A 55,603-nucleotide genomic window follows, 5' to 3' on the forward strand; every position below is an offset into this window, starting at 1 on the left:
GGCGCTGGGGCGCGGTTCCATCTCCGGCTCGAAATCGTCGCGCTCGCGCCGGCGCGCGGCGCGGCGGCGCAGATAGGCCCGCAGCGACAGCCACCAGTGGGTGATGGCGCCAAGCGCCAATATACCTTCGTCGCCCTCGTCCTCTTCATTGTCGAAAAGCAGGTCCTCCTGCGGATCGGGCACTGCAGGCTGTTCGAGGACGGCAAAGCCGTTCTTGCGCGAAATCAGCGCCGAGCCATACAAGAATACCCACAGCGCCGGCGCTGCCAGGAGCACGGCGAGCACGCTGGCGACGAGGCCGGTCGGATAGCCGCCGATGACCAGGCCCGGGATATTGAGCACCATGTCGCCGAAGACGCCGCCGAGGCCGGTCGGCAGCGGCCAGGTCTTGGGCGGCACCACGCAGCCGGCAATTGCCGCGCCAAGCAGCGAAAACCCGAACCAGGCCAGCGCCCGTTTCGGCAGCCGGTCGACGCCGCGCGCGGTAAACAGCAGAAATCCCCAGATCACCGCCGGCACCAGCGCCGCAACGGCGGCAAGTCCGAAGAACTGCATGGCAATGTCGGAAAAGACGGCGCCGGCATAACCCATTGCATTGGTGACGATATTGTCGGTGGCGTGCGAAAAGCTCGGATCGGCGACGTTCCAGGTGGCAAGGGCGGCGACGCCGAAACCAATCAGAGCAAACAGCCCGGCACCGACCAGCCGCCCGACCTGGCGCCTCGCGAACGACCGGATGCCGTGCTCCGTATCGGCTAGCGCAAGCGGTGCTGAAGCCCCTGAACGCATGCTCTTCCTCGTCTGTCGTTGCCCGGCCGGGCGCGGACGCGCAACACGGCAGATTCGGCTGTCAGACTAGCGGCGGGAAGGTTAAGGGCGCATTAACCATGGGCATTCTGCGTCACCGGAACGGGCGACCGCCACCACAGTTCGGAGCCGCTGCGGCCGATGTTTCACGCCACGGGCGGATCGAGCCCCTGATCAAGCGATTGTGATCAAGTCGTCACGGCCATCTGCGTACAAAAAAGAGGCCCGGAAGATTTCCGGGCCTCAAGGCGTGAGCCCTTTCGGGAGCATCACGACGGGATCTTTCTGGCACCGGCAAACGCCGGTGCCGGCCAAATACCCTTACGGCACCACTTCGCCGTGCTGGCTGATGTCGAGGCCTTCGACCTCTTCCGGGGTGGAAGGACGCAGGCCGACCAGCGCCTTGACGATATAGAGGATCACGAAGCTCGCGATCGCCGTCCACAGGATGGTGAAGACGATACCGTAGAGCTGCTTGCCGACAGAGGCACCCGAGCCGAGGCTGTTGATCGCCGGATCGGCGAGCACGCCGGTCAGCAATGCACCGATGATGCCGCCGATGCCGTGCACGCCGAATGCATCGAGCGAGTCGTCATAGCCGAACGCGTGCTTGAGCTTGACGGCCGAGACGTAGCAGAGCACGCCGGCGACGATGCCGACGATGAAGGCGCCGGTCGGATTGACGAAGCCGGAAGCCGGCGTCACCGCGACCAGGCCAGCGACGGCGCCCGAGATGATGCCGAGAACGCTCGGCTTCTTGGCGACGATCCATTCGGCGAACATCCAGGCGAGCGCCGCAGCAGCAGCGGCAACCTGGGTGTTCAGCATTGCGGCACCGGCAAGGCCGTCGGCGGCCAGTTCCGAGCCGGCGTTGAAGCCGAACCAGCCGACCCACAGCAGCGAAGCGCCGATGACGGAGTAGACGAGGTTGTGCGGCGCCATGTTGGTGGTGCCGTAGCCTTCACGTTTGCCGAGAACCAGCGCGCAGACCAGGCCGGCAACACCGGCATTGATGTGAACGACCGTGCCGCCGGCGAAATCGAGAACGCCGGCTGTGCCGAGGAAGCCGCCGCCCCACACCCAGTGCGCGATCGGGGCGTAGACCACCAGCAGCCACGCGCCCATGAAGATGAGCAGCGCCGAGAACTTCATGCGTTCGGCGAAGGCGCCGGCAATCAGCGCCGGCGTGATGATGGCGAAGGTCATCTGGAACATCGAGAAGACGAACTCAGGAATGTTCGCCACGCCCGGCAGCCACAGCGAGGACGTGGTGATGCCGTTGTGGAAGAACTTCGAGAAGCCGCCGAGATAGGCATTCATGCCGCCGCCATCCGAGAAGGCCAGCGAGTAGCCGAACATGAACCACAGCACCGTCACCAGGCAGGTGATGGCAAAGCTCTGCATGATGGTGGCGAGCACGTTCTTTTTGCGCACCATGCCCCCATAAAACAGCGCCAGGCCCGGTATGGTCATCATCAGCACCAGCGCCGTCGAGGTCAGCATCCAGGCTGTGTTGCCGGTGTCGAGCGCGGGCGCAGGGGCAGCCGGTGCCGCCGGTGCCGCTTCCTGCGCGAACGCAGCAACCGTGCCCAGTGCAGCGAGAGCGAGCGAGCCCAAAACGGCCGCGCGTCCCGTTATCTTCAAGGTGGAAGGAATATTCATTGAACTCTCCATTGGAATACGTATCCGCAGCTCAAAGCGCGTCGGTGTCTGTTTCGCCGGTGCGAATGCGCACCGCCTGGTCGATGCCGAAAACGAAGATCTTGCCGTCGCCGATCTGGCCGGTCTTGGCCGCCGCGGTGATGGCTTCGACGGCCTTGTCGACCATGTCGACAGCGACCGCGACTTCGATCTTGATCTTCGGCAGGAAGCTGACCGCGTATTCCGCCCCGCGATAGATTTCCGTGTGCCCCTTCTGACGTCCGTAGCCTTTTACTTCGGTGACGGTCAGGCCCTGGATGCCGACTGCGGTGAGCGCCTCGCGCACCTCGTCGAGCTTGAACGGCTTTATGATTGCCATCACGATCTTCATAAGGTTTCACCCTTTGCTGTTGCGGGTCCCCGCGTTTGCACGACTTCGCCGATCCCCATGAGAGCCGGAGAGTGCCCGCTAGGATTCAAGCTCCGTGCCAATTGCCGAAGCAGGGTGTTAAGCTGTTGTTAAACAACGAAATCGAGAAGGTCTGGCAGCTGCCTGTTCACAGGCGCGGCAGTGCATATGCTTAAAAAATAGGCAAATTTCGAAAAATGCCTACTCCGCAGGCGGCCGCTTCAGCCGGATGAGTCCTTCTTGGGCAACCGAGGCGATCAAGGTGCCGTCGCGGGCAAACAGCGAGCCGCGGGTAAAGCCACGCGATCCTTGCGTCGACGGGCTGTCTTGCGTGTACAGCATCCAGTCGTCGAGCGGATGGCTGCGGTGGAACCACATGGCGTGGTCGAGGCTGGCTGCCTGGATATCACGATCGAAAATGGCGCGGCCATGGGCAAAGGTCGAGGTGTCGAGCAGCGTCATATCCGAGAGGTAAGCGAGCACGGCCGCCTGCGTGGCGCGGTCGGCCGGCACCGGGCCGGTGGTGCGGATCCAGATGTTCTGCTTCGGCTCGAGCTTTTCCCGGCTGGTATAATGCTTCAGCATCACCGGCTTCATCTCGATCGGCCGGTCGCGCTCCCAATAGCGCTTGATGCCGTCGGGCACGGCTTCGCCGAACTTGCCCAGCAATTCGCGCTGCGACAGCAACGTGTCGGGCGCCGGCACGTCCTGCGGCATCGGCACCTGATGTTCCAGGCCGACCTCATCCTGCTGGAACGAGGCTTCCAGCGAAAAGATCGCCTGGCCGTGCTGGATCGCCACGACGCGGCGCGTGGTGAAGGAGCCGCCGTCACGGATGCGGTCGACCTCGTAGATGATAGGCACCTTGGTGTCGCCCGGCCGCATGAAATAGCCATGCAGCGAATGCACGTGGCGCTCGGGCTCGACCGTTCGCTGCGCGGCGACCAGCGCCTGGGCGATGGTCTGGCCGCCGAAGATGCGCTGCCAATCGAGCTTGGGGCTGCGACCACGATACAGGTTGTGTTCCAGCTGCTCGAGGTCGAGAATGCCGAGAAGCTCGTCCATGGCTGCCGTCATCTTGACCTCGCCGCAAAATTACCATGGCGGTTTCCGACAGGAACAGCGGGCAGTCAAGGGCGGAATGCCCGGCGACAGTCAGGCTGCGAAAGGAATTGCCCATGGTCGACAGCAAGAATTCGCTCGACGTTCTGGTCGCCGGCGCCGGTTATATCGGCTTGGCCGCCGCCGTGTCGCTGAAGCAGGCGCGGCCGAGCCTCGCCGTCGCCGTCGTAGATGCAGAACCCGCCGGGGTCTGGCAGNGAAGCAGGCGCGGCCGAGCCTCGCCGTCGCCGTCGTCGATGCAGCACCCGCCGGCGTCTGGCAGAAGGACGGCCGCGCCTCGGCGATTGCCGCCGCCGCGTGCCGCATGCTCGACCAGCTCGGCGTCTGGAACGAGATCGCGCCGGAGGCGCAGGCAATCACCGAAATGATTGTCACCGATTCGCGCACATCCGATCCGGTCCGCCCGGTGTTCCTCACCTTCGACGGCGAGGTCGCGCCCGGCGAACCCTTTGCGCATATGGTCGCCAACAAGGATTTGAACGGCGCCTTGCGCCGGCGCGCCGAACAACTCGGCATCGGCATCATCGAAGGCGTCGCCGTCAGCGCCTTCGACATCAACGGCGCCGGCATAACCGTGCATCTTGCCGACGGCGCGACGCTGAAGGCGCGGCTGCTGGTTGCCGCCGACGGCGTCAATTCGAAGCTGCGCGACATGGCCGGCATCAAGACGGTGAAATGGGAGTATGGCCAGTCCGGCATCGTCTGCACGGTGGCGCACGAGCGGCCGCACAACGGCCGCGCCGAAGAGCATTTCCTTCCCGCGGGCCCGTTTGCCACGCTGCCGCTCAAGCCGGGCAAGGACGGCACCAACCGCTCATCGATCGTCTGGGTCGAACGGTCGCAGGATGCCGAAAAGCTGGTCGCGGGCGACACCCTGGTCCTGGAATATGAACTCGAGCAGCGCTTTGGCCTCAAACTCGGCGAAATCCATATCGCCGACAAGCCCCGCGCCTGGCCTCTCGGGCTGACCATTGCGCGCGCCTTCGTCGCGCCGCGCATCGCCTTGGCCGGCGACGCCGCCCACGGCATCCACCCGATCGCCGGCCAGGGTCTCAATCTCGGCTTCAAGGACGTGGCGGCGCTGGCCGAAGTGGTGGTCGAGGCCGACCGGCTCGGCCAGGACATCGGCGCGCTCGACGTGCTCGAGCGCTACCAGCAATGGCGGCGTTTCGACACGGTGCAGATGGGCATCACCACCGATGTGCTGAACCGGATGTTTTCCAACGATTTCGGCCCGCTGCGCACTTTGCGCGACATCGGCCTCGGCCTTGTCGAACGCATGCCGCGGCTGAAGGAGTTCTTCATCCGCCAGGCGTCAGGCCTGTCCGGCGACACGCCGAAACTGTTGAAGGGCGAGGCGATTTAGGCTTGGCACGTGCGCGTTACTGGCCGTTCGGTCAGTTGACCTCGAAGCCCAGCTTCTGGCGCAGCCGCAGCATTCGCTGGTCGGAAATCTGCCGGCTTTGCCCGCCGGCTTCCGCCACACGGCCGACCATCTGCAGCAGATCGTTCCTTTCAGCCGCGTCGAGGCGTTTGTCGATGACGACCGTGGCGTCATCAATTTGCGAAGCCGCCCATTTGGCGTAGATCACCGCCTCATCGGTCTGCTTTTTATCGGCAATCTCCGAAATCACCGATCGAATGGCGGCTTCGCGTTGCGGCAGCATGGGACCATTCTCGGAAACGATGGCGGTGATCAGCGTCGCGGCCGCCACGACCGGATCGTCGATCGCCGTCAGCGGCGAGAGTGCCGCCTGCTTGCGCAGCTTCTTGCGGCGCACATTGCCCTGCACGCGGCCAACGACGTCGGCAACCTCACGCGCCGCGTCGTTCATGATCTTCAGCCGGTACCACCAGAAGCCCGCTGCTCCGAGCAGGCCGATTGCTGCAATCAATATATGCATGCCCCGAAATCCCCCAATCTCGGGCGACGATAGGAGAAGTATTGCTTCGCTTCAACACGCAAAAGTTGCGTCCGACGAAGAAAACGAAAGCCCATGCCAGTCGTTGGTCCCCGCCGCTCCGCGGAGGAACTTATCGAGACATCTCTATGACCCGGGCACCTTGTAGATCGCCCGCACCTCGATCGTGCCTATTTCGGCGAGCGGAATCTCGCCCGCGATCTCCAGCGCCTCGTCGAGGCTCTCGGCCTCGATCATGACGAAACCGAGCAACTGCTCCTTGGTTTCGGCGAAGGGGCCGTCGGTGACCAGCCGCTTGCCCTTGCGCCTGCGAATGGTTTTCGACGTTTTCACCGATTGCAGCGCCTGCGCGATGATTAGCATCCCGCGTTGGTCCAATGACCGGTCATGGGCCATCGAATCGGCGTCGAGCTTGGCCAGCCTCTCGGGCGTCATTGCGTAGAGATCTTTTTCTTCACCATAGACCAGGCAAACATACTTCATTTTTATCTCCATTCCTGGCTTGAAGCCGAAGACGAGGCTACGGAAATCTCCGCGGAGCCCTTGCCTGCCGCAGAATCGAGACCGGCCGCAGCATAGTCGAGAAGAGATACCGCAATCCCGATAATGGCAATCGCCGCAAGCAATCGGCCGAAGCCGGAAGGCTGCAGGCGCGACCAGTCGGCTTGTTGTTCACCGGCCCTGTAGCCGGTGCTTGTGCAGTGAGCAGAAAACAGGTTGTTCATGTGGTCCTCCATCCGGCCACCAAGTCCATGGCCGCCCGCAGGACGGCCGGGACAGATGGAAGTCGACATTTTTGCACGCGTATTTTTTTCGAATTTTTTTTCGCTCGACATGATGTGTCACGCTGCCGCCGATACGAAAGCGTGGGTGGCCTTCGCTCCGGCGCGCGCTATAGTCGACTGGATGCCGATCACGGGCTCAATCACGACAATCAAGGAGGAATTGATGGACCGCACCGCCAACGCCGTTTGGAAAGGCAGTTTCAAGGAAGGCAAAGGCACGCTCGATACACAGAGCGGGACGCTGAAGGGCACGCCCTATTCGGCCAAGATGCGTTTCGAGGACGAGAGCGGCAAATCCGGCACCAACCCGGAAGAGCTGATCGCCGCCGCCCATGCCGGCTGCTACGCCATGCAGCTTTCGCATTTTCTCGCCGAGAACGGCACTCCGGCCGCCGAACTCGACGCCAAGGCCGTGGTAACGCTGGTTCCCGGCACCGGCATCACCGGCAGCGCGATCACCCTGGTCGGCAAGGTACCGGGCATCGATGCCGCCAAGTTCAAGGAATTGGCCGAGAAGGCCAAGGCCGAATGCCCGGTCTCGAAAGCGCTCGGCGCCATCAAAGTATCGCTCGACGCTAGGCTCGGGTGAGGGAGCTTTTATGCCTGATAGATTCCAACTGGTGTTGGAGTCCATCAATTGTTGAAGTCGGCGCCGCCCCTCATTGCCCTGCCGGGCATTTCTCCCCGTAAGTGACGGGGAGAAAGAAGCTGGCCGCAGCTGCGGCACTCTTCTTGCAACGTTGATGATTGACGAAACCGTCGAAGAGCGTCCCTCTCCTCGTCCCTATACGGGAGAGGTCGCCGGCAGGCGGGGCAGCGCCAGCCAATCGAAAGTAGGCAACGAACACGTTACCTGAGGGGCCGTCCCCGACGTCTCGAAAATCCTTATCGCCCATCGCCGGACAGTGCGTCGAGACGGGCGCGCAATGCCGCGACCTCTTCCTCGAGGGCCTGCACGCGCGTCTCCAGATCCGACGCCGGCGAGGACGACTGCAGGGGCGCTGCGGCAGCCGACAGCTGCGGCGGCCCGCTGAGCAGATGGACATAGCGATCCTCGCGCTGGCCTGGGCCGCGATCGATCTGCTGCACCAGCGGTGGCCGGCGGCCGATCAGCAGATCGAGATTGCCGCGAAGCTCGTCGATCGACGGCAGCCGCGCCATGCGCTCGCTTCGCGCCAGCAATTCATAGGCCGTCTGCGGGCCGCGCAGCAGCAACAGGCCGAGCAGCGCGATCTGCGCCGAGGTCAGGGAAAAGCGCTGCGCCACCACATGCTCGTAGCGCTCGACGCGCGACGCGAACACCTGCCTGACTAGGCCCTTCTGCTCGAGCTGGCCAAGCGCTCTTCTGACCTCGCCAAGTTCGACCGACATCACCGGCTCGCGCGCCGTCTTCTGGTTGGCCGCCGCATGTGCCGCATTGAGCGTCAGCGGATAGACGTCCGGCGTCAGCTCCTTCTTCTCGATAAGGCAGCCGAGCACGCGGGCTTCGATGGGAGAGAGGATGGGAAGGTCGGAATCGGTCATAAGTTTGCTATCCTTTCGAACTCGGCGGGACAGCGCCCCCCTCTGTCCTGCCGGACATCTCCCCCTCTAGTGGGGAGATTGGCTGTCATCACCGCTTCGCCACTTTTCAAGGCTGCAGAAAGGGCGCTGTCCTCCAAGCTGCTAATCTCCCCCCTTGAGGGGGAGATGTCCGGCAGGACAGAGGGGGGCGCGAAGGATCGCTACGGACGAGACGATCTCGGCTGCAACCCGCCCGCCGCCTACACCCGTCGCTCCACCATCATCTTCTTGATCTCGGCGATCGCCTTGGCCGGGTTGAGCCCTTTGGGGCAAGTCTGGGCGCAGTTCATGATGGTGTGGCAGCGATAGAGCCGGAACGGGTCTTCGAGATTGTCGAGCCGCTCGCCCGTCGCCTCGTCCCTGGAATCGATCAGCCAGCGATAGGCCTGCAGCAGCGTCGCCGGGCCGAGATAGCGCTCGCCGTTCCACCAGTAGCTCGGGCAGGAGGTCGAGCAGCAGGCGCACAATATGCACTCGTAGAGCCCGTCGAGCTTTTCGCGGTCCTCATGGCTCTGCAGCCATTCCTTGGCCGGCTCGGGCGACACCGTCTTCAGCCACGGCTCGATCGAGGCGTGCTGGGCGTAGAAATTGGTGAGGTCGGGCACCAAATCCTTGACCACGGCCATATGCGGCAGCGGATAGACCTTGATCGCGCCGGAAATGTCGTCGCAGCCCTTGGTGCAGGCCAGCGTGTTCGACCCGTCGATGTTCATGGCGCACGAGCCGCAAATGCCTTCGCGGCAGGAGCGGCGCAGCGTCAGCGTCGGATCGATCTTGTTCTTGATCCAGAGCAGCGCGTCGAGCACCATCGGCCCGCAATCGTCCATGTCGACGAAATACGTATCCATGCGCGGGTTCTCGTCATCGTCCGGCGACCAGCGGTAGATGCGGTATTCGCGCAGGTTGGTCGCGCCCTCCGGCTTCGGCCAGGATTTTCCGGCCATGATCTTCGAGTTTTTCGGAAGCGTGAGTTCGACCATTACCTCAGGTCCTTTCGGATGACGAGCTTCAGCCCGGACCAGATCTCGTTCACGGCGGCGACCTTGACGTCGACGAGGTCGAGCTTCAGCGCCTCTGTGCGGATAACGTCCTCGGTGACGTCGGTCGGCACTTTCGATGCCTTCTTCGGCCATGACACCCAGACCATGCCGTCCCGCTTGATCGCCGCTTCGACGTCGCCAAGACGGTCCTCGATCTCGACACGCTGCCGGGTGAAAGCATGTACGGCATCGTATTTCTCATGAACGCCAGAGATCGCCGACCAATCAGCCAGCCGGTCGACGTGGGCAAACTCGACGGCGTCTGCCAGATCGTCGAGTTCGGGCGGCAAGGCGACGAAGGCGGCAATCATCCCGTCCTTCAGGCCGAGCTTGGCCGGAAGGGGCGTGCCGGAATATCCCGCAACCGCCAGCGCCATCATCAATACACCCTGGCCTTTGGCGCGATCTTGGCCGGGTTGATGCCGCCGTCTGCTTCCTTAAGCAGCGTTTCGGTGTGCACCGGCCGGTAGGTGAGCGCCACCTCGCCGGCCTCGTTGAGCCGAGCCAGCGTATGCTTGCGCCAGTTGGCGTCGTCGCGGGCCGAAAAGTCCTCCCGCGCGTGCGCGCCGCGGCTTTCCTTGCGCGCCTCGGCGCCGTAGACGGTGGTGATGGCGTTGGCCATCAGGTTTTCCAGCTCCAGCGTCTCGACCAGGTCGGAGTTCCAGATCATCGAGCGGTCGAACACCTTGACGTCGCCGAGTTCACCCCAGATCTGCGAAATGCGCCTGCAGCCGCTTTCCAGCGATTCCTGGGTGCGGAACACCGCCGCGTCCTCCTGCATCGCCTTCTGCATCTTTTCGCGCAAAACCGCTGTCGGCGTCGAGCCGTTGGCGTGACGCAGCCGGTCGAAGCGGTCCATTATCTTTTCGACGGCGGCCTCGTTGGGCGAAGGGATCGCCGATGTGCGGTCGATCACCTGGCCGGCCCGGATTGCCGCCGCACGGCCGAACACCACCAGGTCGATCAGCGAGTTGGAGCCCAGCCGGTTAGCACCGTGCACCGAGGCGCAGCCGGCTTCGCCGACCGCCATCAGCCCGGGCGACACCTGGTCCGGATTCGACGCCGTCGGGTTCAGCACCTCGCCCCAGTAATTGGTCGGCACGCCGCCCATATTGTAGTGGACCGTCGGCAGCACCGGGATCGGCTCCTTGGTCAGGTCGACGCCGGCAAAGATCTTTGCCGATTCCGAAATACCCGGAAGCCTCTCGTGCAGAACGGCCGGGTCGAGATGGTCGAGATGCAGGAAAATGTGATCCTTCTTCGGGCCGACGCCGCGGCCCTCGCGGATTTCCAGCGTCATGCAGCGCGAAACCACGTCGCGCGAAGCCAGATCCTTGGCTGACGGCGCGTAGCGCTCCATGAAGCGCTCGCCCTCGGAATTGACGAGATAGCCGCCCTCGCCGCGCGCGCCCTCGGTGATCAGGCAGCCGGCGCCGTATATGCCGGTCGGGTGGAACTGCACGAACTCCATATCCTGCAGCGGCAGGCCTGCGCGTGCGGCCATGCCGCCGCCATCGCCGGTGCAGGTATGCGCCGAGGTGGCCGAGAAATAGGCGCGGCCATAGCCGCCGGTCGCCAGCACCACCATCTTGGCCGAAAAGCGGTGGATGGTGCCGTCGTCGAGGTTCCAGGCGACGACGCCGGTGCAGGTGCCGTCCGGCTCCATGATCAGGTCGAGCGCGAAATACTCGATAAAGAACTGCGCATTGTGCTTCAGCGACTGGCCGTAGAGCGTGTGCAGCATGGCGTGGCCGGTGCGGTCGGCGGCCGCACAGGTGCGCTGCACCGGCGGCCCCTCGCCGAAATTCATCATCATGCCGCCGAACGGCCGCTGGTAGATTTTCCCGTCCTCGGTGCGGCTGAAGGGAACGCCGTAGTGCTCGAGCTCGTAGACCGCCGCCGGCGCTTCGCGCACCATGTATTCTTGAGCGTCGGTGTCGCCCAGCCAATCTGAGCCTTTGACGGTGTCGAAGAGATGCCACTGCCAGTTGTCGGGCCCCATATTGGCGAGCGAGGCGGCGATGCCGCCCTGCGCCGCAACCGTATGCGAGCGCGTCGGGAACACTTTGGTGATGCAGGCGGTGCGCAGGCCCTGCTCAGCCATGCCGAGCGCGGCGCGCAGGCCGGCGCCGCCGGCGCCGACGACCACGACGTCGAATTTGTGATCGACATAGCTATAGGCGGAAGCCGTGTTGGCGTTCTTCGCGTCCTTGGCCAAAAAATCAGCCTCCAAATGCCAGTTTAAGCAGGGCGAAGACCGAAGCGACGCCGACGACTACGGGAAAGAATGTGTTGAGGGCGAGCAGCGCCAGCCTGGTGCCTTCGCCATGCACATAGTCTTCGATGATCGCCTGCATGCCGAGCCGCATGTGGTAGAGCACCGACAACAGCACCAGCGCCAGCACCAGTGCAACGAACGGATTGGCAAGTGCGGCGCGCACCTCGAGATAGCTGGCGCCGTTGAGTGCGATCAGGAAGCCGACGAAGAACAGGACCAGCGGGATGTTGGAGATCGCCGTCAGCCGCTGGCGCCAGAAATGGCCGGTGCCCTCGCGGGCGGAACCGAGGCCGCGGACCTTGGCCAGCGGCGTGCGCATGTCGGGGTTCTTGCCGTTCATGTCAGGCTCCCCGCGCCATGTAGCCGGCAATCCAGATCAGCAGCGTCAGCGTGACCGAGCCGGCCAGCGTCGCCCAGGCGATCCTCGATGCCGTATGCTTTTCCAGCCCNCAGCGTCAGCGTGACCGAGCCGGCCAGCGTCGCCCAGGCGATCCTCGATGCCGTATGCTTTTCCAGCCCTGCCCCAGTGTCCCAGATAAGATGGCGCACACCGCCCAGCATGTGGTGCATCAGCGCCCAGCTGTAGCCGAACAGCACCAGCCGTCCCAGCCACGAGCCGAAGGCCCAGTTGACGGCATTGAAGGTCGCCTCCGAGCTCGCCGCCGCCATCAGCCACAGCGCGACCAGCAGCGTGCCGAAATAGAGCGCCCCGCCGGTGATGCGGTGGACGATCGACATCGTCATGGTGATCGGCGGCCGATAGACGGTCAGATGCGGCGAAAGCGGCCGTTCACGTCTGGCAAATTCGCGGGTGGCTGGTGATTTGCTCATGGCTCCCCCAGTTCGGCGTCTCTGGAGCCTCAGGTGGGAATGCGGCATTACCGCTTCCGGTTGCGACTTCGGACAGCCGGTTTCTAATGCTCTTTTTGCACCGCGTCAAAGCCGGAAAACCGTTTCGAAAACGTAATTTAGTCTGATGAAAGCGAGGCTTTCAGCTTCAATCGATTAGGGCTGTCGCCTTGCGCCGGCACAATGTCGCCGCACTGCAAAATATGGCTGGCGCAAGGGGCGGATCAGCGCTTGCAGGCCAGCGGTGATGCACCGCCCTTCATCACCAGCGCCTCACGCCCATCGATCACGATTGCGTCATGCGCCTCGCCGTAACGGCTGGTCTGATTGGCCGGTGACGCCGGCAGCTCGGCGCTGGCGCCGTTCTGGCCGAGGACGCGCACCGACGTGCCGAGATTCTCGATGGTTATCACGCTACCGTCGGCGCAGTTGTAAGTAGCTGTGCGCGGCTGCGGTGCCGTCGGTTCGCTAGCGGCGGGAGCAAGCGACACGGAAGCGGCGGCCGTGTTGCCGAGCTTGGGCGCGCTGGTCTGCGGCGCGCAGGCGGCGGCAGCCAGCAGCGGCGGAATGGCCAGCGCCATCCGAAACGTGCGGCGTAATCTCATTTGCTGCTTTCCCCCCGCGTATCGAGCCCGCCGCGATGCTCCGGCAAGCCACCGGATTTCATGCTTTTCGAGTCGCGCCCGATGCTGGGGATGGTGGGAACAAGGCATGGCCGAATGATGGCCGGTGGGCGATCGAGTATTAACCATATTTTCCGAGACCTCGCCCCTGCTGCGGTTGCCCTCTTAACAAAGGTTAATAAAAGGTTAATTTCTGATTCGAGGAGGCTTGCCTCTCAGCAATGGAGCAGCACGCCATGCATTCGAATTCAGCAGGATCGCGCCTTCCCTGGTTCCTAGTGGCGGCGCTCGCCGTCGGCGTCGTCGCACCGGCATTCGCCGGGACGCGCCATCATGACCGCGTCTATGCCGATTCCTTCGGCAATCTCGTCATCGACAGCGCCGCCGGCTACAAGCGTATCCTCGTTGGCGAGGGCAAGCTGGCCAAGGAATTGTCCGACTACACCAGCGCCGGCCAGCCCGACGTGATCTACGAAAACGAATCGGACGATGTCCGCGGCGGCGACTGCTATAGGCCGCCGGTTTTCGTCAAGGGCCGCAGCTATATGTACGGCCTCTCCGACGGCGAAATGCCGGAGCTCAGCCCCTGCCGCTGACGGCCACGCCGCCCTTGGTTGACGGCGCCGGCAGGGCAACAGCCGGCCCCGCCGAGACACGCACGCAATCGCGACCGCTGCCCTTCGCCTGATAGAGCGCTTTGTCGGCGCGCCGCAGCAGGTCGGAAAAGCTTTCGCCCGGACCAAGCTCGGCAATGCCGAAGCTGGCGCTGCAGCGGTGATCCGCGGGCAGGCAGTCGATCGGCGTGGCACCGAAGGCGCTACGCGTGCCCTCGGCAAAGAGCCGGGCGGCGGCTAGATTGGTCCCCGGCAGGAAAATAGCGAATTCCTCGCCGCCGATGCGGCCGGCGACATGATGGTCGGCCGCGGCATCGCGGAGAAACCCGGCAAAGGTCTCGATGACCCGATCGCCCGACGCGTGGCCGTAAGTATCGTTGATGCGCTTGAAATGGTCGAGATCGGCAATGACCAGTGCCGCTGGAACGGCGCGCCGCATGGCGTCACGCAGCGCGATCTCGGCATGGCGCTCGAAGCCGCCACGGTTGAGCAGCCGCGAAAGCGTGTCGGTTTCCGATTTCGACGTCGCCTCGGCGAGCACGTCGCGGACCAGGATAGCCAATGTCACCAGCGCAAGCGCCAGGCCGAACACGGTGCCGACCGACTGCGACACCAACGCATAGCTGGTCTGCGCATAAGATTGCGGATTGGCGCCCCAGCCACCAAGCGCATGGGCGATGAAGGGTTTGCTGGCGAACTGCAAGGTGCTGGCCGCTAGGACAGCCATCAGCATATAGTCGAGCCGCTCGCGTCTTTGCCTGGACGACAAGACGATCGCCAGCCCGGTGAACTGCATAGCCGCATAGGGAAGCTGGTAGGCCGCCATTCGCACAAAGGATTGGCGTGGCAGGTCCTGCACGAAGTGGACCGCGAGGGTGGCGAAGACCAGGAAGAACAGCATCGGCGGCCAAGGCGGCGAAACGCGGTATTTATGGGCAAGCCCGCCATTGAAGGCGACGGTAGCGCCAAGGAAGGCGGCAAAGGCGGCGACAACCACGGGGCGCGCATTGTCGAAGGCAGGAATGCTGAACTCGATCGCAAAATAAGCCGTGCCGAGCACATAGCCGAACGCCAGCCAGCGTGCCGACACCCGGCCGGCGTCATAGACCGCGATCGTCATGAAGGCCGCCGCCAGCAGCCCGGCAACGAACAGGTTGATCAGCAGGATGAAATTAGCGCTGCCCATGGCGTTTTGGCACTTCCCCCCGAACAGCAAATCACCAACGCGCGAAAAAGACGTTAATTCGAAGCCGCCGCTGACGCTCAGCCAGCACTGGTCCGATTGGGAAGGACGACCGTTTCAGGCCGCGGATAGGACAGGCATACGCTGTCGCGGCCACTCCTTTTGGCTTTGTAGAGCGCTTCGTCGGCGCGGCGCATCAGCGGGTCCAGCCCTTCGTCGCTGGTGCGGGCGGCCACCCCGAAGCTCGCGGTCACTCTCGTGTCGGGCGGAAGTCCGTCGATTCTGCCCGCCGAATAGACCGTGCGAATGGCTTCGGCAAACAGTCTTGCCGCGCCAAGGTCGCTGAGCGGCAACAGCACGGCGAACTCTTCGCCGCCGATACGGCCGGCAACGCCGCGCGTACCTGCAGCCGACAGAAGCTTGGCAGCGAAGTCGGCGATGACGCGATCGCCGGCCGCGTGGCCATGCTGATCGTTGAGCGCCTTGAAATGATCGAGATCGGCAAGCACCAGCGCAACCGGCAATTGCGCCGTGGCACAGTGCTGCAGGACAAGCATGGCGCGCTCCTCGAAGCCGCGGCGGTTGAGCAGGCCCGACAGCGGGTCTGTCAGGGTTTCGGTCTTCAGGGCCTTCATCACATCGAGCGCGGCGGCGCCGAACAGGCAAAGCGCAATAAGCAGCGACAGCAATGCATGCGATAGCAGAGCCGTCGTCCAGTAGGACGAGGAGTAAAGCCCTTCATAGCTGGTGAACGGCCCATGCGCGATGACGACGGCAAGCGTCCGCGCCAGGAAGTTCAGGCCGGAAAGCAGCGACAGCACGAACAGGATCATTTCTGTCGGGCCGTTGTTGCGCACCACGCGCAACTCGGCGGCGACAACCAGGCTGATGCCGCCGAAGCTGAAATTGATGGCAAGGATGCGCCAGGTGAGATCCGGCCGGGCAAAAAGAAACCACGAAAACGCGGCCAGGCCGCCGCAGGCCAGAATGCCGACCGCCGGGTAAGGCACGCGCCGCCCATAGCGCGCAATGACCGCGCCGGCGAGACAGCAGGTGGCGAAGGTGAAGCACAGGATCGAGATGAGCTTGGTCGGTGCCATGCCGACCGGCAGCGTGAAATACTGGAGCAGGAAGCCTGCGGCCGAGGCCGAGTAGCCCGCCGCCAGCACGCCCAGATAGGGACGGTGGCGCTGATAGAACCACAGCACGAGAAATGCCGCGCCGAGTGTGAGGGCGATGCCTGGATTGAGCAGCGCTATGAGCAGGCCGGTGTCCAAGCGCTGTAATTTCCCCTCGCTTCCCCTTGGAGGACCTTAGAGCGGAAGCCCAAACAAGCGGTTAAGCGAAAGCGAATATACGACAGGTGCGTCGACAAAGCCGCTGGGCGGAACCGCGAACGGCGAGCGGCGTTTCACGACGGCAACCAGGAGACGCTCCGATGGCCGACACGATCATGCTGACCGATCACGATGCAATTCGCTCATGGGCCGCGGCACGCGCCGGCTTTCCGGCGATCGTCGACGTGTCGCCCGAAGCCGGAACGCAGCCCATGCTGAGGCTGGTCTTCGGCCAGCATGCCTACCAGGACCAGGATGAGGCCGAACGCCCGGTCAATGCCGGCGGCTACGAACTGGTCGAATGGGACGAATGGTTCAAACTCTTCGACGAGCGCCAACTGGCGCTGGTCGTCGCAAAGGACCAACCCGGCCGCCGTGAGGGATTCCACGAATTCGTCAGGCGGCCCGACTGAAGAATGCCCGAACCGCATTGCGGCTCGGGCTCCTCATATCCGACTGCGCGCGCCTGCCCTATTTCCACTCGCGGATGTCGACGAAATGGCCGGCGATCGCCGCCGCCGCGGCCATTGCCGGCGACACCAGATGCGTCCGGCCCTTGAAGCCTTGGCGCCCCTCGAAATTGCGATTCGAGGTCGAGGCGCAGCGCTCATGCGGCTTCAGCCGGTCGTCGTTCATGGCAAGGCACATCGAGCAGCCCGGCTCACGCCAGTCAAAGCCGGCGGCGACAAAGATCTTGTCGAGGCCTTCGGCCTCTGCCTGTTCCTTGACCAGGCCGGAGCCCGGCACGATCATCGCACTGACCCGCGGATTGACCTTCTTGCCCTCGATCACCTTGGCTGCGGCGCGCAGATCCTCGATGCGGCCATTGGTGCAGGAGCCGATGAAGACGCGATCGAGTTCGATATCGGTGATCTTGGTGCCCGGCTTCAGGCCCATATAGTCGAGTGCGCGCTGCTTGGAGGTGCGCTTGTTCTCATCAGTGATGTCGTCCGGGTTCGGCACGATGCCTTGCACCGAGACCACGTCCTCGGGCGAGGAGCCCCAGGAGACGATCGGCGGCAGCTTTGCCGCGTCGAGCACGACCACCTTGTCGAAATGCGCGCCTTCGTCGGACTGCAGCGTCTTCCAGTAGGCGAGCGCGGCGTCCCAGGCTTCGCCCTTGGGGGCGCGCGGCTTGTCCTTGACATAGGCGAAGGTGGTCTCGTCGGGCGCGATCAGGCCGGCGCGGGCGCCGGCTTCGATCGACATGTTGCAGATCGTCATGCGGCCTTCCATCGACAGCGCACGGATTGCCTCGCCGGCATATTCGATGACATAGCCGGTGCCGCCGGCCGTGCCGATCTCGCCGATAATGGCGAGGATGATGTCCTTGGCGGTGACGCCTTCCGGCAGTGCGCCGTCGACGCGCACCAGCATGTTCTTGGCCTTGCGCTGGATCAGCGTCTGCGTCGCCAGCACATGCTCGACTTCAGAGGTGCCGATGCCATGCGCCAGCGCCCCGAACGCGCCATGCGTCGAGGTGTGGCTGTCGCCGCAGACGATGGTCATGCCGGGCAGCGTAAAGCCTTGCTCCGGCCCGATGATGTGGACGATGCCCTGGCGGATATCCTTCTCGGAATAATATTCGACGCCGAAATCCTTGGCGTTTTTGGCCAGCGCTTCGACCTGGATGCGGCTTTCCTCGTTCTTGATGCCGAACTTTCGCTCCGGCGAAGTCGACACATTGTGGTCGACCACGGCCAGCGTCTTTTCCGGATGCCGAACCTTGCGGCCGGTTATGCGCAGGCCTTCGAAAGCCTGCGGGCTGGTGACTTCGTGGACCAGATGGCGGTCGATATAGAGCAGGCAGGTGCCGTCGTCCTGGCGGTCGACAACATGGTCGTCGAAAATCTTGTCGTAGAGGGTGCGCGGTGCGCTCATTTGCGTAAATCCGTCGATTTAAAAAGGGAAAACGACGCCGGTCGGACCGGCGAAACAGCCTGGCGAGTCTGCCCTAGCTAAGTCGGCTGGTCAGCGCCCCGCAGACGCGCGCGGAAAATCGCGACGGCAGGCGTTTCCTGTCCTGCAGCACGAAACCTTTATAGGCCGGATCGCCAAAAAGCTCTTCCATGGCGCTGCTCATATCAATGTTTTGGCTTTTCAGCAATCGCGTCTGCCTTCGCAGGCGCTTCACAGCACCTCGAACACGAAGGTCTTCACCAGCGCGTCGGGCTCGGCGATTGCGTAGCAGCGGAACCACGGGCTCTCCTCGACCGGCTGCCATTTTTTCGCCTGCTCCAGTTCGCCAAACACGGCTTGAAACCCGCCGCTTTCAAACACCTGGTCGCGAACCGTGAAGATGGCGTGGCCGCCCGTCCTGGTGATGCGTACCAGTTCATGCAGGCCCGACGCCGGTGCGTGGCTGATGGTGAACACGCCGGTCGAGAAAAAGGCGCGGAAATACCCGTCCGCCCAAGGCAATGGCCCGCCGAGCATCGCCTGTTTCAGCTCGCTGTAGGCCTGCCGGCTGCCGGCGATTTTCAGCATGTCCTGCGACAGGTCGAGCCCGGCAATATCGTGGTAGCCGAGTGCCTTCAGGGACGGCCCCGACAGGCCGGTGCCGCAACCGGCGTCGAGCAGCGGCCCTTCGCCCGCCGGCACATGGCGCGCCACCCAGGCGGTGATCAGGAACGGCAGGAGATAGCCGAGCGCCGCGGTTTCGCCGTCATAGGTCGCGGCCCATTGCGCATAGGCCTTGGCGAGCGTCTCAGGCGTGTCGGCCGTATAGACCGCTTCCAGCGCCGCATTGGCCTTGTCGATGATCATGGGTCCTCCCCGGTCGCGTCCGCTCGATGGTAGCGCCGTTTTCGCCTGCCTTCTATTCCCCATGCTGGTGGCGGAGCCGCTTCTCCAGCGCCCGCAAGGCCAACGACAGGCCGACGGTCAGGATGAGATAGATATAGGCGACGATCGAATAGGTTTCGAAGAAGCGGAACGAGCCGGCGGCGTAGATCTTGCCCATCTGGGTGATGTCGGCGACGCCGAGCACCGAGACCAGCGAGGAATCCTTGACCATGGCGACGAAATCATTGCCGAGCGGCGGCAGGATGGTGCGGATCGCCTGCGGAAAGATGACCAGCCGGAAGCGCTGGGTGCGCGTCAGCCCGAGCGCCTTGGCCGCCTCGATCTGCCCCTTCTCGACCGCCTGGATACCGGCGCGGAACACCTCCGAGATGAAGGCGGAATAGCCGATGGTCAGCGCCATGACGGCGCGCCAAAGCAACGACACGTCGCGTACCAGCAGCTCACCGAAGAGGCCGGCGCTTTGCAGCGGCGCCGTCAGCGCGTTCCATGCCGCGACGAAGGCCGGCGCCCCGGCAAAGGCGATCCAGAACAACAGCACCAGCATCGGCACGCCGCGGATGATCTCGACGTAGAAGCGGCCGATCTGGCTGAGCCAGCGTGAGCCCGACAGGCCCATCAGCGCGACGCCGAGGCCGATCGCGCAAGCCAGCGCGAAGGCGACCACCGTGACGAAGATGGTGACGCCGATGCCCTTGGCGACGGTTGCGAAGACCTGGGCATAGAGGTCGCTGGCAGCGATGAAGATGGCGGCGGCCAAGGCGATCGCCACGGCCACGGCAAGCCACCACGGGAAGTCGGATTTGGCTGAGGCGAGAGGCGCCGACGGCATCAAGCGGTACCGATAACAGAGTCACGAAGGCAGCGTTCTGTCACACCCCCCTCTGGCCTGCCGGCCATCTCCCCCTCAAGGGGGGAGATCGGCAGCTTTGACCTCGCGGCCCGTTCTGCAACACTGAAAATTGGCGAAAGCCGATGCGAAATCCGATCTCCCCCCTTGAGGGGGAGATGTCCGGCAGGACAGAGGGGGGTGTACAAGCGCAGAGTCAGCACGATTTCCCGCGCACAATCGTCATGAAATGCGCGCAACAAGCGGGCCTACTGCCCCATCTTGTAGTCGAGGAACCACTTCTTGTTGAGCGCGTCGAGCGTACCGTCGGCCTTGAGCGCGGCGATTGCCGCGTTGACCGGCTTCACCAGGTCGGAGCCCTTGGGGAAGATGAAACCGAAATCCTCGGTGCCGAGTGGGCCGCCGATCAGCTTAAGCCCGCCATTGGACGCATCGACATAGCCCTTGCCGGCAGTGCCGTCGGTGAGCACGACGTCGACGTCGCCGGCCTTCAGTGCCTGCACCGTCGCGCCGAACGTCTCGAACAGCTTGATGCGCGGGTTCTGCTCGTTGCCGTCGAGCACGCTGTAGACGGCGGTGTAGAAGGGCGTGGTGCCGGCCTGCGCGCCGATCAGCCCGTCCTTGAAGGCGGCGAACGTCTTTGCATCGGTGAAGCGCTTCTCGTCGCCGCGCACCAGCATGAACTGTTCCGAGCGCATATACGGATCGGAGAAATCGACCTTCTGCTTGCGGTCGTCCTTGATGGTGATGCCGGTCATGCCGATGTTGTACTGGTTGTCGGAAACCGCCTGGATCATCGCGTCCCAAGAGGTATTCTGGTACTCGACCTTGAAATTCAGCCGTTTGGCGATCTCGTTCATCGCGTCATATTCCCAACCGATCTGCTTGCCGGTCTTGGCATCGATGAACTGCAGCGGCGGATAGGCGTTTTCGGTCACCACCACCACCTTCTTGCCGCCGAGGTCGGGCAGCGCCTGCGCCAGAGCCGCGACCGGCACGAGAAGGCAAGCCAGCAGGCCGGCCAGCAGCAGTTTCGAATTGATCATGACTATGCTCCCCAGGAACTGAACCGCCTCGATCGACCGAGGCATGCAGGAAATCCGGCGCCGACTTTAGCTTTCCGCAGGCGCCTTGCAAGCCGCTCTGATGCGCCGCTCGGCACGAAAATGAATTCCAATGCTTTCAACGGCGGCAATTACAGAACGATCCGTATCGATTGCGGACCGGCAAAATCGAATCCACCTCGTGAAATAAAAAGGCGGCCGAAGCCGCCTTTCCAAAACCATGAGTTTTGAAGACGCCTTATTCGGCGGCAGTTGCTTCCGCGGCCTTGGCGGCCTCGTCGGCGGCCTTCTTCTCGGCGGCGTCCTGCGCGGCCTTCTCGGCGGCCAGCGCCTGGGCGGCGGCCACTTTCTCGGCCTCGATGCGCGCCTTCTCGGCGTTCAGCGCATCGCGCTCTTCGTCGTTGAGCTTGCGGGCGCGCACACCGGTGTTTTCCGAAATGCGGGCCGACTTGCCGCGACGGTCACGCAAATAGTACAGCTTGGCGCGACGCACCTTGCCGCGGCGCACGATCTCGACGCCCTCGACCATCGGCGAATAGACCGGGAACACACGCTCCACGCCTTCGCCGTAGGAGATCTTGCGGACGGTGAAGTTTTCCTGGAAGCCGGCGCCGGCGCGGGCGATGACGACGCCCTCATAGGCCTGAACGCGGGTGCGGGTGCCTTCGGTCACGCGGACCTGGACGCGCACGGTGTCGCCGGGCTGGAATTCGGGGAGCTTGCGCTTGGCTTCGATCTTGGCGGCCTGCTCGGCCTCGAGCTGACGGAGGATGTCCATCTCAAAAATCCACTTCTTGTTCTTCCGACAGTCAGAGCGCCCGACACTCGCCTTGCAGTCGCATCGACCGCTCGGCTATGCCCTTCGTTCGAGAACGTCTGTTCGAGAACATCGGGCAGGGGCGACTACACCGTCATTGTTGACGGGCCAGAAGATCGCTCTTGGCATATTTTCTTCCGGTTCGGCGCGCACATACAGCTATTTCGGCGCCTTGTCACGCCTTCGCCGTTTCTTTTTTGGCGCTGCTTCTTTTTGGCTGGCGCCCGCTGTGGCAATCCCGTGATCGCTTCTGGTCCAGGGGGTTGCGCCCGCGCGTCAAGCTTCCTAAGCCGGAAGATAAGCATTTTCCTCCAGCGACGACACCCCTCATGCCAATCTTGGACGCGGTCCTGCTCTTTCTCGCCGGCTTTCTATCAGGCGCGGTCAATGCCGTTGCCGGCGGCGGCACGTTCATAACCTTTGGCGCCATGACCCTGGCCGGCCTGCCGCCGATCGTCGCCAATGCGACATCGTCGGTGACGCAATTTCCTGGCTACATCACCTCGACGCTCGCCTATTGGCACGACATCAAGCATTTCTGGCGTGGCGCACTGCTGCTCAGCCTCATTTCGGCTCTCGGTGCGCTGTCTGGCGCGCTCATCCTTTTAGGGCTCGACAACCCGTCGTTCCGCGCCTTGGTGCCGTGGCTGCTGCTGGCGGCAACAGCATTGTTTGCTGCCGGGCCGTGGCTGAAGCCGGCGCCCAAGCCGGAGCATGAGGCCGCGGTAGGTTCGCTGGTCGGGTCGCTGGCGCAGTTCGCCACCGCCGTCTATGGCGGCTTCTTCGGCGCAGGCATGGGCGTCATGATGCTGGCGACGCTCGGTCTCACCCAGTCCGGCGACTATCACCGGCTGAACGCACTGAAGAACATGCTGGCCGTGGTCATCGCTGCGGTTGCCATCCTCGTCTTCGTCTCGGGCGGCGTCATTGCCTGGCTGCAGGCGATCATCATGATCCCGGGTGGCGCGCTGGGCGGCTATGCCGGCGTCTGGATCGCCAGGCGCGTGCCGCAGAACGCGGTGCGCGGCTTCGTCATCGCCGTCGGCCTGTTCCTGGCTTTCTACTATTTCGATAAGGGCTGAGCGGCTGAAAGATCCGGCCGTCGCTCCTTCGTCAGCCTCTCCGCTTCGGCCCGCCGCCACGCCGCGATCTTCCTGTGATTGCCCGAAATCAGCACTTCGGGGATCGGCCGGCCCTCGAATTCCTGCGGCCGTGTGTAATGCGGATGTTCGAGCAGGCCGTTTTCAAAGCTCTCTTCCTCGCCCGATACCGCATTGCCCATGACGCCGGGCAGCAGGCGCACCACGGCGTCGAGCAGCACGAGTGCCGCCGGCTCGCCGCCGGACAGGATGAAGTCGCCGATCGAAACTTCTTCGAGGCCGCGCGCCTCGATGACCCGCTGGTCGACGCCTTCGAAGCGGCCGCAGACTATCACCGCACCCGGCCCAGCGGCGAGTTCGCGGACGCGTGCCTGGTTCAGCGGCTTGCCGCGCGGGCTCATCAGCAGGCGCGGACGTGGATCGGCTGCCGGCGCGGCGTGGTCAATGGCGCTGGCCAGCACGTCTGCCCGCATCACCATGCCGGCGCCGCCGCCGGCCGGCGTGTCATCGACGGTACGGTGACGATCGCTGGCAAAGTCGCGGATCTGGATCGTTTCGAGCGACCAAATGCCGGTCTCGAGCGCGCGACCGGCCAGCGACAGGCCAAGCGCGCCGGGAAACATCTCGGGATAGAGCGTCAGCACCGAAGCCGAAAAACTCACCGGTTGCCTCCGGCGTCCCTCGGCCCGCGCGGCCTGCCCTTGGGGTCGAAACCGTCGTCAGCGGGAGGCTCGCCGTCCTCATCCTCGACCAAACCTGCGGCGGCTGGATCAACGCGGACAAAGCCGCCGGCGATCGACACTTCCGGAACGGCGGCCTGCGTGAACGGGATGAGCACGCCTTTGCGCCCCGCCAGCGTCACGTCGAGAATGTCGCCGCCGCCGAAATTGTGCACGGCGACGATCTTGCCGACGACCGCACCGGTGTCGTCCTTGACCTCCAGTCCGACGAGGTCGGCATGGTAGAATTCATCCTCTTCGCCCTCATCGGGCAACACCGAACGATCTACGAACAATTCGGTGCCGGCCAGCGCCTCGGCGGCATTGCGGTCGTTGACGCCTTTGAACCGCACCACCACCACGGTGTTGGCGGGCCTGATGTCGACGATCTGGAAGGCGCGGCCATCCCTGGCGTAGAGCGGACCGTAATCGGCCAGCGCCAGCGGGTCGCCGGTAAAGCTCTTGACGCGCAATTCGCCCTTGATGCCATGCGCGGCACCGATCACGGCCATCTGGACGGGGTTTTGCGGCTTGCTCATCTGCGGAAAATCCTTTGCCTTGCTCTAACCCCAGCCCGTCGTCATTTCAATGACGCCGCTCTTCACCGCTTCCTAACCCGCGTGCCGGAAGATGGCGGGGAACGGGAAGAGTGCAATGCAGGAATTCCTCATACCGGCAAAACCCGACCTGCAGGCGGCGCGCGAGGCCTGGCTGAAGATGCTGGCGCGCGAACGCCGGCTATCGCCCGAAACCGTCGAGGCCTATGAGCGCGACACGCGCCAGTTCCTGCATTTCCTGACCGGCCATTGCGGCGGCTCGCCCGGCATTTCCGACATCGCCGATCTGCGCCCCGCCGATTTGCGCGGCTTTCTCGCTGCCCGCCGTGCCGAGGGCGTCGGCGCCCGCACGCTCGGGCGCGGGCTGGCCGGCATCCGCTCGCTGCTGCGTTTCCTGGAACGGCGCGGCCTCGCCAATGCGGCAGGTGCGACAGCCTTGCGCGCGCCGCGGCAGCCGAAATCGCTGCCCAAGCCGCTGACCGCAAGCGATGCAAAACACGTCGTCTCGGTGGAAGGCCAACTGGCGGAGGAGCCGTGGATTGCCGCGCGCAACGCCGCCGTGCTGACCCTGCTCTATGGGTCCGGCTTGCGGATCTCCGAGGCACTCGGCCTGTCGGGCGCCGATCTTTCCTCACCTGGTGATACCGTGCTGCGCGTCACCGGCAAGGGTGGCAAGACCCGGCTGGTGCCGGTGCTGCCGGTGGCGCTGCGGGCGATTGCCGAATACCGCCACTTGTGTCCCTGGCATCTCGATCCCAAGGGCTTGCTGTTTCGCGGTGCCCGCGGCGGCCCGCTCAACCCGGCAATCGTCCAGCGCGACATGGCCAAGCTGCGCTCGGCGCTCAACCTGCCCGACACGGCGACGCCGCATGCGCTGCGCCATTCCTTCGCCACGCATCTGCTAGGGCGGGGCGGCGACCTGCGCACAATCCAGGAGTTGCTCGGCCACGCCAGCCTGTCGACAACCCAGATATACACCGGCGTCGACACCGCCAGGCTGCTCGAGATTTACGAAGCAGCTCATCCTCGTGCGTGATCGATGCATGTGTCGGTGGCCATCTCGCAACAATTTTGATGCGCCGATTAACCGTTTTGCCGCTTTTTGCGCTTAGAACCGCGGCATGAAACGCCTCATCGCCATCGCCGACCGCGCGACCCATATGTCGCTGAAGCTGCTCGTCGCGCTCAACGCCCTGTTTTTCCTCTCTTTCCTCATCGTCGCGCTGCTCGCCGCGGGCAAGGCACGCGCCGAGACTTCGGCCTGCGCCGGTAGCGATATGCTGAGCGCGCTGCAAAAGGACGACCCGGCTGCCTACCGCAAGATCGAGGCAGACGCGGCAGCGACGCCGAACGGCAAGGGCCTGCTGTGGAAGCTCGAAAAATCAGGCGAAAAACCGTCCTTCCTGTTCGGCACCATGCACGTTACCGACCCGCGCGTCACCACGCTCCCACCCGCCGCGCAGAAGGCATTCGATGCGGCTGGCACCGTCATCATCGAGACCACCGAAGTGCTCGACAAGCAGAAGATGATGGCCGCACTGCTGAAAGAGCCGGATCTGATGATGTTCACCGACAAGACGACGCTTTCGTCGCTGCTGTCGCCGGAGGATGCGGCGGTGGTCAACAAGGCGCTCGATGCGCGTGGCATCCCGCCAGCGACCGTCGCCAAGATGAAACCCTGGTTGCTGTCGGCGATGGTGGCGCTACCTGCATGCGAAGTCGCCCGCCAGGCTGGCGGTGCGCCGGTGCTCGACGTCAAGCTTGCCAAGGACGCCGAGGCTTCGGGCAAATCGGTCGAGGGCCTGGAGACAATCGCCGACCAGCTGCGCGCCATGGCTTCGCTGCCGATCGCCTTTCACCTGAAGGGGCTGGTCGATACGCTGAAGCTTGGCGACAAGGTGAACGATGTCAACGAAACCATGATCGTGCTTTACCGGCGTGGCGACACTGGCATGTATGTACCGCTGTTTCGGGCCGTCATCCCCGAACAGGTCGACGACCAATCGGGTTACGCCGAATTCGAGCAGACCATGATCACCAGCCGCAACAAGGTGATGGTCGATCGTGCAGCGCCGATCCTCGCCCACGGCAATGTCTTCATGGCGGTCGGCGCCATGCACCTTCCCGGAGCGCAAGGCTTGGTCGAGGGTTTCCGCAAGACCGGCTATACGGTGACCGCCGTCAACTGAACGACACGGCGGAGTTGCACACCGAATCATTGCCGAGGCGGGACCAGCCCTTACTCGTGGCGCGACGGCGGACCAGCCGCGCTTCGTGCCAAGAAACTGAAAAAGGTTCGGTTTGGCTCGATCGAAACCCATTTTGCGGTGGAAATGCATGCCTGCAAGCGATTCCGGATCAGAATTGCCCTGTTTTCGGCGTTTTCAACGCCTAATGTGAAACCGATTCAACGATTGTACGTTGATGGCTATTACTTGATGTTTTTCATCCACGGAGGACACTTTTATGGCGAACACACCCAATCCGAACGACCCATTCACCTCACCGGGTACCGCACGGCCACGCGGCGGCGGCAGCGGCTGGCTGATTGCACTGGTCGTCGTTATCCTGGCAATTGTCGCCTATTATGTTTTTGGAAGACGTAGCGAGGCACCTGCGCCTGCCGAACCGCCCGCAGCCAGCACACCGGCTCCGGCCCCAGCACCTGCCGAGCCGATGAAGCCAGCCGAACCGGCTCCTGCGCCAGCTCCGGCAACGCCCGCTCCGGCTCCCGCTCCGGCAGAGCCAGCACCCGCTCCGGCCCCTGCGCCAGCCCCGGCACCAGCACCAGCACCAGCACCAGCACCAGCACCAGCACCAGCGCCGGCGCCGGCTCAGTGATCAGACTGCTGATTTAATATATGAACGGCCCGCTGAAAGGCGCGCCGTTTCGTTTTTGGGAGCAGCAGTCGATGCTCTGAGCTGCGATTAGCCATGGGCTAACTTCATCTTCGTCATCCAGCGCGGAGCAGGAGCGAAGCGACATCGCGGAGACCCTGGAATCCATCTGCGGTTCAGAATGGAAGCCGTCTGTGGTGATCCTTCGCGCCCCTCTCTGTCCTGCCGGACATCTCCCCCACTTGGGGGAGATTGGCTACCAGCCCGCTTTCGCCAATCGCCACCGTCGCCTGCGATTCAACCGCTCAGATATGGATCGGCTTGAAGAACGTCGCCAGTGCCGCCTCCTTCACCGCTTCCGACATTGTCGGATGGGCGTGGCAGGTGCGGGCAAGGTCTTCCGACGAGCCGCCGAACTCCATCAGCACCGCCGCCTCGTGGATCATCTCGCCGGCGCCGAAGCCGACGATGTGGACGCCGAGCACACGGTCGCTGGCCTTGTCGGCCAGGATTTTCACAAAGCCGTCGGTGTGCAGCATGGCGCGCGCGCGGCCATTGGCGCTGAACGGGAATTTTCCGGCCTTGTAGTCGACGCCGGCCTTTTTCAATTCTTCTTCGGTCTTGCCGATCGAGGCGATTTCCGGCGTGGTGTAGACGACGCTCGGAATCACGTCATAGTTCACATGACCGGCCTGCCCGGCGATGGTTTCGGCCACCGCCACGCCCTCGTCCTCAGCCTTGTGTGCAAGCATCGGCCCGGCGATGACATCGCCGATGGCATAGATGCCAGGCACGTTGGTCCTGAGATGGCCGTCGGTCTTGACCCGGCCGCGCTCATCGACGTCGACGCCGGTCTCCTTCAGCCCGAGAGCGTCCGAATAGGCCCGTCGTCCCGTCGAAATCAGCACCGCGTCCGCCTCGATCGTCTCGGCCGCACCGCCTTTGACCGGCTCGAAGGTGACCGTCGCCCCCTTCTTGGCCTTGGCGACGCCGGTCACCTTGGCGCCCAGCCTGAATTCAAAGCCCTGCTTCGACAGCAGGCGCTGGAATTGCTTGGAGACCTCGCCATCCATGCCGCCCAGGATGGTGTCAAGGAACTCAACCACGGTGACTTTGGCGCCGAGCCGCGCCCATACCGAGCCGAGTTCCAGACCGATGACACCGCCGCCGACCACCACCAGATGGCCCGGCACCTTGTCCAGCGACAGCGCGCCGGTCGACGATATGATCACCTTCTCGTCGAAATCGACCTTGACGCCGGGAATGCCGGCAACGTCGGAGCCGGTGGCGATGACGATGTTCTTGGTCTCGATCTCCTCGACCTTGCCGTCATCGGAGGTCACCGACACCTTGCCGGCCGCAACCACCTTGCCGGTGCCACGAAAACTGTCGATCTTGTTCTTCTTGAACAGGAAGGCGACGCCATTGACATTGGCCGTCACCGTCGCATCCTTGTGTGCCATCATCTTCCCAAGATTGAGCTTGGGCGCGCCGATCTCGACGCCGAGCGCGTCGAAGGAATGGCCGGCCTCGGCAAACATCTCGGACGCATGCAGCAGCGCCTTTGACGGGATGCAGCCGATGTTGAGGCAGGTACCGCCGAAGGTCGGGTTCTTTTCGACTACCGCCGTCTTCAGACCGAGCTGCGCCGCCTTGATGGCGCAGACGTAGCCGCCTGGTCCCGATCCGATGATAACGACGTCATAGGCCATGATACTGTCCCTTTTGCTTTAGCGGCCGCCGCCGATTTCCAGATTGGCGCCTGTTGTGTAGGACGCCTCGTCCGACAGCAGCCAGAGAATTGCGGCTGCGACTTCCTCGGCGGTGCCGACGCGCTGCATGGGCACCACCTTGCGCATTCTCTCGACGCGATCCGGCTGCCCGCCGGAGGCATGAATTTCGGTGTCGATGATGCCCGGGCTGACCGCGTTGACACGAATGCCTTCGCCGGCCACTTCGCGGGCAAGCCCGATGGTGAAGGAATCGACCGCGCCCTTCGAGGCGGCATAGTCGACATATTGACCCGGCCCGCCAAGCCTTGCCGCGATCGAAGAAACATTGGCGATGGCGCCGCCCTTGCCGCCATGCCTGGTCGACATCCGCTTCACCGCCTCGCGGGCGCAAAGCATCGGCGCGATCACATTGATGCGCATCATGCGCTCCAGCCTTGCAGCGCTAAGCTCGTCGACGCGCGCGCTCTGGTCGACCACGCCGGCATTGTTGACGAGCGCGTCGAGTCGACCGAAACGGCCATCGACAGCCTCGAACATGGCCAATACGTCCGTCTCGCTGCCGACATCGGCCTTGACTGTGAAGGCTTCTCCGCCAGCAGCCTCGATGTCGGCGACCACCGTTTCGGCGGCTTTTGCATTCGACGCGTAATTGACCGCAATGCGATAGCCGGCCTTGGCGGCAAGCCTGCATGTAGCGGCGCCAATGCCGCGGCTGCCGCCGGTCACCAGCAGGATCTTTCCGCTCGCGCTCATTCCTGACATCCCTTCAGGGCAAAGACGTCCCAGGGCACCTGGGAAAAGCCGTTGGCGCCATAGGCGGCCGACATCTGCAACGACGCTCCCAAGTCAGGCAAGATCAGCTTCTTCGGCGCATCCTTTCCTTCGCCCGGCAGCAACGCGATATTGCCCTGGTCGTCGGCAGTGTAGATGACGCCCTCCCACACGGTGCAGGCGGCGAGCTCGTCGCCGGTGACGTCGCCGGCCGGGCATTTGTACATCAGCGAGCCATGCGGCCGCGCCGCGCCCTCGGTCCACATGACGATGCCGTCGAGCACGACGCCCTTGTCGAGCACCATCTTGAAGCTGTTGGTGACGGCGGCCGACTCGCCGGTCGGCCTGAAATCGATCTCGGCGGCGTTTTCAGGATCGCCATAGACGGCGAGCTCGAGCGGGCAGGCGGCGAGGGCCGCGGAGACCGTCTGCACGCCGAGTGCGCAGATTGTGACAAACAAACCGGACCGGAAACGAGACGAACTCATCCGGCGGCGCAGATCCATGCTCCGGCTCACGTCGGCCGCCCCTAGAGGTCGAGCACCAGCCGCTCAGGATCCTCCAGGCTTTCCTTGACCCGCACCAGAAACGTCACCGCTTCCTTGCCGTCGACGATGCGGTGGTCGTAGGACAGCGCCAGATACATCATCGGCCGGATGACGATCTGGCCGCCGACCACCACCGGCCGCTCCTGGATCTTGTGCATACCCAGAATGCCGGACTGCGGCGCATTGAGGATCGGCGTCGACATCAGCGACCCGTAAACGCCACCGTTGGAAATCGTAAACGTGCCGCCTTGCATATCCGCAACCGACAGCTTGCCGTCGCGCGCCGCAAGCCCCAGCCTGCCGATGTCCTTCTCGATTTCGGCGATCGACATCTGGTCGGCATTGCGCACAACCGGCACGACAAGGCCTTTCTCTGTACCGACGGCAACGCCGATATGAGCGTAGTTCTTGAAGATGATATCGGTGCCGTCGATCTCGGCATTGACCGACGGGATCTCCTTCAGCGCATGGGTGACCGCCTTGGTGAAGAAGCCCATGAAGCCGAGCTTCACGCCGTGCTTCTTCTCGAACACGTCCTTGTATTTGCTCCTCAGCGCCATCACCGCGCTCATGTCGACCTCGTTGAAGGTGGTCAGCATGGCGGCGGTCGATTGCGCTTCCTTGAGGCGGCGCGCGATGGTCTGGCGCAGCTTGGTCATGCGCACGCGCTCCTCGCGCGACGCATCGTCGGCCGGGGACGGCGCGCGCGCGGCAACGGGTGCCGGTACAGGCGCTGCCTTCGGCATTTCGGCCGGCTGCGACGGCGCGCCCCTGGCGATAAGGTCNCCGGCGATCTTGGCCGTCTCGGCAGCGGCCTGCCTGACGCTCGAGGCCGCAGTCGGAGCCGAGGCCTGCGACACCGCCTCCTGCTTCGTTGCCGGAGCGGCGGCATTGGCTGCCGCGCCGGCGCCTGCCGAAATCGTGCCGAGCAGTGCGCCGACGCCGACCGTCTCGCCTTCCTTGACGGCGATCTCGGCGAGCGTGCCCGCGGCGGCGGCCGGCACTTCCACCGTCACCTTGTCGGTTTCGAGCTCGACCAGCGGCTCATCGGCGGCGATCGCGTCGCCGACCTTCTTGAACCATTTGCCGATGGTCGCCTCGGTGACGGATTCACCAAGTGTCGGGACGCGGATTTCGGTTGCCATTGTGCCTGTCCGTTTCTTTCGGTTCTGTTCTATTCACCAAGCGCGTCGTCGAGCAAGGCGGCAAGCTGGGCGAGATGCTTCGACATCAATCCGGTCGCCGGCGAGGCGGCCGCCGGCCGGCCGGTATAGCGCACCCGCTGATGCTTGGCGTCGATATGCGCCAGCACCCATTCGAGATACGGATCGATGAACGACCAGGCGCCCATGTTCTTGGGCTCCTCCTGGCACCACACCATCTCGGCATTGCGGAAGCGCGACAGTTCGGTGATCAGCGCCTTGGCCGGGAACGGATAGAGCTGCTCGACGCGCAGCAAATAGATGTCGTTGATGCCGCGCTTCTCGCGCTCCTCGTAGAGGTCGTAATAGACCTTGCCCGAACAGAGCACGACACGGCGGATCTTCGAATCCTTGGTGAGCTTGATGGCCTGGCCCGACAGCAGCTGGGCATCGTCCCACAGCAGCCGGTGAAAGGCGCTTTCGCCCGACATCTCCGGCAGCGTCGATACCGCCCGCTTATGGCGCAGCAGCGACTTCGGCGTCATCAGGATCAGCGGCTTGCGGAAGTCCCGCTTCAACTGCCGGCGCAGTATGTGGAAATAGTTGGCTGGCGTCGTGACGTTGGCGACCTGCATATTGTCTTCGGCGCAAAGCTGAAGGAAGCGCTCGAGCCGGGCCGACGAATGCTCCGGCCCCTGGCCTTCATAGCCGTGCGGCAGCAGGCAGACGAGGCCCGACATTCTGAGCCATTTGCGCTCGCCCGACGAGATGAACTGGTCGAAGACCACCTGGGCGCCGTTGGCGAAGTCGCCGAACTGCGCTTCCCACAGCGTCAGCGCCTTCGGCTCGGCCAGCGAGTAGCCATATTCGAAGCCGAGCACGGCCTCTTCCGACAGCATCGAGTTGATGACCTCGAAGCCGGCCTGCGCCGCCGACAGATTGTTAAGCGGTATGTAGCGTGTCTCGTCGCGCTGGTCGTAGAGCACGGAATGGCGTTGCGAGAACGTGCCGCGCTCCGAATCCTGGCCGGACAGCCGGATCGGATTGCCGTCGAGCAGGATGGCGCCGAAGGCCAGCGCCTCGGCCGTAGACCAGTCGATGCCTTCGCCCGACTCGATCGCCTGGCGGCGGTTGTCGAGGAAGCGGATGATCGTCCTGTGCGCCTCGAAATCCTTCGGCACCTCGGTTAGCTTCTTGCCGATCTCCTTCAGCGTCTTGACCGGCACCGCGGTCTTGCCGCGCCGCTGTTCGTCCTGGTTGTCGGCCGAGCGCAGGCCGGACCAGGCGCCGTCCAGCCAATCCGCCTTGTTCGGCTTGTAGTGCTGGCCGACCTCGAATTCCTGCTCGAGATGCGCCCGCCAATCGGCCTTCACCTTTTCGAGCTCGGCCTGGGTGATGTGGCCTTCCGCGATCAGCCGGTCGGCATAGATCTGCATGGTCGTCTTCTGGTTGCGGATCTTGCGATACATGATCGGCTGGGTGAAGGCCGGCTCGTCGCCCTCATTATGGCCGAAGCGGCGATAGCAGAACATGTCCACCACCACCGGCTTGTGGAACTTCATGCGGAATTCGATCGCCACCTTGGTGGCATGGACCACCGCTTCCGGATCGTCGCCGTTGACGTGGAAGATCGGCGCCTCGATCATCTTGGCCACATCCGACGGATAAGGCGACGAGCGCGAGAAGCGCGGGTTGGTGGTGAAGCCGATCTGGTTGTTGATGATGAAATGCAGCGTGCCGGCGACGCGGTGACCGCGCAGGCCCGACAGGCCGAGGATTTCGGCAATCACGCCCTGGCCGGCAAAAGCGGCATCGCCATGCAACAGCAGCGGCAGCACCTTGGCGCGCTCTTCCAGCGGCACGATCTCCTCGCGGCTGCGGCCGAACAGATAGTCCTGCTTGGCGCGCGCCTTGCCCATCACCACCGGGTCGACGATTTCCAGATGCGAAGGATTGGCGGTCAGCGACAGATGCACCTTGTTGCCGTCGAACTCGCGATCCGACGAGGCACCGAGATGGTACTTCACGTCGCCCGAGCCCTCGACCTCGTCGGGCGCGGCCGAGCCGCCCTTGAACTCGTGGAAAATGGCGCGGTGCGGCTTGGCCATCACCTGCGACAGCACGTTCAGCCGGCCGCGATGCGCCATGCCGAGCACGATCTCCTTCATGCCGAGCTGGCCGCCGCGCTTGATGATCTGCTCCAGCGCCGGGATCAGCGACTCGCCGCCATCGAGGCCGAAGCGCTTGGTGCCCTTGTACTTGACGTCGATGAATTGCTCGAAGCCTTCCGCCTCGACCAGCTTCTGCAGGATCGCCTTCTTGCCGGCGGCGGTGAAGGAGATCTCCTTGTCGGTGCCCTCGATGCGCGCCTGGATCCAGGCCTTCTCCTCGGGATCGGAAATATGCATGAATTCGACACCGAGCGTCGAGCAATAGGTCCGGGTCAGGATGTCGAGCATCTGCCGGATGGTGCCGAATTCCAGCCCGAGCACATTGTCGAGGAAGATCGGCCGGTCGTAGTCGGCTTCGGTGAAGCCGTAATTCTCCGGCGACAGCTCGTTATAATCCTCGAGCGGCTTGGCAATGCCAAGCGGATCGAGATTGGCGTGCAGGTGGCCGCGCATGCGGAAGGCGCGGATCATCATGATGGCGCGGACGGAATCGCGCGTCGCCTGATGCACGTCGGCGTCGGAAAGGGCTGCGCCGTTGCCGGCTGCCCTGTCCTTGACCTTCTTTTCGATGTGCTTTTCGATGAGGCCCCAATTGCCGTCCAGCGCCGAGACAAGCTCGCCATTAGCCTGCATCGGCCAGGAGGGCTTGGCCCATGACGCGCCCTTGGCATTCCTGCGTACGTCGCCGGCGTCGTCCTTCAGCGCCGCGAAGAAGTCCTGCCATTCGGGATCGACCGACGCGGGATCGTCCTCATAGGCGGCATAGAGCGCGTCGATGTAATCTGCATTGCCGCCATAGAGGAAAGAGGTAAGCGAAAACTGGTCGTTGGCCTGATCTTGTCTTGCCATGTCACTGTCGAAGCCTTTGCTTCGTCTCCTTTGTTGGAGGGGAGTAAGGGAATAGGGGAGTAAGGGAGTAGGGCAAATGCCCTCGTCTTGTTCCTTACTCCCCTATTCCCGTACTCCCTTACTCCCCTATTCCCTTGATCGCCTCGACCAGCGTCGTACCCAGCCGGGCCGGCGATGGCGAAACCTTGATGCCGGCCGATTCCATCGCCGCGATCTTGTCTTCCGCGCCGCCCTTGCCGCCGGAGATGACCGCGCCCGCATGGCCCATGGTGCGGCCCGCCGGCGCGGTGCGCCCGGCGATGAAGCCGGCCATCGGCTTGCTGCGGCCGCGCTTTGCCTCGTCCTTGAGGAACTGCGCGGCGTCTTCCTCGGCCGAACCGCCGATTTCACCGATCATGATGATCGACTTGGTCTCGTCGTCGGCGAGGAACATCTCCAGCACGTCGATGAACTCGGTGCCTTTGACCGGATCGCCGCCGATGCCGACGGCGGTGGTCTGGCCGAGGCCGACATTGGTGGTCTGGAACACCGCCTCATAGGTAAGCGTTCCCGAGCGGGAAACAACGCCGACCGAGCCCTTGCGGAAGATGTTGCCGGGCATGATGCCTATCTTGCATTCGTCGGGGGTCAGCACGCCGGGGCAGTTCGGCCCGATCAGCCGCGACGTCGAACGGTCGAGCCTCGCCTTGACCTTGATCATGTCCATCACCGGTATGCCCTCGGTGATGCAGACGATCAGCGGGATCTCGGCCTCGATCGCTTCCAGGATCGCTTCGGCAGCACCCGCCGGCGGCACGTAGACGACCGAAGCGTTGGCGCCGGTCCTGGCCTTGCCTTCGGCTACGGTGGCGAAGATCGGCAGTGCCTCGCCCTTGGCGCCGGTCCAGGTTTCGCCGCCCTTCTTGGGGTGGATGCCGCCGACCATTTTCGTGCCGTGATAGGCCAGCGCCTGTTCAGTGTGGAACGTGCCGGTCTTGCCGGTCAGGCCCTGCACCAGCACCTTGGTGTTCTTATCGACGAGAATGGACATGGTGGTCCTTTTCAAAAACCGTTGATCGGGGAAGGCCGCGCGCTCATGGTCACAACCGCTTCAGCTCGGCGACGGTAAGGTCGCTTTTGGCATTGCCGGTGTTGAGCGTCGTTGCCGGCTCGAACATCAGCACCACCGGCTCCTCGCTTAGCGAGCGCGGCCGGTGCTCGACGGCGCGCGGCACGACAATGAACTCGCCGCTGGAAAGCTCCACCGTGCCGTCGCGGAAATCGATGGCGATGCGCCCGCGCAGCACCAGGAACGCCTCGTCCTCATTGTCATGCGCGTGCCAGTCGAAGACGTCGCCGAACTTGGCGATCTTGACTTGGCTGTCGTTCACGTCGCCGGCGATATGCGGATCGAAGACCTTCTTGATCTTCTGATCCGCCGCCTCGACGAGGTTTATCTTGTGCGGAGGCATCACCTATCGACCTTGACCCTGAAGTTCTGTTTTCAAGCTGGGCATTTTTGGTTTCCGTGAACGACAGCACCGATCCATCGGCCCCCGGCGCGCCGGATCGTCACGATCTGCACCGATAAATTGCCGTTAGATGTTCTCAATTCACCAAGGGACTTGGGGTCATCATCGGCTTGGAAACTGTTGCCATATTTGGTCAGAAGCCTTTTCAGGATCATGTTGGCGGCCAGCTTCGGATCGTTGGTGCCGAAGGAGACCAGGCAGTCGCAGCGACCGTTCGAACTCTTGATTGAGGCAACGATTTCCGTAGCCTTGTAGACTTGCAGCCCGTCGGATCCGGCCTTGAACCCGCTTTGCCGGGCAACCGCGTTGAACCGGCCGAAGCTGGGCGCCGTTGCCGGACATAAGTTCATGAAGAGATTGACCCTCTTGCCGATCCAGGCGGGCGACTTCGAACTATCCGCGGCCGCAGCAGCGCTGGCCCAAAAAGCCATGCCGCAGAGCGCTATGGCCAGCAACCGATGCATCAGTCGCCCTTCACCGCCGCGACAATCTTCTTGGCTGCGTCATCGAGGTCATCGGCCGACACCACGTTCAGCCCGCTGTCGTTGATGATCTTCTTGCCGAGCTCGGCATTGGTGCCTTCCAGCCGCACCACCAGCGGCACTTGCAGGCCGACCTCCTTGACTGCTGCGATGACGCCCTCGGCGATGATGTCGCACTTCATGATACCGCCGAAGATGTTGATCAGGATGCCTTTGACCGCCGGATCCTTGGTGATGATCTTGAACGCCGCCGTCACCTTTTCTTTCGACGCACCGCCGCCGACGTCGAGGAAATTGGCGGGCTCGGCGCCATAGAGCTTGATGATGTCCATCGTTGCCATGGCAAGGCCGGCGCCGTTGACCATGCAGCCGATATTGCCGTCGAGCGCGACATAGGCGAGGTCGTATTTCGACGCCTCGATCTCTTTCTCGTCCTCTTCGGTGGTGTCGCGCAATTCGAGCACGTCCGGGTGACGGAACAGCGCATTGTTGTCGAACGACACTTTTGCGTCGAGCACGCGCAGCCGGCCGTTCTTCATGACGATCAAAGGGTTGACCTCGAGCAGGCTCATGTCCTTCTCGACAAACGCCTTGTAGAGGATCGGAAACAGCGTCGCGCCATCCTTGGCGGCGTCGCCGTCGAGTCTCAGTGCGGCGTTGAGCTTCTTCACATCGTCGGCCGTCACGCCCTTTTCCGGGTCGATGGCGACGGTAATGATCTTTTCCGGCGTGTCGTGGGCGACCGCCTCGATGTCCATGCCGCCCTCGGTCGAGACGACGAAGGCGACGCGCCCGACCGAGCGGTCGACCAGGATCGACAGATAGAGCTCGCGCTCGATGTCGGCGCCGTCCTCGATATAGAGCCGGTTGACCTGCTTGCCGGCCGGGCCGGTCTGCTTGGTGACCAGCGTATGGCCGAGCATCTCCTTGGCGTTGGCGACGACCTCGGCCACCGACTTCGCCAGCCTGACACCGCCCTTGGCATCGGGCCCGAGCTCCTTGAACTTGCCCTTGCCGCGGCCGCCGGCATGGATCTGGCTCTTGACCACATAGAGTGGGCCGGGCAGCGCCTTGGCGGCAGCTTCCGCCTCGCTCGCCTTGAACACCGGCACGCCCTCGGCCACGGGTGCGCCAAAGCCTTTCAGCAGCGCCTTGCCCTGATACTCATGGATGTTCATGCGCTATGTCTCCAGCTTGCTTGGCGGGCTTGGTTACCGGCTTACTTGGCCGCGAGATGCGGAGCGATCTTGACGCAGGCGTCGCACAGGCCCTGCACCGCCGCGACCGAATTGTCGAACATCTTCTGCTCGTTCTTCGCGAGCTCGATCTCGATGATCCGCTCGACGCCGCCGGCGCCGATCACCACGGGAACGCCGACATAGGTGTTCTTGACGCCATATTGGCCGGAGAGATAGGCAGCACAGGGCAGCACCCGCTTCTTGTCCTTGAGATAGGCTTCGGCCATGGCAATGGCCGAAGCTGCCGGCGCATAAAAGGCAGAGCCGGTCTTGAGCAGGCCGACGATCTCGGCGCCGCCGTCGCGGGTGCGCTGCACGATCTGGTCGAGCCGCTCCCTCGAGGTCCAGCCCATCTTGATGAGGTCGGGCAGCGGGATGCCGGCAACCGTCGAATAGCGGATCATCGGCACCATGGAATCGCCGTGGCCGCCGAGCACGAAGGCAGTGACGTCCTCGACCGAGACCTTGAATTCCTCGGCCAGGAAATAACGGAAGCGCGAACTGTCGAGCACGCCGGCCATGCCGACGACATGGCTCTTGGGCAGGCCGGAAAACTTCTGCAGCGCCCAGACCATGGCGTCGAGCGGATTGGTGATGCAGATGACGAAGGCTTTCGGCGCGTATTTCTTGAGGCCGGCGCCGACCTGCTCCATCACCTTCAGATTGATGCCTAGAAGATCGTCGCGGCTCATGCCGGGCTTGCGCGGCACGCCGGCGGTGACGATGCAGACATCGGCGCCCTCGATGCCGGCATAGTCGTTGACGCCGGTCAGCCTGGAGTCGAACCCATCGACTGGCGACGACTGCGCGATGTCCAGCCCCTTGCCTTGCGGGATGCCTTCGGCGATATCGAACAGCACGACGTCGCCGAGATCCTTGAGGCCGACCATGTGGGCGAGGGTGCCGCCGATCATGCCCGAGCCGATGAGCGCTATCTTGTTGCGTGCCATGTCAGGATATTTTCCCTTTGACTATGACGGCGCCCAAATCCTTGACGATTTGATGACGGCGTCGGAGGAAGAGGCCGGAATGCTGCGGAACCGCGAAATTCGCCGCACGCAATAGCCCCGGCCGCACAAAAATTCAAACGATTATTTTGGAGTGAGTAATTTCAATCGGTTAGAAACAATGGGAATTACGTAAACGTCAAAATTCTGAAGCCGGCTAGAGGAATTCTACACAATGGCACTGGAAATCAGAAGGCTGTTTCCTGACGATGACGCCCTTGTGATGCGGGTTGCCGATGAAGTCTTCGACGAGCCGGTCAGGCCGGATCGGCTCTCCGCCTATCTCGCGGAGCCCTGTCATTTCATGGTCGTGGCCCTCGCCGACGGCATCGTCGTTGGCCAATGCGCAGCCGTCATCCACCGCCACCCGGACAAGGTGAGCGAACTCTACATAGACGAGGTCGGCGTGGCGCCGGCCTTTCAACGCCAGGGCATTGCGACGAGGATGCTCGGCGCCATGTTCGCACTCGGTCGCGAGCATGGCTGTGAGGAGGCGTGGGTCGGCACCGAGCCGGACAATGTTGCTGCTCGCGCACTTTACGAGTCGCGAAAAGAGCCGCATGGGCCGGCGGAGGGGTTCGTCATGTATGTTTATCGGTTATAGGCGCCGGCGGAAGCGGCCCCTTCTGTACTATCCCTCACGCCTGAGCCTGCCGTGCCTCGGTCGATGATCCCTGCGCCCTCTGCCTCTCCGCCCAGTCCTCCAGCCAGTCGTGGCTCTGCATCTCGATCAGCCGCGATGCGGTGCGCTCGAACTCGAAGACTTCGTTGCCGCGCTTGGCCGTATAGAGCTGCGCCGGCGGTGCCGCGGCGCTCATCACCAGCCGTACATGATGATCGTAGAGCGTATCGACCAGCAGGATGAAGCGCTTGGCTTCGTTGCGCTTGCCTTCGCCGAGCACCGGCACATGGTCGATGAAGATGGTCGAGAAACGGCTGGCAATGGCAAGATAGTCGCGGGCGCCGAGCGGCCTCTCGCAGAGATCGGCGAAGGAAAACCGCGCCGCCTCGCCGGCAGCACGCGGCACTACGACGTGCCGGCCCTTCACCGTCAGCATCGTCTCGGCCGTCGGCCTGCCATGCGTCATCACCGCCCACGCGTCGTCGAGCGCATGGTCGGCGACGGCATCGGCCGGGGTGACGTAGACCGGCATGTGGCTGAGCTTGTCGAGGCGGTAATCCTTGTCGGCGTCAAGCGCCAGCACCTGCGCGTGGCGCTCCAGGATAGCGACAAACGGCAAAAACAACTGACGGTTCAGCCCGTCGCGGTAGAGATCCTGCGGCGCGACATTGGAAGTGGCAACCAGCACCACGCCATTGGCAAACAACGCCGAGAACAACCTTGACAGGATCATCGCATCGGCGATGTCGGTGACGGAGAACTCGTCGAAGCATAGCACCCAGGCTTCCTCGGCCAGCGCGCGCGCCACCGGCGGGATCGGGTCGTCCTCCTTGGCCGTGCCGTTCTTGCGAGCCTGCCGGTGCTTCTGGATGCGGTCCTGCACGTCGGCCATGAAGTCGTTGAAATGCACCCGGCGCTTGCGCCGCACCGGCAGCAGCTCGAAAAACATGTCCATTAGCATGGTCTTGCCGCGGCCGACGCCGCCATGGATGTAAAGGCCCTTGACCGCCTCGTGCACCTCGCGCTTGCGGGCGAACAACCACCCCAGCGCGCTTGATTTCTGCGCCAGCCGCTTTGCCGATATCTCTTCGATCAGCCGGTCGAGCGCAGCGGCGATCCGCTCCTGCGCCGGATCGCGCCCGATAGCGCCCGTCTCGACCAGATGGTCATAGCGCTGCTTGACGGTCGCATGGGTCTGGAGGCCGTCACGCAGATGCATTGGTCACGTCGTTCCGGAGCAATTCCAAGAAAAGTGTGTAGCGGTTTTCTGTCCGGAATTGCGTAACAATGGGGGGCCGTTCTCTTACCTTGTAAGCGAGATCGGCAGGCCGTTGGAAGTCTGGCCGTCGAATTTCTCGCCGCCCGAAGAATAGAGCCGTGCCAGCGTGCCGCCATTCTCGTCAAAGAGCGTCAGCTGTTTGCCGGCGACGTTCCACGATTTGATGCCATCGAGCGGCGCCGGGCAATGCAGCGGTCCGGCGCGGTAGCCCGAACCGAATTTGGTCTGCGGCGTCGCCACCTGACAGCTCTGGCCGGACACGCTTGCCTTCCAAACACCGGCGACGCTGGAGGCGGTCAGATCGGCCGCACCGGCCGGCGCCGTCCCGTCGGGCGGCAGCGAGGCGACCTGCGTGTTCTGCGGCGCGGTCGGAAATTTCGACGGGTCGGCCGGGCCGGGTGTCGCCGGTGGCGGCAGCTGGTTTGCAGTCACCTTGCCGGCGGGTGCTGCTTCCAGCGGCGCCGGCTGCTGCTCGTCCATCGATGAGAACCGTGAGGTTGAACAGCCGCTCGCAACGAGCACGGCCAACGATACGGCCAGCAGGCCGGTTTTCGAAAATTTCATTCTTCAACCTCCGTCGGATCGGGCTGGGGATGCCGTCCGCGCAATGTCCCCCTCACCAAGATGGAGAAGGTGGCGAAATTTCAACCCGATATGGTTAAAATACGGTTTGCGCCGCTAATGTTGCAAATTTGTCGCAAAATGCACATTGCCTGAAATTGTGTTACGCCTTGGCCGTTTGGCCGACACCTCCGGTTGATTCGATACGGCGCGCTGGCGCCAAACCCTTGGCGTTCACCTCAAATGCTTGTGCGGGCCGGCGCCGGCATTATCTCTTGGCGATCAGCAAACTGCAGGGAGCCGATTTCTTGGCCGCGAGAAAGAGAGCCGCCAACCGCTATTACAGCGGGCCGCCCAGCGATCATTTCGACGGCACCTTGTTCTTCAATCCCGACGGACGGCCGCCAGGTCGCTTTGCCGATCTGTTGAAATGGCAATTGAGCCGCGAGCGCTCGAAATGGCCGGCGGCGGATCCGAGCCCGTTTCCACCGGCAAGACCGGTCGAGCGCATCGATGGTTCTGCGCTGCGCCTCACCATGGTCGGTCATTCCTCACTGCTCGTCCAGACAGCCGGCCTGAACATCCTGACCGACCCGGTCTGGTCGCGGCGCGTCTCGCCGCTCTCCTTCGCGGGGCCGAAACGCGTCAATCCGCCGGGGATCGCCTTTTCCCATTTGCCGTCGATCGACCTCGTGCTGGTCAGCCACAACCACTACGACCATCTCGACCTCGCCACGCTGAAGCGCCTGAAGTCAGGACACGACCCGCTGCTGCTGACGCCGCTCGGCAACGACACGATCATCGGCGCTGCCGTGCCCCGTATGCGGCTTTCCGCGCATGACTGGGGCGACCGGGTCGATATCGGCGATGGCGTCGCCGTCCATGTCGAACCGGTGCACCACTGGTCGGCCCGCGGTACTCGCGACCGGCGCATGGCGCTGTGGGCGGGTTTCGTTGTCGAGACACCCGGTGCAAAGATCTATTTCGCCGGCGATACCGGCTTCCACGGTGGCATCAATTACCGGCTGATGGCGCAAAAGCACGGCGGGTTCCGCCTCGCCATCCTGCCGATCGGCGCCTACGAGCCGCGCTGGTTCATGGCGCCACATCACCAGGATCCGGAGGAGGCGGTGCAAGGCATGCTTTTGTGCAACGCCGCCTATGCCGCCGGCTGTCACTGGGGCACGTTCCGGCTCACCAACGAGCCGATCGACGAGCCGCCCAGAAAGCTCGGCGAAGCGCTCGATGCTGCCGGCCTGCCGCGGCAATGTTTTCGCGCCTTGCGGCCGGGCGAAGTCTGGGACGTGCCGGCGGTCTAGCGCGGCGGAACCTGAGGCATCATATAGACGTTTGTAGGTGTTCAAACCTGTCGGCTGCGAGGTGTCTCTCATGATCAGGTGGATCATCATTCTTTTGATTATCGCGGCCGCGGCGAGCCTGCTCGGCATGCCGGCTCTGGCCGGAGCCGCCGCCACCGGCGCCCGCATCCTCATCGGCATCGTGCTGATCATCTTCCTGCTGATCGTGCTTGGCGTCTTCGCGGTGACCTGAAAATCACGCCGCGCTGGTAATTTCTGCCGCTATCCGCCATATAGGCGCCAAACCGGCAAGAGACGTTTCGATCGATGGCAAGCGCGGCCCCTTTCGCCAAGATGAACGGCATCGGCAACGAAATCATCGTTGCCGATATGCGCGGCCGTGCCGATCGCGTGACGTCTGCGGCAGCCGTCGCGCTCAATGCCGACGCGTCGACCAGGTTCGACCAGATCATGGCGATCCACGACGCCAGGACGCCGGGCACCGCCTTTTTCATCGATATCTTGAATTCCGACGGAACCAGCGCGCAAGCTTGCGGCAACGGCATGCGCTGCGTCGTCCAGGCGCTCGCCGCCGAGACCGGCCAGAAGACATTTGCCTTTGAAACAGTCGCCGGCATCCTAAACGCCGAGGAACATGCCGACGGAATGATCTCGGTCGACATGGGCAGGCCGCGCTTTGGCTGGCAGGACATCCCGCTGGCCGAGGAATTCCGCGACACCCGCATGATCGAGCTGCAGATCGGCCCGATCGATGCCCCGGTGCTGCATTCGCCGTCGGTCGTCTCGATGGGCAATCCGCACGCTATCTTCTGGGTCGACCGCGACGTCTGGTCCTACGAGCTCGAGCGCTTCGGCCCGCTGCTCGAAAACCACCCGATCTTCCCCGAGCGCGCCAACATCACCATCGCGCAGGTGACTTCGCCGGAGACCATGATCATCCGCACCTGGGAGCGCGGCGCCGGCCTGACCAGGGCCTGCGGCTCGGCCGCTTGCGCCGCTGTGGTCGCCGCGTCCCGCACCCGGCGTACCGGCCGCGGCGTTACGCTGATGACGCCCGGCGGCGGCTCGCTGCATGTTTTGTGGCGCGACGACGACCACGTCATCCTGACCGGTGCCGCCGAATGGGAATTTTCCGGCAGCTTCGATCCGTCGACCGGGGCGTGGGCGCGCGACACCGAAAGCGCCGCCTGATGGCTCCTCTTGGCAACAAGGGTATCGAGGTCGTCACCTTCGGCTGCCGGCTGAACACCTATGAATCCGAGGTGATGCGGCGTGAAGCCGAAAGTGCGGGCCTCGGCGGGCTCGAAGGCGGTGCCATCATCTTCAACACCTGCGCCGTCACCGGCGAGGCTGTACGCCAGGCCAAGCAGTCGATCAGAAAAGCCCGCCGTGAGAACCCGGCTGCCCGCATCATCGTTACCGGCTGCGCCGCGCAGACCGGCCCGCAGGATTTCGTCGCCATGGACGAGGTCGATCTCGTCCTCGGCAATGAGGAAAAGCTGAAGGCGCATTCCTATCGCGCGCTGCCGGATTTCGGCGTCAACGACACTGAGAAGGCGCGCGTCAACGATATCTTTTCGGTGCGCGAGACGGCCGCCCACATGGTCGACGCCATCGAGGGCCGGGCGCGCGCTTTTGTCCAGGTGCAGAACGGCTGCGACCACCGCTGTACCTTCTGCATCATTCCCTACGGTCGCGGCAATTCGCGCTCGGTGCCGATGGGCGCCGTGGTCGAGCAGATCAAGCGACTCGTCGGCAATGGTTATGCCGAGATCGTGCTGACGGGCGTCGACATGACCAGTTTTGGCGCCGATCTGCCGGGCGCGCCGAAGCTCGGCAAATTGGTCAAGACGATACTGAAGCAGGTGCCCGACGTGAAACGCCTGCGGCTTTCCTCCATCGACTCGATCGAGGCCGACGACGATCTGCTGGACGCCATCGCCACCGAGCCGAGGCTGATGCCGCATCTGCATCTGTCGCTGCAATCGGGTGACGACATGATCCTGAAGCGGATGAAGCGCCGGCACAGCCGCGACCAGTCGATCCGCTTTTGCGAGGATGTGCGCAAACTGCGCCCCGGCATTGTTTTCGGCGCCGACATCATCGCCGGCTTCCCGACCGAGACGGACGCCATGTTCGAAAACTCGCTGGAGATCGTCGAGGAATGCGGCCTGACGCATCTCCACGTCTTTCCGTTTTCGCCGCGCCAGGGCACGCCCGCCGCGCGCATGCCGCAGCTCCGCCGCGACGTCGTCAAGCAACGCGCGGCACGCCTGCGCGCCGCCGGCGAGGCCGCCTATCGCCGCCATCTTGCCTCGCTCGCTGGAACGCATCAGTCGATCCTGGTCGAGCGTGACGGCCTTGGCCGCACCGAAGGGTTTACGCTGGCCGCGGTCTCTGCCGGCGCTCCGGGCGACATCGTCGAGGCTGATATCGCGGGCCATGACGGTATCCGACTGATCGCAGCGCCGCTTGCCGCCCGCGCCGCCTGAGAGCGCAAGACATGGCTGGTTTTTTCAAGAAGATATTTTCGTTCGGCAAGAAGGAAGTCGTCGAGGAGCGGCCCGACGAGACCGCACCGCTGCCGCCGATCAAATGGGACGAACTGGAGGCGCTGAAACCGGCCGCCGAGCAGGCCGTCCCGGAGTTTTTGAAACGCGACGAGTCGCGACCCGAAGTCGAAGCCGTACCTCCACCGCCAGTCGAACCAGAGTTGCCTCCGGCACCCCAACCGGCGCCGGAATCGCAGAAGCCTGAGCCGCCGCCGACCATTCCACCCGAGCCGGAAACGCCTGCTGAGGAACCGGAGGAGATCCGGGCCGAGCCGCAGCAGCCAGAAATCGTCCCCTCCCAGCCAGAACCTGCACCCGTCGAAGTGCCGGTAGTGCCCACCGAGGCTCCCTCAGCAGCGCCAGCGCGCGAAGTCCCTCCCGCCGAAATACCGCCCCCGATCCGCCAGCCAGCGCCGGCCGAGACGAAACCGATCTTGACCGAGATCGCGCCCGAACCGGAGGTCGTGCCGGCGCCCCACCCTCCCATCGAGGGGGAGGTAAAGCCCGAGCCAGAAGCCGTTCCGCAACCATCGCCGGAGCCAAAGCCCGCCCCCGGCAAAGTCACCGTAACCAAGAAGGTCGAGCAGAAAGCCGAGCCGCAGAAGGCGCCCGAACCGGCGCCGAGGCGTTCCTGGTTCCAGCGCATGCGAGACGGGCTTGCCCGCTCTTCCCGGGAGTTGTCGGGCAACATCGCCGGCGTCTTCACCAAGCGGAAGCTTGACGAGGACACGCTGCAGGACCTGGAGGATGTGCTGATCCGCGCCGATCTCGGCATGGAGACGGCTTTGCGCGTTACCGACGCGCTCTCCGCCAGCCGCTACGGCAAGGACGTCTCCGACACCGAAGTCCGGGCCATCATGGCGGCCGAGGTTGAGAAGGTGCTGACCCACGTCGCCATGCCGTTGGAGCTCGACCTCAGCCACAAGCCGCATGTCATCCTGGTGGTCGGCGTCAACGGCACGGGGAAGACCACGACCATCGGCAAGCTGGCGGCGAAGCTCACCGATGGCGGTCTCTCGGTGATGCTCGCCGCCGGCGACACCTTTCGCGCAGCCGCGATCGAGCAGCTGAAGATCTGGGGCGAGCGTACCAACTCGCCGGTCATTGCCTCGAAGCTCGGCGCCGATGCCGCCGGCCTCGCCTACGATGCATTCGAGCGCGCGAAGGAGGCCGGCTCCGACGTGCTGATCATCGACACCGCCGGGCGGCTGCAGAACAAGACCGAACTAATGGCGGAACTGGAAAAGATCGTCCGGGTGCTGGGCAAGCTCGATCCGGAAGCGCCGCACACGGTGCTGCAGACGGTCGATGCCACCACCGGCCAGAACGCGCTCAACCAGGTCGAGATCTTCCGCAATGTCGCCGGCGTCAACGGCCTGGTGATGACCAAGCTGGACGGCACGGCGCGCGGCGGTATTCTGGTGGCGATCGCGGCAAAGCACAAATTGCCGGTCTATTTCATCGGCGTCGGCGAACAGGTCGACGACCTCGAACCCTTTTCCGCAAGCGAATTCGCCAGGGCGATCGCTGGCGTGGCTTGACGAGCATGATCCCGAAAAGTTGCAGACTTTTTGGATTGAATCATGCGTAAGAAGGATCTTATGAGCCCACCCATCCTCGAACGCGACCTGTCCGATCCACGCCGCAAGGCGTTGAACCCCGGCCTGAAATTCCTGCTCGAGCTCGGGCCTGGCCTGGTGTTCTTTTTCACCACCATCCGCGGCGCGTGGCTTGTCGGGAAATTTCCGATCCTCGGCCATATCGGCGAGCCTATCCTGATTGCCACAGCGTTCTTTATGGTGGCGACGGCGCTGTCGCTCAGCGTTTCGTGGATCTTGACGCGCAGCTGGCCGATCATGCCGCTGGTCTCGGCCATCGTGGTGTTTGTGTTTGGCGCACTGGCGCTGTGGCTGCAGGACAAGACCTTCGCTTTCATGAAGCCGACAATCATCAACAGCCTGTTCGGCATCACGTTGCTTGGCGGGTTGGCGTTTGGCAGATCGCTGTTGGGCTATGTCTTTGATTCCGCCTTCAATCTCGACGCTGAAGGCTGGCGCAAACTCACTTTCCGATGGGGGCTCTTCTTCCTTTTTCTGGCTGCGCTGAACGAGGTCGTGTGGCGCAACTTTTCTGAGGAAGCCTGGCTTTATTTCAAGGTCTGGGGCACGATTCCCATTACCCTTGTCTTCACGTTAAGCCAAATGCCGTTGATCCTGCGCCATTCGCTCGAGGACAAGACCGGCAAGGAAGAGAAGGCCGGCAAATAGAGCAATTCCAGGAAAGTGTGTAGCGGTTTTCCCGGGAAAAGCGCGTAGCGCTTTCCCTAGGGAATTGCGTCAGAATAAGAGGAGAGGGGCATGGAATTCATCACCACACGCGACGAGTTGAGGACGATCTACAAGACGCCTCGGCCGACTGACGGCTCGATCCGCAAGGAACTGAAGGCATTGGACGGCCACTGCCGTTCCTTCATCGGCAAGAGCCCTTTCGTGCTGATCGGCTCGTCCGACGGCGCCGGCAATGCCGATGTGACGCCCAAGGGCGACAGGCCGGGCTTCGTAACAGTGCTCGACGAGAAGACCATCGTCATCCCCGACCGTCCCGGCAACAACCGGCTCGACACGCTGGAGAACATCCTTCTCAATCCCTCGATCGGGCTGCTCTTCCTCATTCCCGGCATGAACGAAACGCTGCGTGTCAATGGCGATGCCCGCATCACCGTCGATGCGGCATTGCGTGAGCGGCTGGCGGTCGACGGCAAGGCACCGCAAAGCGTCGTCGTGGTGACGGTCAAGGCCGCCTACATGCATTGCGCCAAGGCCTTCATGCGCTCCGAATTGTGGAAGCCGGAGAGCTGGTACGACCGCGCGACGCTGCCGACGCTCGGCCAGATCCTGCGCGACCAGTTGGCGCTCGCCGATTCGGCCGAGGCGACCGACCGCTGGCTGGACGAGGAATACAGGGAGACCATGTGGTAGCGTGATCGGCAACGAATCGCCCAAGCCGGTCTCCATTCCTTTGCTCAACATCCTCGCCATCTCCGGCAGCCTGCGCGCCGCCTCGACCAATTCGGCCCTGCTCGCGGCACTCGCGCAAAACGCGCCGCCGGACTGTCACGTCTCCGTCTACGATGGGCTTGGCCGGCTGCCGATTTTCAACCCCGACGAGGAAGGCGAGCGGACGCCGCTGCAAGCAGCAGTGCTGATCGATGCGGTCACCGCCGCTGACGGCGTCATCGTCTCCTGCCCGGAATATGCCCACGGTGTGCCAGGCGGCCTAAAGAACGCGCTTGACTGGCTGGTGTCGCGCGATGCCGCCGTCGGCAAGCCGGCCACGCTGGTCCACGCCTCGCCGCGCTCGCTGTTTGCCCGCGCCGCACTGGCCGAGGTCATGCGGACAATGTCTTTCGCGCTCCATGAGGAAGCAGCGCTCGAAATCGCGCTGCTCGGCAAGAGGCCGCCGGAGGTGGAGGATATCTTATCGCAGCCGGAAAACCGGCTGACGATGCGCCGCGCCGTTTCGGCCTTCGCGGGCTTCATCCGCTCGCGGTGAACGCCGGACCGTGCTTTCGTCATCCCAGGGTCTCCGCGACGGAGCTTCGCTCCTGCTCCGCCCTGGGATGACGACGCTAGGAGCTGCGGCCAATCTGTGCCGAGAACTATCCCTTGCCCCTCCGCGTCTCGACGTCGGTCTCGCCGACGAACCAGTCGCGTGCAGCGACCTCCTCGAAAACCACCCAGACATCATTGTTGGTCAGGCCGGTGACGCTGGTGATGGCCGCTGTCACCTGGGCGGCGATCGCGGCCTTTTTGCCGGCCGGGTCATCGGCAATCACCTCCTTGACCAGGCGGATATTCACGAATGGCATGGTTCCCTCCCTTGCATATGCTTGGCGGCCGCTCAGTAGGTTTTGGCGCCGTTGACCATGAGCCGGACCATGTAGAGCGAGGTCGTGCCGGCGATGTAGAGGCAGTTCAGCTTGTTGCCGCCGAACACGCAATTAGCAACGACTTCCGGTACCTTGACCTTGCCGATCAGCGTCCCGTCCGGATCGTAGCAATGGATCCCGTCGGCGGCACTGGTCCAGATGCGGCCGTCCGCATCCAGCCTGAAACCGTCGAACAGGCCGGCGGTGCAGTCGGCAAAGACCTTTTCGCCTGAGACCGTCTTGCCGCCCTGGTCGACATTGAACACCCGGATGTGCGCCGGGTTTTGTGCACCATGCGTGCGGCCAGTGTCGGCGACATAGAGCTTGCTCTCGTCAAGGGAGAAGGCGAGCCCGTTGGGCCTGACCATGTCGGTGATCACCGCCTCGGTCTCGCCGGTGCCGGGATCGACCCGGTAGACATGGCAGGCGCCGATCTCGCTTTCGGCCTTGTCGCCCTCGTAATCGGTATCGATGCCGTAGCTCGGGTCGGTGAACCAGATCGAGCCGTCGGACTTGACCACGGCGTCATTGGGCGAGTTCAGCCGCTTGCCGCGCCATTTGTCGGCGATGGTGACTACCGACCCGTCATGCTCGGTGCGGCTGACGCGGCGGCCGGAATGCTCGCAAGTAACCAGCCGGCCTTGCCGGTCGACCGTGTTGCCGTTGGAATTGCCGGACGGCTGACGGAACCCGCTGACGCTGCCGTCGGTCTCGTCGTAACGCAGCATGCGATTGTTCGGGATGTCGGACCAGACCACATAGCGCCCGGCCGCGAACCAGGCCGGTCCTTCCGCCCATCGGCAGCCGGTAAACAGCCTGTCGACCTGTGCATTGCCGTTGAACAGCCGCGAAAAGCGCGGATCGAGAACTTCGTAGAATTCGCTGGCCATGGTTCCTCCCGGTAGCAGTCGCTTGGCAAGGCGCGATCAAGCCAGCCCACGATCGATATGGCAAGATCGATGATGCGTCAGAAGCATTATGGAAGCGAATGCTGGCCCGGACGGCAGGTCACATCCCGTTAACCGGCTATGCGCCCAGCGCAATGGTGCATTGCAACATCTTATTTTTGCAATGCACCATAACTATGTCATGCTCCGTATCGATCAAGGGAGGAACAACTGGCCGCGAAACGCGGCGCAAAAAGGAAACTCGCTATGATCATCGACAGCCTTATGAGCCGCGCTCGCGCCAGCATCGCCAAGCGCCGGCATTACAACCGCCTCGTCGCCGAAATCGACAGCTTCAGCAGCCGTGACCTCGCCGACATGCGCGCCGACCGCAGCGAAATGCTCTACCAGATCCACAAGCAGATCTACGGCTGAGTCTTCGGTCGACCTATCACGTGGTCGACCTATCACGTTCGTCATCCTTGGGCGTAGCGACGCAAAGCGGAGCAAAGACCCTNGACCTATCACGTGGTCGACCTATCACGTTCGTCATCCTTGGGCGTAGCGACGCAAAGCGGAGCAAAGACCCTAGCATGACGAAACGGCGGGCCATCAGCCCGGCATGGCCAGCGCCTTCTCGATTTCGGGTAACAGCAGCGTCCGCGCCGAGTCCGGCGTCAGCGGCCCTACATGCTTATAGGCGATCTTGCCATCCTTGCCGATGACGAAGGTCTCCGGCACGCCGTAGACACCCCAGTCGATCGCCGTGCGTCCGGCCTGGTCGACGCCGATCGCCTGGAATGGGTTGCCGAGATCGCCAAGGAACCGACGGGCGTTTTCCGGCTGGTCCTTGTAGTTCAGCGCCGCCATGACGAAGCGTCTGTCCTGCGACAGCGCCAGCAGCACCGGATGCTCTTCGCGGCACGGCGCGCACCAGGACGCGAAGACGTTGACCAGCGTCACCTTGCCGGCGAACTGTTTTGAATCGAGGCCCGGCAAATTGGTGCCTTCGAGCGCCGGCAGGTTGGTCTGCGGCGCCGGCAGGCCGATCAGCGCTGACGGCACTTCCGACACGTCGCGCCCGGACAAAAGCTGCGCCAGGAACAATCCCGCCAGCCCGAGAAAGACCAGCAGCGGCAGCAGCACGATCAGGCGGCGGCGCGCCGGTGTTTGGGCTTCCGTGCTCATGATTTTACTGCCTTATCGGAGCGCCGGCGCACGCCGGATGCCTCCAGCTCGGCAAGCTCTCGCTTGCGGCCGCGCTGGTCGAGCAGAATCCAGCCGATCAGCCCGCCCAGCGCCACGGCCGTGATCGCATAGGCGGCGGTGACATAAAGCGCATGTACGCTCATGCTTTTCGCTCCGCGGCGCTTTCCAACCGGTCCGTCTCACGCCGTTCCAACATGTCTTCTCTTAACGCTGCGCCATCGGCTCCGCAATTGTTCGCCGCGCCGCAGGCATGAGCTGAAGCCAACACATCAATCCGTTCCGTGCCGCAGCGCCAGCGCCGCCGCCACAGGGCCGAGCACGGCAAGAAACAAGGTCAGCGCGGCAAGAATGAGGAAGGGCTGCAGGAATGGATCGGGGTCCGCCACCGCGCCATAGCTTGCCGATACGCCGAAGATCAGCACGGGAATGGTCAGCGGCAGCACGAGCACCGAGATGAGCAGCCCGCCACGCGGCAACGCCACTGCCACCGCTGCACCGGCAGCACCGATGAAGGTGATCGCCGGCGTGCCTACCAGAAGCGTCAACGCCGTGGCGCCGATGCCGGCCGGCTCCATGTTCATGAACAGGCCGAGCAAGGGAGCGGCGATGACCAGCGGCAGCACGCTTCCCGCCCAATGCGCCAGGCATTTCGTCAGCACGGTCAAGGCCAGCATGTGCCGGTCGTTGCCAAGCACCAGAAGATCGAGCGAGCCGTCCTCGCGGTCGGCCTGGAACAGCCGGTCGAGGCCGAGCAGGCAGGCCAGCAAGGCGGCGATCCACAGGATCGCCGGGCCGATGCGGGCCAGCAGCTTCAGCTCGGGACCGACGCCGAAGGGGATGGTCGCGATAACGGCGAGAAAGAAAATCACGCCGGTAAGCGCCCCGCCGCCGGCGCGGATACTCAGGCGGATGTCGCGGAGGAAGAGGGCTAGCATGATGTGAGATGCTTTCGCCTGGGCACCCCCCTCTGTCCTGCCGGACATCTCCCCCTCAAGGGAGGAGATTGGCTGTCAGGACAGAGGGGGGCGTGAAGGAATGTCAACATCAGCCGGTCATCCTCAATTCCTTTCCCTCGATCCCCAGCGGCAAATGCGTCGCCGCAACCACGATTCCCCCACTCTCGAGGTGCTTCCCCATCGATTCGCCGAATCTCTCCTCCGAAGCCTTGTCCAGTCCTGCCGTCGGCTCATCGAGCAGCCACAATGGCCGGTGGCTTACCAGCAGTTTTGCAATCGCCGCGCGGCGGCGTTGCCCGGTCGAGAGATAGCCGAACGGCAGATGGCCGATGCCGCCCAGCCCGACGGTTTCCAGCGCCTCTTCAACACCCGCGGAACCGGCGCCCGAAAAATCGCGCCAGAAGCACAGGTTTTCCGTAACGCTCAGCGCCGTCTTCATCGCGTTGAGGTGGCCGAGATAGTGACACGCCGAGGCGGCCGACGGAAAGTCTTCGCCACCATCTTCGAACCGCACACGGCCTGCCGCCACTGGCAACAGCCCGGCGACGATCCTGAGCAGCGTCGATTTGCCGGCGCCGTTCGGCCCGGTGACGACCAGCGCCTGGCCATCCCCCAGCGCGAATTCGATGCCGGAAAATACCGTCTCGCCGCCGCGTTCGCCGCCCAGATTTTCGGCGATCAGCCGCATCCGTCCCCCTTCGCCGAAAGTTCAGGTGCGGCTTCGGTGCGCCGCAGCAAAAATGGCGAATCCGTGTCTAGAACTATTCCAGAAAATTCTCTATATCCGCATCATCCGTGCCAGCGGTCGGCACGGGAACCGAATTTGCGCCGAACCAGCGCGCGTGCCGCCTTGAACGGCCCGGACGCTTGGGAACGGATAGCGGAAATGGCCGTACCCGCACCTTTGCGCGTGATTTGCATGCCCACTGGCGTCCGTTCCCTTCCGGCAACCGACAGTTAGGGATCGCACGTGTCCAAATCACTCGACAGCTTCAATTGCCGCCGCACGCTGACCGCCGGCGGCGCCGAGTACATCTACTATGACCTTGTCGAGGCCGAAAAGAACGGCCTCACCGGCATCGCCCAATTGCCCTATTCGATGAAGGTGCTGCTGGAGAATCTGCTGCGCAACGAGGACGGCCGTTCCGTCACCAAGGAGAGCATCCAGGCGGTCGCCGGCTGGCTGACTGACCGGGGCACCGCCGGCGTCGAGATCGCCTATCGCCCGGCTCGCGTGCTGATGCAGGATTTCACCGGCGTTCCAGCCGTGGTCGACCTTGCCGCCATGCGCGACGCCATGGCCTCGCTCGGCGGCGACCCGCAAAAGATCAATCCGCTGGTGCCGGTCGATCTAGTCATCGACCACTCGGTCATCGTCGACGAATTCGGCACGCCACTGGCTTTCGCCCGCAATGTCGAGCTTGAATATGAGCGCAACGAGGAACGCTACAAATTCCTGAAATGGGGCCAGCAGGCGTTCCGCAATTTCCGCGTCGTGCCGCCCGGCACCGGCATCTGCCATCAGGTCAATCTTGAGTATCTCGGCCAGGTCGTGTGGACCAACAGCGAAGATGGCGAGACCACCGCTTATCCCGACACCTGCGTCGGCACCGATTCGCACACCACGATGATCAACGGCCTTGGCGTGCTCGGCTGGGGCGTCGGCGGTATCGAGGCGGAGGCCGCGATGCTCGGCCAGCCGGTCTCCATGCTGCTGCCGGAAGTCATCGGCTTTCACCTCACCGGCAGGTTGAGGGAAGGCGTGACCGCCACCGACCTGGTGCTCACCGTCACGCAGATGCTGCGCAAGAAGGGCGTCGTCGGCAAGTTCGTCGAATTCTTCGGGCCGGGCCTGTCCAACATGACGCTGGCCGATCGCGCCACCATCGGCAACATGGCGCCAGAATATGGCGCCACCTGCGGCTTCTTCCCGGTCGACAGCGAAACCATCCGCTATCTCACAATGTCCGGTCGCGACGAAAGCCGCATCGCCCTGGTCGAGGCTTATTCGAAGGCGCAAGGCTTGTGGCGCGATGCCGGCTCTGCCGATCCGGTCTTCACCGACCTGCTGGAGCTCGATCTCGGCAGTGTCGTCCCGTCGATGGCCGGCCCGAAGCGGCCTGAAGGCCGGGTCGCACTTGAAGACATTCCGGCCGGCTTCGCCAAGGCCATGGAGACCGAATACAGGAAGGCCGCCGAAATCGACAAGCGCTATGCCGTCGAGAGCACGGACTACGATCTTGGCCATGGCGATGTGGTCATCGCCGCCATCACCTCCTGCACCAACACCTCGAACCCGAGCGTGCTGATCGGCGCCGGGCTGTTGGCGCGCAACGCCAACCGGCTCGGCCTCAAGCAGAAGCCGTGGGTCAAGACCTCATTGGCGCCGGGCAGCCAGGTCGTCGCCGAATATCTCGAGAAATCCGGCCTGCAGAAGGAGCTCGACCAGATCGGCTTCAACCTGGTCGGCTTCGGCTGCACCACCTGCATCGGCAATTCCGGCCCGTTGCCGGCGCCGATCTCCAAGACCATCAACGATAAGGGCTTGATTGCTGCGGCAGTCTTGTCCGGCAACCGCAATTTCGAAGGCCGCGTCTCGCCCGACGTGCAGGCGAACTATCTCGCCTCGCCGCCGCTGGTCGTCGCCCACGCGCTGGCCGGGACCGTGACCAAAGATCTGACCACCGAGCCGCTCGGCGACGATCGCAACGGCAGTCCGGTCTATCTCAAAGACATCTGGCCAAGTTCGGTCGAGATCCAGGAATTCATCGAGAAGAACGTCACGCGCGAATTGTTCGCCCGCAAGTATGCCGACGTCTTCAAGGGCGACGAGTACTGGCAGAATGTCAAGGCGCCGGAAGGCCAGACCTATGCCTGGGACGACAATTCGACCTATGTGCAGAACCCACCCTATTTCGCCGGCATGAAGTCAGGCTTCGGCAAGATCGGCGATATCAAGGGCGCGCGTGTGCTCGGCCTGTTCGGCGACAAGATCACCACCGACCACATTTCGCCGGCCGGTTCGATCAAGGCGGCCTCGCCGGCCGGCAAGTATCTCACCGACCACGGCGTCGGCGTCGCCGATTTCAACCAGTACGGCACACGCCGCGGCAATCATGAGGTAATGATGCGCGGCACCTTCGCCAATATCCGCATCCGCAACCATATGCTGGGCGAGAACGGCCGCGAGGGCGGCTACACCATCCATTACCCCTCGAAAGAAGAGGAATCGATCTACGACGCCGCGATGCGCTACAAGAAGGAAGGCGTGCCGCTGGTCATTTTCGCCGGCGTCGAATATGGCAACGGCTCGTCGCGTGACTGGGCGGCCAAGGGCACCAATTTGCTGGGCGTCCGCGCGGTCATCGCCCAGTCCTTCGAGCGCATCCACCGCTCCAATTTGGTCGGCATGGGCGTGATCCCCTTCGTCTTCGAGGAAGGCACCTCATGGGCCTCGCTCAACCTCAAGGGCGACGAACTGGTCGAGATCGACGGACTGAGCAACATCAAGCCGCGGCAGAAGATGATCGCCAGGATCACCTACGGCGACGGCAGCGTCAAAGAGGTTCCGATCATCTGCCGCATCGATACGCTGGACGAGCTCGACTACTTCAAGAATGGCGGCATCCTGCAATACGTGCTGCGCGATCTGGCCGCTTAAGGGAGTAGGGCAATAAGGGAGTAGGGCAGTAGGGTGAAGCAAGGAGAAGCGACTTATTCCCCTACTGCCCTATTCCCCCAATTCCCGGCTTTCCAAACCGCGCTGTCGCCGCCAGCAGCACGCCGAGCATCAGCCCGTTGAATATGTGCCACAGGAAATGCGTGCCGAGCGGAAAGCCGCCGCAGACCAGCGGATCGATCATCCTGCAGATGACCGACACGACGAAGATCGCCGAACCCGCCAGATTGTACCAGCCG

The 55,603-nt window shown here is 63.5% G+C and carries 61 protein-coding genes and 1 pseudogene (1 of these 62 cut by a window edge); 18 read left to right on the plus strand and 44 right to left on the minus strand.

The genetic code is table 11. The features are described from left to right. The 4 genes from X773_RS0139410 to tesB all read right to left on the minus strand — a co-directional run. A partial coding sequence (locus X773_RS0139410; RefSeq protein WP_031212692.1) for a DNA translocase FtsK 4TM domain-containing protein occupies positions 1-789 on the minus strand: 789 nt, incomplete at its 3' end. Positions 790-1,128: 339 nt separating this feature from the next. After that, complete coding sequence (locus X773_RS68545) at positions 1,129-2,451, minus strand: ammonium transporter (protein ID WP_031212694.1); 1,323 nt, start codon at positions 2,449-2,451, stop codon at positions 1,129-1,131. Positions 2,452-2,500: 49 nt separating this feature from the next. Further along, on the minus strand, positions 2,501-2,839 hold the full coding sequence (locus X773_RS68550; protein WP_023679755.1) for a P-II family nitrogen regulator: 339 nt from the start codon (positions 2,837-2,839) through the stop codon (positions 2,501-2,503). Between the two features lie 219 nt (positions 2,840-3,058). Continuing rightward, complete coding sequence (tesB, locus tag X773_RS68555; protein ID WP_031212697.1) at positions 3,059-3,934, minus strand: acyl-CoA thioesterase II; 876 nt, start codon at positions 3,932-3,934, stop codon at positions 3,059-3,061. Between the two features lie 101 nt (positions 3,935-4,035). Between tesB and X773_RS68560 the strand changes: the two are divergent. Beyond that, positions 4,036-5,345, plus strand: a pseudogene (locus tag X773_RS68560) (ubiquinone biosynthesis hydroxylase). A 31-nt stretch (positions 5,346-5,376) separates the two neighbouring features. Here X773_RS68560 and X773_RS68565 read toward each other — a convergent pair. From X773_RS68565 to X773_RS68575, 3 genes are all read right to left on the minus strand, one after another. Then, entirely contained in the window at positions 5,377-5,883 is a 507-nt protein-coding gene (locus tag X773_RS68565; protein ID WP_023679758.1) for a hypothetical protein, read from the minus strand. Positions 5,884-6,027: 144 nt separating this feature from the next. Beyond that, positions 6,028-6,384: a YciI family protein gene (locus X773_RS68570; protein ID WP_031212698.1), complete on the minus strand. Its 357-nt coding sequence runs from the start codon at positions 6,382-6,384 to the stop codon at positions 6,028-6,030. A 2-nt stretch (positions 6,385-6,386) separates the two neighbouring features. Beyond that, on the minus strand, positions 6,387-6,626 hold the full coding sequence (locus X773_RS68575; RefSeq protein ID WP_031212700.1) for a hypothetical protein: 240 nt from the start codon (positions 6,624-6,626) through the stop codon (positions 6,387-6,389). A 223-nt stretch (positions 6,627-6,849) separates the two neighbouring features. Between X773_RS68575 and X773_RS0139415 the strand changes: the two genes are divergently transcribed. Next, positions 6,850-7,275, plus strand: coding sequence for an OsmC family protein (locus tag X773_RS0139415; RefSeq protein WP_031212702.1), 426 nt, complete (start codon positions 6,850-6,852; stop codon positions 7,273-7,275). 296 nt (positions 7,276-7,571) lie between these two features. Here the strand turns inward: X773_RS0139415 and X773_RS68585 are convergent, their stop codons facing one another. The 7 genes from X773_RS68585 to X773_RS68610 all read right to left on the minus strand — a co-directional run bounded on the left by X773_RS68585 (position 7,572) and on the right by X773_RS68610 (position 13,021). Further along, positions 7,572-8,210: a DUF480 domain-containing protein gene (locus X773_RS68585; RefSeq protein WP_023679763.1), complete on the minus strand. Its 639-nt coding sequence runs from the start codon at positions 8,208-8,210 to the stop codon at positions 7,572-7,574. Positions 8,211-8,449: 239 nt separating this feature from the next. Continuing rightward, positions 8,450-9,229, minus strand: coding sequence for a succinate dehydrogenase iron-sulfur subunit (locus X773_RS68590; protein WP_023679764.1), 780 nt, complete (start codon positions 9,227-9,229; stop codon positions 8,450-8,452). After that, a complete protein-coding gene (locus X773_RS68595) occupies positions 9,229-9,666 on the minus strand; it encodes a DUF3052 family protein (protein ID WP_031212704.1) in 438 nt (145 codons plus the stop codon). The genes X773_RS68590 and X773_RS68595 overlap by 1 nt, the downstream gene beginning before the upstream one ends. Positions 9,667-9,668: 2 nt before the next feature. Beyond that, positions 9,669-11,507 carry a succinate dehydrogenase flavoprotein subunit gene (gene sdhA, locus X773_RS68600; RefSeq protein WP_023679766.1) on the minus strand — a complete coding sequence of 613 codons (1,839 nt, stop codon included), beginning with the start codon at positions 11,505-11,507 and terminating at the stop codon, positions 9,669-9,671. 4 nt (positions 11,508-11,511) lie between these two features. Next, positions 11,512-11,907, minus strand: a complete 396-nt coding sequence (gene sdhD / locus X773_RS68605) for a succinate dehydrogenase, hydrophobic membrane anchor protein (protein WP_023679767.1) — start codon at positions 11,905-11,907, stop codon at positions 11,512-11,514. Next, on the minus strand, positions 11,904-12,398 hold the full coding sequence (gene sdhC, locus X773_RS0139420; RefSeq protein WP_023679768.1) for a succinate dehydrogenase, cytochrome b556 subunit: 495 nt from the start codon (positions 12,396-12,398) through the stop codon (positions 11,904-11,906). The genes sdhD and sdhC overlap by 4 nt, the downstream gene beginning before the upstream one ends. A 242-nt stretch (positions 12,399-12,640) precedes the next feature. Further along, positions 12,641-13,021, minus strand: coding sequence for a hypothetical protein (locus tag X773_RS68610; RefSeq protein ID WP_031212707.1), 381 nt, complete (start codon positions 13,019-13,021; stop codon positions 12,641-12,643). Positions 13,022-13,275: 254 nt separating this feature from the next. Between X773_RS68610 and X773_RS68615 the strand changes: the two genes are divergently transcribed. Next, on the plus strand, positions 13,276-13,635 hold the full coding sequence (locus X773_RS68615; protein ID WP_031212708.1) for a hypothetical protein: 360 nt from the start codon (positions 13,276-13,278) through the stop codon (positions 13,633-13,635). On the opposite strand, the gene X773_RS68620 is transcribed toward X773_RS68615, so the two are convergent. Both X773_RS68620 and X773_RS68625 read right to left on the minus strand, forming a co-directional pair. Continuing rightward, positions 13,619-14,839, minus strand: coding sequence for a GGDEF domain-containing protein (locus tag X773_RS68620; protein ID WP_023679771.1), 1,221 nt, complete (start codon positions 14,837-14,839; stop codon positions 13,619-13,621). The two genes, X773_RS68615 and X773_RS68620, sit on opposite strands and share 17 nt — an antisense overlap. A 77-nt stretch (positions 14,840-14,916) precedes the next feature. After that, the gene (locus X773_RS68625) at positions 14,917-16,113 is read right to left on the minus strand and encodes a GGDEF domain-containing protein (protein ID WP_023679772.1); all 1,197 of its coding nucleotides are present in this window, start codon (positions 16,111-16,113) and stop codon (positions 14,917-14,919) included. 161 nt (positions 16,114-16,274) lie between these two features. On the opposite strand from X773_RS68625, the gene X773_RS68630 reads away from it, so the two are divergent. Then, the gene (locus tag X773_RS68630; RefSeq protein WP_023679773.1) at positions 16,275-16,586 is read left to right on the plus strand and encodes a hypothetical protein; all 312 of its coding nucleotides are present in this window, start codon (positions 16,275-16,277) and stop codon (positions 16,584-16,586) included. A gap of 58 nt (positions 16,587-16,644) precedes the next feature. Here X773_RS68630 and leuC read toward each other — a convergent pair whose 3' ends face one another. From leuC to rplS, 6 genes are all read right to left on the minus strand, one after another. Then, positions 16,645-18,054: a 3-isopropylmalate dehydratase large subunit gene (gene leuC, locus X773_RS68635; RefSeq protein WP_023679774.1), complete on the minus strand. Its 1,410-nt coding sequence runs from the start codon at positions 18,052-18,054 to the stop codon at positions 16,645-16,647. A gap of 73 nt (positions 18,055-18,127) precedes the next feature. Next, positions 18,128-18,280, minus strand: coding sequence for a hypothetical protein (locus X773_RS75395; RefSeq protein ID WP_198023639.1), 153 nt, complete (start codon positions 18,278-18,280; stop codon positions 18,128-18,130). A gap of 23 nt (positions 18,281-18,303) precedes the next feature. Continuing rightward, positions 18,304-18,939, minus strand: a complete 636-nt coding sequence (locus tag X773_RS68640; protein WP_023679776.1) for a class I SAM-dependent methyltransferase — start codon at positions 18,937-18,939, stop codon at positions 18,304-18,306. 52 nt (positions 18,940-18,991) lie between these two features. Then, positions 18,992-19,807, minus strand: coding sequence for an amino acid ABC transporter permease (locus tag X773_RS68645; RefSeq protein WP_023679777.1), 816 nt, complete (start codon positions 19,805-19,807; stop codon positions 18,992-18,994). A 266-nt stretch (positions 19,808-20,073) separates the two neighbouring features. After that, positions 20,074-20,871: a transporter substrate-binding domain-containing protein gene (locus X773_RS68650; RefSeq protein ID WP_031212709.1), complete on the minus strand. Its 798-nt coding sequence runs from the start codon at positions 20,869-20,871 to the stop codon at positions 20,074-20,076. Positions 20,872-21,127: 256 nt separating this feature from the next. Next, a complete protein-coding gene (gene rplS / locus X773_RS68655) occupies positions 21,128-21,667 on the minus strand; it encodes a 50S ribosomal protein L19 (protein ID WP_023679779.1) in 540 nt (179 codons plus the stop codon). A gap of 368 nt (positions 21,668-22,035) precedes the next feature. Between rplS and X773_RS68660 the strand changes: the two genes are divergently transcribed. Further along, positions 22,036-22,788 carry a sulfite exporter TauE/SafE family protein gene (locus X773_RS68660; RefSeq protein WP_023679781.1) on the plus strand — a complete coding sequence of 251 codons (753 nt, stop codon included), beginning with the start codon at positions 22,036-22,038 and terminating at the stop codon, positions 22,786-22,788. Here X773_RS68660 and trmD read toward each other — a convergent pair. Beyond that, on the minus strand, positions 22,770-23,468 hold the full coding sequence (gene trmD / locus X773_RS68665; RefSeq protein WP_031212711.1) for a tRNA (guanosine(37)-N1)-methyltransferase TrmD: 699 nt from the start codon (positions 23,466-23,468) through the stop codon (positions 22,770-22,772). The two genes, X773_RS68660 and trmD, sit on opposite strands and share 19 nt — an antisense overlap. Further along, complete coding sequence (gene rimM / locus X773_RS68670) at positions 23,465-24,064, minus strand: ribosome maturation factor RimM (protein WP_023679783.1); 600 nt, start codon at positions 24,062-24,064, stop codon at positions 23,465-23,467. The genes trmD and rimM overlap by 4 nt, the downstream gene beginning before the upstream one ends. Before the next feature lie 115 nt (positions 24,065-24,179). Here rimM and X773_RS68675 point away from each other — a divergent pair, with 115 nt between their 5' ends. Both X773_RS68675 and X773_RS68680 read left to right on the plus strand, forming a co-directional pair. Continuing rightward, positions 24,180-25,118: a tyrosine recombinase XerC gene (locus X773_RS68675; RefSeq protein ID WP_023679784.1), complete on the plus strand. Its 939-nt coding sequence runs from the start codon at positions 24,180-24,182 to the stop codon at positions 25,116-25,118. Between the two features lie 85 nt (positions 25,119-25,203). After that, the gene (locus X773_RS68680) at positions 25,204-26,271 is read left to right on the plus strand and encodes a TraB/GumN family protein (protein ID WP_023679785.1); all 1,068 of its coding nucleotides are present in this window, start codon (positions 25,204-25,206) and stop codon (positions 26,269-26,271) included. 374 nt (positions 26,272-26,645) lie between these two features. Here the strand turns inward: X773_RS68680 and X773_RS77620 are convergent, their stop codons facing one another. The 11 genes from X773_RS77620 to mdh all read right to left on the minus strand — a co-directional run bounded on the left by X773_RS77620 (position 26,646) and on the right by mdh (position 38,315). Further along, positions 26,646-26,900: a hypothetical protein gene (locus X773_RS77620; RefSeq protein ID WP_023679786.1), complete on the minus strand. Its 255-nt coding sequence runs from the start codon at positions 26,898-26,900 to the stop codon at positions 26,646-26,648. Between the two features lie 325 nt (positions 26,901-27,225). Beyond that, on the minus strand, positions 27,226-28,632 hold the full coding sequence (gene lpdA / locus X773_RS68690) for a dihydrolipoyl dehydrogenase (RefSeq protein WP_023679787.1): 1,407 nt from the start codon (positions 28,630-28,632) through the stop codon (positions 27,226-27,228). Positions 28,633-28,650: 18 nt separating this feature from the next. Next, on the minus strand, positions 28,651-29,406 hold the full coding sequence (locus tag X773_RS68695) for an SDR family oxidoreductase (RefSeq protein WP_023679788.1): 756 nt from the start codon (positions 29,404-29,406) through the stop codon (positions 28,651-28,653). After that, positions 29,403-29,930 (minus strand): hypothetical protein, encoded by a 528-nt coding sequence (locus X773_RS68700; protein ID WP_245274823.1) that lies wholly within the window; start codon positions 29,928-29,930, stop codon positions 29,403-29,405. Before X773_RS68700 ends, X773_RS68695 begins: the two co-directional genes overlap by 4 nt. A gap of 23 nt (positions 29,931-29,953) precedes the next feature. Continuing rightward, positions 29,954-31,117: a 2-oxoglutarate dehydrogenase complex dihydrolipoyllysine-residue succinyltransferase gene (gene odhB / locus X773_RS68705; RefSeq protein ID WP_023679790.1), complete on the minus strand. Its 1,164-nt coding sequence runs from the start codon at positions 31,115-31,117 to the stop codon at positions 29,954-29,956. Positions 31,118-31,146: 29 nt separating this feature from the next. After that, positions 31,147-34,134 carry a 2-oxoglutarate dehydrogenase E1 component gene (locus X773_RS68710; protein WP_023679791.1) on the minus strand — a complete coding sequence of 996 codons (2,988 nt, stop codon included), beginning with the start codon at positions 34,132-34,134 and terminating at the stop codon, positions 31,147-31,149. Positions 34,135-34,252: 118 nt separating this feature from the next. After that, entirely contained in the window at positions 34,253-35,164 is a 912-nt protein-coding gene (gene sucD, locus X773_RS68715) for a succinate--CoA ligase subunit alpha (RefSeq protein ID WP_023679792.1), read from the minus strand. Positions 35,165-35,213: 49 nt separating this feature from the next. Continuing rightward, a complete protein-coding gene (locus X773_RS68720; RefSeq protein ID WP_023679793.1) occupies positions 35,214-35,585 on the minus strand; it encodes a cupin domain-containing protein in 372 nt (123 codons plus the stop codon). A gap of 32 nt (positions 35,586-35,617) precedes the next feature. Then, positions 35,618-36,109, minus strand: a complete 492-nt coding sequence (locus X773_RS68725) for a hypothetical protein (protein WP_023679794.1) — start codon at positions 36,107-36,109, stop codon at positions 35,618-35,620. Beyond that, positions 36,109-37,305 (minus strand): ADP-forming succinate--CoA ligase subunit beta, encoded by a 1,197-nt coding sequence (gene sucC, locus X773_RS68730; RefSeq protein ID WP_023679795.1) that lies wholly within the window; start codon positions 37,303-37,305, stop codon positions 36,109-36,111. The genes X773_RS68725 and sucC overlap by 1 nt, the downstream gene beginning before the upstream one ends. Before the next feature lie 41 nt (positions 37,306-37,346). Beyond that, positions 37,347-38,315: a malate dehydrogenase gene (gene mdh, locus X773_RS68735; RefSeq protein ID WP_023679796.1), complete on the minus strand. Its 969-nt coding sequence runs from the start codon at positions 38,313-38,315 to the stop codon at positions 37,347-37,349. Positions 38,316-38,547: 232 nt separating this feature from the next. Here mdh and X773_RS68740 point away from each other — a divergent pair, with 232 nt between their 5' ends. Further along, a complete protein-coding gene (locus X773_RS68740) occupies positions 38,548-38,976 on the plus strand; it encodes a GNAT family N-acetyltransferase (RefSeq protein WP_023679798.1) in 429 nt (142 codons plus the stop codon). A 34-nt stretch (positions 38,977-39,010) separates the two neighbouring features. Here the strand turns inward: X773_RS68740 and zapE are convergent, their stop codons facing one another. Together zapE and X773_RS68750 are read right to left on the minus strand one after the other, a co-directional pair. Beyond that, positions 39,011-40,213 (minus strand): cell division protein ZapE, encoded by a 1,203-nt coding sequence (gene zapE, locus X773_RS68745; protein ID WP_023679799.1) that lies wholly within the window; start codon positions 40,211-40,213, stop codon positions 39,011-39,013. Positions 40,214-40,297: 84 nt separating this feature from the next. Further along, positions 40,298-40,837 (minus strand): protease inhibitor Inh/omp19 family protein, encoded by a 540-nt coding sequence (locus X773_RS68750; RefSeq protein ID WP_023679800.1) that lies wholly within the window; start codon positions 40,835-40,837, stop codon positions 40,298-40,300. A 305-nt stretch (positions 40,838-41,142) separates the two neighbouring features. On the opposite strand from X773_RS68750, the gene X773_RS68755 reads away from it, so the two are divergent. The 8 genes from X773_RS68755 (at position 41,143) to X773_RS68790 (ending at position 48,257) form a co-directional block, all read left to right on the plus strand. Continuing rightward, a complete protein-coding gene (locus X773_RS68755) occupies positions 41,143-42,153 on the plus strand; it encodes an MBL fold metallo-hydrolase (RefSeq protein ID WP_031212715.1) in 1,011 nt (336 codons plus the stop codon). 70 nt (positions 42,154-42,223) lie between these two features. Next, positions 42,224-42,385, plus strand: coding sequence for a DUF1328 family protein (locus X773_RS75410; RefSeq protein ID WP_031195454.1), 162 nt, complete (start codon positions 42,224-42,226; stop codon positions 42,383-42,385). A gap of 74 nt (positions 42,386-42,459) precedes the next feature. Then, complete coding sequence (gene dapF, locus X773_RS68765) at positions 42,460-43,344, plus strand: diaminopimelate epimerase (RefSeq protein ID WP_023679803.1); 885 nt, start codon at positions 42,460-42,462, stop codon at positions 43,342-43,344. Then, positions 43,344-44,645, plus strand: a complete 1,302-nt coding sequence (gene mtaB, locus X773_RS68770; RefSeq protein ID WP_031212717.1) for a tRNA (N(6)-L-threonylcarbamoyladenosine(37)-C(2))-methylthiotransferase MtaB — start codon at positions 43,344-43,346, stop codon at positions 44,643-44,645. The genes dapF and mtaB overlap by 1 nt, the downstream gene beginning before the upstream one ends. Positions 44,646-44,656: 11 nt before the next feature. Next, a complete protein-coding gene (gene ftsY / locus X773_RS68775; protein WP_023679805.1) occupies positions 44,657-46,246 on the plus strand; it encodes a signal recognition particle-docking protein FtsY in 1,590 nt (529 codons plus the stop codon). Positions 46,247-46,306: 60 nt separating this feature from the next. Beyond that, on the plus strand, positions 46,307-46,972 hold the full coding sequence (locus X773_RS68780) for a septation protein A (protein WP_023679806.1): 666 nt from the start codon (positions 46,307-46,309) through the stop codon (positions 46,970-46,972). Positions 46,973-47,062: 90 nt separating this feature from the next. Then, a complete protein-coding gene (locus X773_RS68785) occupies positions 47,063-47,683 on the plus strand; it encodes a pyridoxamine 5'-phosphate oxidase family protein (RefSeq protein ID WP_023679807.1) in 621 nt (206 codons plus the stop codon). A 40-nt stretch (positions 47,684-47,723) separates the two neighbouring features. After that, entirely contained in the window at positions 47,724-48,257 is a 534-nt protein-coding gene (locus X773_RS68790; protein ID WP_031212720.1) for an NADPH-dependent FMN reductase, read from the plus strand. Positions 48,258-48,363: 106 nt separating this feature from the next. Here the strand turns inward: X773_RS68790 and X773_RS68795 are convergent, their stop codons facing one another. Together X773_RS68795 and X773_RS68800 are read right to left on the minus strand one after the other, a co-directional pair. After that, the gene (locus X773_RS68795) at positions 48,364-48,573 is read right to left on the minus strand and encodes a tautomerase family protein (RefSeq protein WP_023679809.1); all 210 of its coding nucleotides are present in this window, start codon (positions 48,571-48,573) and stop codon (positions 48,364-48,366) included. Between the two features lie 32 nt (positions 48,574-48,605). Continuing rightward, complete coding sequence (locus tag X773_RS68800; RefSeq protein WP_023679810.1) at positions 48,606-49,523, minus strand: SMP-30/gluconolactonase/LRE family protein; 918 nt, start codon at positions 49,521-49,523, stop codon at positions 48,606-48,608. A gap of 264 nt (positions 49,524-49,787) precedes the next feature. Between X773_RS68800 and X773_RS75415 the strand changes: the two genes are divergently transcribed. Beyond that, positions 49,788-49,955 carry a hypothetical protein gene (locus X773_RS75415; RefSeq protein WP_023679811.1) on the plus strand — a complete coding sequence of 56 codons (168 nt, stop codon included), beginning with the start codon at positions 49,788-49,790 and terminating at the stop codon, positions 49,953-49,955. 177 nt (positions 49,956-50,132) lie between these two features. On the opposite strand, the gene X773_RS68805 is transcribed toward X773_RS75415, so the two are convergent. From X773_RS68805 to ccmA, 4 genes are all read right to left on the minus strand, one after another. Further along, entirely contained in the window at positions 50,133-50,708 is a 576-nt protein-coding gene (locus tag X773_RS68805; protein ID WP_023679812.1) for a DsbE family thiol:disulfide interchange protein, read from the minus strand. Beyond that, positions 50,705-50,872, minus strand: a complete 168-nt coding sequence (gene ccmD / locus X773_RS68810; RefSeq protein ID WP_023679813.1) for a heme exporter protein CcmD — start codon at positions 50,870-50,872, stop codon at positions 50,705-50,707. The genes X773_RS68805 and ccmD overlap by 4 nt, the downstream gene beginning before the upstream one ends. 126 nt (positions 50,873-50,998) lie before the next feature. Then, complete coding sequence (gene ccmB / locus X773_RS68815) at positions 50,999-51,664, minus strand: heme exporter protein CcmB (protein WP_023679814.1); 666 nt, start codon at positions 51,662-51,664, stop codon at positions 50,999-51,001. A 109-nt stretch (positions 51,665-51,773) separates the two neighbouring features. Beyond that, positions 51,774-52,373, minus strand: a complete 600-nt coding sequence (gene ccmA, locus X773_RS68820; protein ID WP_023679815.1) for a heme ABC exporter ATP-binding protein CcmA — start codon at positions 52,371-52,373, stop codon at positions 51,774-51,776. A 282-nt stretch (positions 52,374-52,655) separates the two neighbouring features. Here ccmA and acnA point away from each other — a divergent pair, with 282 nt between their 5' ends. Next, positions 52,656-55,346 (plus strand): aconitate hydratase AcnA, encoded by a 2,691-nt coding sequence (acnA, locus tag X773_RS68825; protein WP_023679816.1) that lies wholly within the window; start codon positions 52,656-52,658, stop codon positions 55,344-55,346. Positions 55,347-55,407: 61 nt separating this feature from the next. Here acnA and X773_RS68830 read toward each other — a convergent pair whose 3' ends face one another. After that, positions 55,408-55,603, minus strand: the 3' portion of a protein-coding gene (locus X773_RS68830; protein ID WP_023679817.1) for a ceramidase domain-containing protein. 485 nt of this gene lie beyond the right edge of the window; only the last 196 of its 681 coding nucleotides appear in the window; the start codon falls outside the window, past its right edge; it ends in the stop codon at positions 55,408-55,410.

It is taken from the genome of Mesorhizobium sp. LSJC280B00, from assembly GCF_000502835.1.
Taxonomy (GTDB): Bacteria; Pseudomonadota; Alphaproteobacteria; order Rhizobiales; family Rhizobiaceae; genus Mesorhizobium.

Bases quoted from the DNA above. Each gene is read 5' to 3' on its own strand.
- X773_RS0139415 (WP_031212702.1), top strand. From the start codon at position 6,850: ATGGACCGCACCGCCAACGCCGTTTGGAAAGGCAGTTTCAAGGAAGGC.
- rplS (WP_023679779.1), bottom strand. From the start codon at position 21,667: ATGGACATCCTCCGTCAGCTCGAGGCCGAGCAGGCCGCCAAGATCGAA.
- X773_RS68800 (WP_023679810.1), bottom strand. From the start codon at position 49,523: ATGGCCAGCGAATTCTACGAAGTTCTCGATCCGCGCTTTTCGCGGCTG.
- X773_RS68575 (WP_031212700.1), bottom strand. From the start codon at position 6,626: ATGAACAACCTGTTTTCTGCTCACTGCACAAGCACCGGCTACAGGGCC.
- X773_RS68565 (WP_023679758.1), bottom strand. From the start codon at position 5,883: ATGCATATATTGATTGCAGCAATCGGCCTGCTCGGAGCAGCGGGCTTC.
- X773_RS68630 (WP_023679773.1), top strand. From the start codon at position 16,275: ATGGCCGACACGATCATGCTGACCGATCACGATGCAATTCGCTCATGG.
- X773_RS68570 (WP_031212698.1), bottom strand. From the start codon at position 6,384: ATGAAGTATGTTTGCCTGGTCTATGGTGAAGAAAAAGATCTCTACGCA.
- X773_RS68700 (WP_245274823.1), bottom strand. From the start codon at position 29,930: ATGGATCTGCGCCGCCGGATGAGTTCGTCTCGTTTCCGGTCCGGTTTG.
- X773_RS68645 (WP_023679777.1), bottom strand. From the start codon at position 19,807: ATGCCGTCGGCGCCTCTCGCCTCAGCCAAATCCGACTTCCCGTGGTGG.
- X773_RS68590 (WP_023679764.1), bottom strand. From the start codon at position 9,229: ATGGTCGAACTCACGCTTCCGAAAAACTCGAAGATCATGGCCGGAAAA.
- ccmD (WP_023679813.1), bottom strand. From the start codon at position 50,872: ATGAGCGTACATGCGCTTTATGTCACCGCCGCCTATGCGATCACGGCC.
- X773_RS68725 (WP_023679794.1), bottom strand. From the start codon at position 36,109: ATGCATCGGTTGCTGGCCATAGCGCTCTGCGGCATGGCTTTTTGGGCC.
- X773_RS68650 (WP_031212709.1), bottom strand. From the start codon at position 20,871: ATGATCAATTCGAAACTGCTGCTGGCCGGCCTGCTGGCTTGCCTTCTC.
- X773_RS68680 (WP_023679785.1), top strand. From the start codon at position 25,204: ATGAAACGCCTCATCGCCATCGCCGACCGCGCGACCCATATGTCGCTG.
- sucD (WP_023679792.1), bottom strand. From the start codon at position 35,164: ATGTCCATTCTCGTCGATAAGAACACCAAGGTGCTGGTGCAGGGCCTG.
- X773_RS68585 (WP_023679763.1), bottom strand. From the start codon at position 8,210: ATGACCGATTCCGACCTTCCCATCCTCTCTCCCATCGAAGCCCGCGTG.
- dapF (WP_023679803.1), top strand. From the start codon at position 42,460: ATGGCAAGCGCGGCCCCTTTCGCCAAGATGAACGGCATCGGCAACGAA.
- sucC (WP_023679795.1), bottom strand. From the start codon at position 37,305: ATGAACATCCATGAGTATCAGGGCAAGGCGCTGCTGAAAGGCTTTGGC.
- X773_RS68720 (WP_023679793.1), bottom strand. From the start codon at position 35,585: ATGCCTCCGCACAAGATAAACCTCGTCGAGGCGGCGGATCAGAAGATC.
- X773_RS75410 (WP_031195454.1), top strand. From the start codon at position 42,224: ATGATCAGGTGGATCATCATTCTTTTGATTATCGCGGCCGCGGCGAGC.
- tesB (WP_031212697.1), bottom strand. From the start codon at position 3,934: ATGACGGCAGCCATGGACGAGCTTCTCGGCATTCTCGACCTCGAGCAG.
- X773_RS68740 (WP_023679798.1), top strand. From the start codon at position 38,548: ATGGCACTGGAAATCAGAAGGCTGTTTCCTGACGATGACGCCCTTGTG.
- X773_RS68550 (WP_023679755.1), bottom strand. From the start codon at position 2,839: ATGAAGATCGTGATGGCAATCATAAAGCCGTTCAAGCTCGACGAGGTG.
- sdhD (WP_023679767.1), bottom strand. From the start codon at position 11,907: ATGAACGGCAAGAACCCCGACATGCGCACGCCGCTGGCCAAGGTCCGC.
- X773_RS68610 (WP_031212707.1), bottom strand. From the start codon at position 13,021: ATGAGATTACGCCGCACGTTTCGGATGGCGCTGGCCATTCCGCCGCTG.
- ccmB (WP_023679814.1), bottom strand. From the start codon at position 51,664: ATGCTAGCCCTCTTCCTCCGCGACATCCGCCTGAGTATCCGCGCCGGC.
- ftsY (WP_023679805.1), top strand. From the start codon at position 44,657: ATGGCTGGTTTTTTCAAGAAGATATTTTCGTTCGGCAAGAAGGAAGTC.
- X773_RS75415 (WP_023679811.1), top strand. From the start codon at position 49,788: ATGATCATCGACAGCCTTATGAGCCGCGCTCGCGCCAGCATCGCCAAG.
- X773_RS68795 (WP_023679809.1), bottom strand. From the start codon at position 48,573: ATGCCATTCGTGAATATCCGCCTGGTCAAGGAGGTGATTGCCGATGAC.
- X773_RS68780 (WP_023679806.1), top strand. From the start codon at position 46,307: ATGAGCCCACCCATCCTCGAACGCGACCTGTCCGATCCACGCCGCAAG.
- ccmA (WP_023679815.1), bottom strand. From the start codon at position 52,373: ATGCGGCTGATCGCCGAAAATCTGGGCGGCGAACGCGGCGGCGAGACG.
- X773_RS68660 (WP_023679781.1), top strand. From the start codon at position 22,036: ATGCCAATCTTGGACGCGGTCCTGCTCTTTCTCGCCGGCTTTCTATCA.
- X773_RS68785 (WP_023679807.1), top strand. From the start codon at position 47,063: ATGGAATTCATCACCACACGCGACGAGTTGAGGACGATCTACAAGACG.
- lpdA (WP_023679787.1), bottom strand. From the start codon at position 28,632: ATGGCCTATGACGTCGTTATCATCGGATCGGGACCAGGCGGCTACGTC.
- X773_RS68750 (WP_023679800.1), bottom strand. From the start codon at position 40,837: ATGAAATTTTCGAAAACCGGCCTGCTGGCCGTATCGTTGGCCGTGCTC.
- rimM (WP_023679783.1), bottom strand. From the start codon at position 24,064: ATGAGCAAGCCGCAAAACCCCGTCCAGATGGCCGTGATCGGTGCCGCG.
- mtaB (WP_031212717.1), top strand. From the start codon at position 43,344: ATGGCTCCTCTTGGCAACAAGGGTATCGAGGTCGTCACCTTCGGCTGC.
- leuC (WP_023679774.1), bottom strand. From the start codon at position 18,054: ATGAGCGCACCGCGCACCCTCTACGACAAGATTTTCGACGACCATGTT.
- X773_RS68805 (WP_023679812.1), bottom strand. From the start codon at position 50,708: ATGAGCACGGAAGCCCAAACACCGGCGCGCCGCCGCCTGATCGTGCTG.
- X773_RS68640 (WP_023679776.1), bottom strand. From the start codon at position 18,939: ATGATCATCGACAAGGCCAATGCGGCGCTGGAAGCGGTCTATACGGCC.
- zapE (WP_023679799.1), bottom strand. From the start codon at position 40,213: ATGCATCTGCGTGACGGCCTCCAGACCCATGCGACCGTCAAGCAGCGC.
- X773_RS68675 (WP_023679784.1), top strand. From the start codon at position 24,180: ATGCAGGAATTCCTCATACCGGCAAAACCCGACCTGCAGGCGGCGCGC.
- X773_RS68620 (WP_023679771.1), bottom strand. From the start codon at position 14,839: ATGGGCAGCGCTAATTTCATCCTGCTGATCAACCTGTTCGTTGCCGGG.
- X773_RS68595 (WP_031212704.1), bottom strand. From the start codon at position 9,666: ATGGCGCTGGCGGTTGCGGGATATTCCGGCACGCCCCTTCCGGCCAAG.
- X773_RS68695 (WP_023679788.1), bottom strand. From the start codon at position 29,406: ATGAGCGCGAGCGGAAAGATCCTGCTGGTGACCGGCGGCAGCCGCGGC.
- X773_RS68710 (WP_023679791.1), bottom strand. From the start codon at position 34,134: ATGGCAAGACAAGATCAGGCCAACGACCAGTTTTCGCTTACCTCTTTC.
- X773_RS68615 (WP_031212708.1), top strand. From the start codon at position 13,276: ATGCATTCGAATTCAGCAGGATCGCGCCTTCCCTGGTTCCTAGTGGCG.
- mdh (WP_023679796.1), bottom strand. From the start codon at position 38,315: ATGGCACGCAACAAGATAGCGCTCATCGGCTCGGGCATGATCGGCGGC.